At 71.9% G+C, this 56263-nt stretch carries 51 protein-coding genes and 1 pseudogene; 28 read left to right on the top strand and 24 right to left on the bottom strand.

Annotation, left to right across the window (positions count from 1 at the left end; genetic code table 11):
- Positions 1–51 precede the first annotated feature (51 nt).
- The 3 genes from ACZ5TL_RS10860 to ctaC are packed head-to-tail and all read right to left on the bottom strand — an operon-like array spanning position 52 to position 3145.
- On the bottom strand, positions 52–450 hold the full coding sequence (locus ACZ5TL_RS10860) for a cytochrome c oxidase subunit 4 (RefSeq protein ID WP_468589078.1): 399 nt from the start codon (positions 448–450) through the stop codon (positions 52–54).
- On the bottom strand, positions 447–2183 hold the full coding sequence (gene ctaD, locus ACZ5TL_RS10855) for an aa3-type cytochrome oxidase subunit I (RefSeq protein ID WP_468589076.1): 1737 nt from the start codon (positions 2181–2183) through the stop codon (positions 447–449). The genes ACZ5TL_RS10860 and ctaD overlap by 4 nt, the downstream gene beginning before the upstream one ends.
- Positions 2180–3145 (bottom strand): aa3-type cytochrome oxidase subunit II, encoded by a 966-nt coding sequence (ctaC, locus tag ACZ5TL_RS10850; protein WP_468589075.1) that lies wholly within the window; start codon positions 3143–3145, stop codon positions 2180–2182. Before ctaC ends, ctaD begins: the two co-directional genes overlap by 4 nt.
- 265 nt (positions 3146–3410) lie before the next feature.
- Here ctaC and ACZ5TL_RS10845 point away from each other — a divergent pair, with 265 nt between their 5' ends.
- The gene (locus tag ACZ5TL_RS10845; RefSeq protein ID WP_468589074.1) at positions 3411–4790 is read left to right on the top strand and encodes an aminotransferase class V-fold PLP-dependent enzyme; all 1380 of its coding nucleotides are present in this window, start codon (positions 3411–3413) and stop codon (positions 4788–4790) included.
- 94 nt (positions 4791–4884) lie between these two features.
- On the opposite strand, the gene ACZ5TL_RS10840 is transcribed toward ACZ5TL_RS10845, so the two are convergent.
- Positions 4885–5859: a carbohydrate kinase family protein gene (locus ACZ5TL_RS10840; protein ID WP_468589073.1), complete on the bottom strand. Its 975-nt coding sequence runs from the start codon at positions 5857–5859 to the stop codon at positions 4885–4887.
- A 132-nt stretch (positions 5860–5991) separates the two neighbouring features.
- Between ACZ5TL_RS10840 and ACZ5TL_RS10835 the strand changes: the two genes are divergently transcribed.
- Positions 5992–6201: a hypothetical protein gene (locus tag ACZ5TL_RS10835; protein ID WP_468589072.1), complete on the top strand. Its 210-nt coding sequence runs from the start codon at positions 5992–5994 to the stop codon at positions 6199–6201.
- 146 nt (positions 6202–6347) lie between these two features.
- Entirely contained in the window at positions 6348–8663 is a 2316-nt protein-coding gene (locus tag ACZ5TL_RS10830) for a hypothetical protein (RefSeq protein ID WP_468589071.1), read from the top strand.
- An 86-nt stretch (positions 8664–8749) separates the two neighbouring features.
- Here the strand turns inward: ACZ5TL_RS10830 and ACZ5TL_RS10825 are convergent, their stop codons facing one another.
- Positions 8750–9106, bottom strand: a complete 357-nt coding sequence (locus ACZ5TL_RS10825; RefSeq protein ID WP_086851802.1) for a HesB/IscA family protein — start codon at positions 9104–9106, stop codon at positions 8750–8752.
- Between the two features lie 283 nt (positions 9107–9389).
- Here ACZ5TL_RS10825 and nadA point away from each other — a divergent pair, with 283 nt between their 5' ends.
- Positions 9390–10586, top strand: a complete 1197-nt coding sequence (gene nadA / locus ACZ5TL_RS10820) for a quinolinate synthase NadA (RefSeq protein ID WP_468589070.1) — start codon at positions 9390–9392, stop codon at positions 10584–10586.
- A 121-nt stretch (positions 10587–10707) separates the two neighbouring features.
- Here nadA and ACZ5TL_RS10815 read toward each other — a convergent pair whose 3' ends face one another.
- The 4 genes from ACZ5TL_RS10815 to ACZ5TL_RS10800 form a co-directional block, all read right to left on the bottom strand.
- Positions 10708–11391: a response regulator gene (locus ACZ5TL_RS10815; RefSeq protein WP_468589068.1), complete on the bottom strand. Its 684-nt coding sequence runs from the start codon at positions 11389–11391 to the stop codon at positions 10708–10710.
- Positions 11388–12608, bottom strand: coding sequence for a sensor histidine kinase (locus ACZ5TL_RS10810; RefSeq protein WP_468589067.1), 1221 nt, complete (start codon positions 12606–12608; stop codon positions 11388–11390). The genes ACZ5TL_RS10815 and ACZ5TL_RS10810 overlap by 4 nt, the downstream gene beginning before the upstream one ends.
- Before the next feature lie 113 nt (positions 12609–12721).
- The gene (gene pspAA / locus ACZ5TL_RS10805; protein ID WP_468589066.1) at positions 12722–13000 is read right to left on the bottom strand and encodes a PspA-associated protein PspAA; all 279 of its coding nucleotides are present in this window, start codon (positions 12998–13000) and stop codon (positions 12722–12724) included.
- Positions 13001–13023: 23 nt separating this feature from the next.
- Positions 13024–13809: a PspA/IM30 family protein gene (locus ACZ5TL_RS10800; RefSeq protein WP_468589065.1), complete on the bottom strand. Its 786-nt coding sequence runs from the start codon at positions 13807–13809 to the stop codon at positions 13024–13026.
- A gap of 318 nt (positions 13810–14127) precedes the next feature.
- Between ACZ5TL_RS10800 and ACZ5TL_RS10795 the strand changes: the two genes are divergently transcribed.
- Together ACZ5TL_RS10795 and ACZ5TL_RS10790 are read left to right on the top strand one after the other, a co-directional pair.
- The gene (locus ACZ5TL_RS10795) at positions 14128–14727 is read left to right on the top strand and encodes a DUF3043 domain-containing protein (RefSeq protein WP_468589064.1); all 600 of its coding nucleotides are present in this window, start codon (positions 14128–14130) and stop codon (positions 14725–14727) included.
- An 83-nt stretch (positions 14728–14810) separates the two neighbouring features.
- Positions 14811–15512 carry a class I SAM-dependent methyltransferase gene (locus ACZ5TL_RS10790; protein WP_468589063.1) on the top strand — a complete coding sequence of 234 codons (702 nt, stop codon included), beginning with the start codon at positions 14811–14813 and terminating at the stop codon, positions 15510–15512.
- 58 nt (positions 15513–15570) lie between these two features.
- Here ACZ5TL_RS10790 and ACZ5TL_RS10785 read toward each other — a convergent pair whose 3' ends face one another.
- Positions 15571–15783: a hypothetical protein gene (locus ACZ5TL_RS10785; RefSeq protein ID WP_468589062.1), complete on the bottom strand. Its 213-nt coding sequence runs from the start codon at positions 15781–15783 to the stop codon at positions 15571–15573.
- A 222-nt stretch (positions 15784–16005) separates the two neighbouring features.
- On the opposite strand from ACZ5TL_RS10785, the gene ACZ5TL_RS10780 reads away from it, so the two are divergent.
- A complete protein-coding gene (locus ACZ5TL_RS10780) occupies positions 16006–17205 on the top strand; it encodes a bifunctional adenosylcobinamide kinase/adenosylcobinamide-phosphate guanylyltransferase (RefSeq protein WP_468589061.1) in 1200 nt (399 codons plus the stop codon).
- Positions 17206–17294: 89 nt separating this feature from the next.
- Here the strand turns inward: ACZ5TL_RS10780 and ACZ5TL_RS10775 are convergent, their stop codons facing one another.
- Positions 17295–18341, bottom strand: a complete 1047-nt coding sequence (locus ACZ5TL_RS10775) for a class I SAM-dependent methyltransferase (protein WP_468589060.1) — start codon at positions 18339–18341, stop codon at positions 17295–17297.
- 155 nt (positions 18342–18496) lie between these two features.
- Between ACZ5TL_RS10775 and cobT the strand changes: the two genes are divergently transcribed.
- Together cobT and ACZ5TL_RS10765 are read left to right on the top strand one after the other, a co-directional pair.
- Entirely contained in the window at positions 18497–19642 is a 1146-nt protein-coding gene (cobT, locus tag ACZ5TL_RS10770) for a nicotinate-nucleotide--dimethylbenzimidazole phosphoribosyltransferase (protein WP_468589059.1), read from the top strand.
- 134 nt (positions 19643–19776) lie between these two features.
- Complete coding sequence (locus ACZ5TL_RS10765) at positions 19777–20475, top strand: hypothetical protein (protein WP_468589058.1); 699 nt, start codon at positions 19777–19779, stop codon at positions 20473–20475.
- Here ACZ5TL_RS10765 and ACZ5TL_RS10760 read toward each other — a convergent pair.
- Positions 20415–21176 carry a hypothetical protein gene (locus ACZ5TL_RS10760; RefSeq protein ID WP_468589057.1) on the bottom strand — a complete coding sequence of 254 codons (762 nt, stop codon included), beginning with the start codon at positions 21174–21176 and terminating at the stop codon, positions 20415–20417. The two genes, ACZ5TL_RS10765 and ACZ5TL_RS10760, sit on opposite strands and share 61 nt — an antisense overlap.
- Positions 21177–21236: 60 nt before the next feature.
- Here ACZ5TL_RS10760 and ACZ5TL_RS10755 point away from each other — a divergent pair, with 60 nt between their 5' ends.
- Together ACZ5TL_RS10755 and ACZ5TL_RS10750 are read left to right on the top strand one after the other, a co-directional pair.
- Complete coding sequence (locus ACZ5TL_RS10755) at positions 21237–22043, top strand: adenosylcobinamide-GDP ribazoletransferase (RefSeq protein WP_468589055.1); 807 nt, start codon at positions 21237–21239, stop codon at positions 22041–22043.
- Between the two features lie 82 nt (positions 22044–22125).
- The gene (locus ACZ5TL_RS10750; RefSeq protein ID WP_468589053.1) at positions 22126–22731 is read left to right on the top strand and encodes an RDD family protein; all 606 of its coding nucleotides are present in this window, start codon (positions 22126–22128) and stop codon (positions 22729–22731) included.
- Here ACZ5TL_RS10750 and ACZ5TL_RS10745 read toward each other — a convergent pair.
- The 5 genes from ACZ5TL_RS10745 to ACZ5TL_RS10725 form a co-directional block, all read right to left on the bottom strand.
- On the bottom strand, positions 22691–23470 hold the full coding sequence (locus ACZ5TL_RS10745; protein ID WP_468589052.1) for an endo alpha-1,4 polygalactosaminidase: 780 nt from the start codon (positions 23468–23470) through the stop codon (positions 22691–22693). The two genes, ACZ5TL_RS10750 and ACZ5TL_RS10745, sit on opposite strands and share 41 nt — an antisense overlap.
- 8 nt (positions 23471–23478) lie before the next feature.
- A complete protein-coding gene (locus ACZ5TL_RS10740) occupies positions 23479–24138 on the bottom strand; it encodes a spherulation-specific family 4 protein (RefSeq protein ID WP_468589051.1) in 660 nt (219 codons plus the stop codon).
- The gene (locus ACZ5TL_RS10735) at positions 24135–25664 is read right to left on the bottom strand and encodes a hypothetical protein (protein ID WP_468589050.1); all 1530 of its coding nucleotides are present in this window, start codon (positions 25662–25664) and stop codon (positions 24135–24137) included. Before ACZ5TL_RS10735 ends, ACZ5TL_RS10740 begins: the two co-directional genes overlap by 4 nt.
- Complete coding sequence (gene pelF, locus ACZ5TL_RS10730; RefSeq protein ID WP_468589049.1) at positions 25661–27196, bottom strand: GT4 family glycosyltransferase PelF; 1536 nt, start codon at positions 27194–27196, stop codon at positions 25661–25663. The genes ACZ5TL_RS10735 and pelF overlap by 4 nt, the downstream gene beginning before the upstream one ends.
- 106 nt (positions 27197–27302) lie before the next feature.
- The gene (locus tag ACZ5TL_RS10725; protein WP_468589048.1) at positions 27303–29336 is read right to left on the bottom strand and encodes a hypothetical protein; all 2034 of its coding nucleotides are present in this window, start codon (positions 29334–29336) and stop codon (positions 27303–27305) included.
- A gap of 56 nt (positions 29337–29392) precedes the next feature.
- On the opposite strand from ACZ5TL_RS10725, the gene ACZ5TL_RS10720 reads away from it, so the two are divergent.
- From ACZ5TL_RS10720 to aceE, 6 genes are all read left to right on the top strand, one after another.
- Complete coding sequence (locus tag ACZ5TL_RS10720; protein WP_468589047.1) at positions 29393–29518, top strand: hypothetical protein; 126 nt, start codon at positions 29393–29395, stop codon at positions 29516–29518.
- Positions 29519–29683: 165 nt separating this feature from the next.
- Positions 29684–31210: a leucyl aminopeptidase gene (locus ACZ5TL_RS10715; RefSeq protein ID WP_468589046.1), complete on the top strand. Its 1527-nt coding sequence runs from the start codon at positions 29684–29686 to the stop codon at positions 31208–31210.
- Positions 31211–31638: 428 nt separating this feature from the next.
- A complete protein-coding gene (gene lpdA / locus ACZ5TL_RS10710) occupies positions 31639–33027 on the top strand; it encodes a dihydrolipoyl dehydrogenase (protein ID WP_468589045.1) in 1389 nt (462 codons plus the stop codon).
- A gap of 63 nt (positions 33028–33090) precedes the next feature.
- Positions 33091–34899 (top strand): 2-oxoglutarate dehydrogenase, E2 component, dihydrolipoamide succinyltransferase, encoded by a 1809-nt coding sequence (gene sucB, locus ACZ5TL_RS10705; RefSeq protein WP_468589044.1) that lies wholly within the window; start codon positions 33091–33093, stop codon positions 34897–34899.
- 254 nt (positions 34900–35153) lie between these two features.
- On the top strand, positions 35154–35777 hold the full coding sequence (locus ACZ5TL_RS10700; protein ID WP_468589043.1) for a GntR family transcriptional regulator: 624 nt from the start codon (positions 35154–35156) through the stop codon (positions 35775–35777).
- Positions 35778–36070: 293 nt separating this feature from the next.
- Complete coding sequence (gene aceE / locus ACZ5TL_RS10695) at positions 36071–38773, top strand: pyruvate dehydrogenase (acetyl-transferring), homodimeric type (protein WP_468589042.1); 2703 nt, start codon at positions 36071–36073, stop codon at positions 38771–38773.
- Positions 38774–38845: 72 nt separating this feature from the next.
- On the opposite strand, the gene ACZ5TL_RS10690 is transcribed toward aceE, so the two are convergent.
- Both ACZ5TL_RS10690 and ACZ5TL_RS10685 read right to left on the bottom strand, forming a co-directional pair.
- Positions 38846–38986: a methionine/alanine import family NSS transporter small subunit gene (locus ACZ5TL_RS10690; RefSeq protein ID WP_468589041.1), complete on the bottom strand. Its 141-nt coding sequence runs from the start codon at positions 38984–38986 to the stop codon at positions 38846–38848.
- Positions 38986–40548, bottom strand: a complete 1563-nt coding sequence (locus tag ACZ5TL_RS10685) for a sodium-dependent transporter (RefSeq protein WP_468589040.1) — start codon at positions 40546–40548, stop codon at positions 38986–38988. Before ACZ5TL_RS10685 ends, ACZ5TL_RS10690 begins: the two co-directional genes overlap by 1 nt.
- A 139-nt stretch (positions 40549–40687) precedes the next feature.
- On the opposite strand from ACZ5TL_RS10685, the gene ACZ5TL_RS10680 reads away from it, so the two are divergent.
- Together ACZ5TL_RS10680 and ACZ5TL_RS10675 are read left to right on the top strand one after the other, a co-directional pair.
- Complete coding sequence (locus tag ACZ5TL_RS10680) at positions 40688–41689, top strand: helix-turn-helix transcriptional regulator (RefSeq protein WP_468589039.1); 1002 nt, start codon at positions 40688–40690, stop codon at positions 41687–41689.
- Between the two features lie 56 nt (positions 41690–41745).
- A complete protein-coding gene (locus ACZ5TL_RS10675; RefSeq protein ID WP_468589540.1) occupies positions 41746–42264 on the top strand; it encodes a DUF4240 domain-containing protein in 519 nt (172 codons plus the stop codon).
- 37 nt (positions 42265–42301) lie between these two features.
- Here the strand turns inward: ACZ5TL_RS10675 and ACZ5TL_RS10670 are convergent, their stop codons facing one another.
- Entirely contained in the window at positions 42302–43159 is an 858-nt protein-coding gene (locus ACZ5TL_RS10670; protein ID WP_468589539.1) for a peptidoglycan recognition protein family protein, read from the bottom strand.
- A 260-nt stretch (positions 43160–43419) separates the two neighbouring features.
- Between ACZ5TL_RS10670 and ACZ5TL_RS10665 the strand changes: the two genes are divergently transcribed.
- Positions 43420–44604 carry a MarP family serine protease gene (locus ACZ5TL_RS10665; RefSeq protein WP_468589037.1) on the top strand — a complete coding sequence of 395 codons (1185 nt, stop codon included), beginning with the start codon at positions 43420–43422 and terminating at the stop codon, positions 44602–44604.
- Between the two features lie 43 nt (positions 44605–44647).
- Here ACZ5TL_RS10665 and ACZ5TL_RS10660 read toward each other — a convergent pair.
- Positions 44648–45146, bottom strand: a pseudogene (locus tag ACZ5TL_RS10660) (GNAT family N-acetyltransferase).
- Between the two features lie 70 nt (positions 45147–45216).
- On the opposite strand from ACZ5TL_RS10660, the gene ACZ5TL_RS10655 reads away from it, so the two are divergent.
- Together ACZ5TL_RS10655 and ACZ5TL_RS10650 are read left to right on the top strand one after the other, a co-directional pair.
- Complete coding sequence (locus ACZ5TL_RS10655; RefSeq protein ID WP_468589036.1) at positions 45217–46119, top strand: TIGR01777 family oxidoreductase; 903 nt, start codon at positions 45217–45219, stop codon at positions 46117–46119.
- A gap of 284 nt (positions 46120–46403) precedes the next feature.
- On the top strand, positions 46404–47810 hold the full coding sequence (locus ACZ5TL_RS10650; RefSeq protein ID WP_468589035.1) for an NAD(P)/FAD-dependent oxidoreductase: 1407 nt from the start codon (positions 46404–46406) through the stop codon (positions 47808–47810).
- Between the two features lie 66 nt (positions 47811–47876).
- Here ACZ5TL_RS10650 and ACZ5TL_RS10645 read toward each other — a convergent pair whose 3' ends face one another.
- The gene (locus ACZ5TL_RS10645; protein ID WP_468589034.1) at positions 47877–49349 is read right to left on the bottom strand and encodes a regulator; all 1473 of its coding nucleotides are present in this window, start codon (positions 49347–49349) and stop codon (positions 47877–47879) included.
- 237 nt (positions 49350–49586) lie between these two features.
- Here ACZ5TL_RS10645 and lipB point away from each other — a divergent pair, with 237 nt between their 5' ends.
- The 4 genes from lipB (at position 49587) to ACZ5TL_RS10625 (ending at position 52699) form a co-directional block, all read left to right on the top strand.
- Entirely contained in the window at positions 49587–50387 is an 801-nt protein-coding gene (lipB, locus tag ACZ5TL_RS10640; RefSeq protein ID WP_468589032.1) for a lipoyl(octanoyl) transferase LipB, read from the top strand.
- 94 nt (positions 50388–50481) lie between these two features.
- Positions 50482–51447, top strand: coding sequence for a lipoyl synthase (gene lipA / locus ACZ5TL_RS10635; protein ID WP_468589031.1), 966 nt, complete (start codon positions 50482–50484; stop codon positions 51445–51447).
- A 262-nt stretch (positions 51448–51709) separates the two neighbouring features.
- Positions 51710–51922: an SCO2195 family GlnR-regulated protein gene (locus tag ACZ5TL_RS10630; protein WP_468589029.1), complete on the top strand. Its 213-nt coding sequence runs from the start codon at positions 51710–51712 to the stop codon at positions 51920–51922.
- A gap of 75 nt (positions 51923–51997) precedes the next feature.
- Positions 51998–52699, top strand: a complete 702-nt coding sequence (locus tag ACZ5TL_RS10625) for a DUF4191 domain-containing protein (RefSeq protein WP_468589028.1) — start codon at positions 51998–52000, stop codon at positions 52697–52699.
- A 320-nt stretch (positions 52700–53019) separates the two neighbouring features.
- Here the strand turns inward: ACZ5TL_RS10625 and ACZ5TL_RS10620 are convergent, their stop codons facing one another.
- Positions 53020–53487: an RDD family protein gene (locus tag ACZ5TL_RS10620; protein WP_468589027.1), complete on the bottom strand. Its 468-nt coding sequence runs from the start codon at positions 53485–53487 to the stop codon at positions 53020–53022.
- Positions 53488–53697: 210 nt separating this feature from the next.
- Between ACZ5TL_RS10620 and glnA the strand changes: the two genes are divergently transcribed.
- Together glnA and ACZ5TL_RS10610 are read left to right on the top strand one after the other, a co-directional pair.
- Entirely contained in the window at positions 53698–55107 is a 1410-nt protein-coding gene (glnA, locus tag ACZ5TL_RS10615; protein WP_468589025.1) for a type I glutamate--ammonia ligase, read from the top strand.
- 172 nt (positions 55108–55279) lie between these two features.
- On the top strand, positions 55280–55540 hold the full coding sequence (locus tag ACZ5TL_RS10610; protein WP_468589024.1) for an SCO2583/SCO2584 N-terminal domain-containing protein: 261 nt from the start codon (positions 55280–55282) through the stop codon (positions 55538–55540).
- A gap of 6 nt (positions 55541–55546) precedes the next feature.
- Here the strand turns inward: ACZ5TL_RS10610 and ACZ5TL_RS10605 are convergent.
- Positions 55547–56263, bottom strand: a 717-nt coding sequence (locus ACZ5TL_RS10605; protein WP_468589023.1) for an IS200/IS605 family accessory protein TnpB-related protein, incomplete at its 5' end; no start/stop codon positions are given.

Raw genomic sequence — 56263 nt, 5'->3', positions numbered from 1 at the left:
GGCCCGGACCTCCGTGCGGAGTGTCCGGGCCCCTGAGGCGCTCATGGCGTGCTACTGGGTGCGGCTCTCACCGCGGTAGTACTCGAAGACCCAGCCCCAGACACCGATCAGGATGATCGGCAGGGAGAAGTACATCAGCCACCAGCCGATGGCGACGGCCAGGAAGGCCAGGGCGCCACCGATGGCCAGGGAGAGCGGCTGCCAGCTGTGCGGGCTGAAGAACCCGACCTCGCCGGCGTCGTCCGCGACGTCCGCCTCCTTGTCGTCCTGCGCGCCGACGTCCACCCGCTTGGCCGTGAAGCCGAGGTAGAAGCCGATCATGATGCTCAGGCCGAAGGCCAGGAAGAGGGCCGTGGTGCCGGCCGGCTCCTTCGACCACACGCCATAGACGACCGCCATGACGAGCAGGAAGACGCTCAGCCACATGAACATCTTGCCCTGGATCTTCACTTGCCGGCCTCCTTGCCGCCAGCGAGGGCCTTGTCGTCGTGGCCCACGTTCTCGAGCTGGTCGAGAGCGGCGATCTCCGGGTGGTGCAGGTCGAACGCCGGGGATTCACTGCGGATCCGCGGCATGGTGATGAAGTTGTGCCGCGGCGGCGGGCAGGAGGTGGCCCACTCCAGGGAGCGGCCGTAGCCCCACGGGTCGTCGACGCCGACCGGCTTGCCGTACTTGGCCGTCTTCCACACGTTGTAGAAGAACGGCAGGATCGACATGCCGAGCAGGAACGAGCTGATCGTCGAGATCGTGTTCAGCGCGGTGAAGCCGTCGGCCGCCAGGTAGTCGGCGTACCGGCGCGGCATGCCCTCGGCGCCCAGCCAGTGCTGGACCAGGAACGTGCCGTGGAAACCGATGAACAGCGTCCAGAAGGTGATCTTGCCGAGGCGCTCGTCCAGCAGCTTGCCGGTGAACTTGGGCCACCAGAAGTGGAAGCCGGAGAACATCGCGAAGACCACGGTGCCGAAGACGACGTAGTGGAAGTGGGCCACCACGAAGTACGAGTCGGAGACGTGGAAGTCCATCGGCGGCGAGGCCAGGATGACACCGGTCAGACCACCGAAGGTGAAGGTGATCAGGAAGCCGGTCGCCCAGAGCATCGGTGTCTCGAAGGACAGCGAGCCCTTCCACATGGTGCCGATCCAGTTGAAGAACTTCACACCGGTCGGGACCGCGATCAGGAAGGTCATGAAGGAGAAGAACGGCAGCAGCACACCACCGGTGACGTACATGTGGTGGGCCCACACCGTCACGGACAGACCCGCGATCGCGATGGTCGCGCCGATCAGACCCATGTAGCCGAACATCGGCTTGCGGGAGAAGACCGGGATGACCTCACTGATGATGCCGAAGAACGGCAACGCGATGATGTACACCTCTGGATGGCCGAAGAACCAGAAGAGGTGCTGCCACAGCAACGCGCCGCCGTTGGCGGAGTCGAAGATCTGGGCGCCGAACTTGCGGTCCGCCTCCAGCGCGAACAGGGCCGCGGCCAGGACCGGGAAGGCGAGCAGGACCAGGACACCGGTCAGCAGCACGTTCCAGGTGAAGATCGGCATGCGGAACATCGTCATGCCCGGGGCGCGCATGCAGATGATCGTGGTGATGAAGTTGACCGAGCCGAGGATGGTGCCGAAGCCGGAGAAGGCCAGACCCATGATCCACATGTCGGCGCCGATGCCCGGGGAGCGGACCGCGTCCGAGAGCGGGCTGTAGGCGAACCAGCCGAAGTCGGCCGCGCCCTGCGGGGTGAGGAAGCCACCGACCGCGATGAGCGAGCCGAACAGGTACAGCCAGTAGGCGAACATGTTCAGCCGGGGGAACGCCACGTCGGGCGCGCCGATCTGCAGCGGCATGATCCAGTTCGCGAAGCCGGCGAACAGCGGCGTCGCGAACATCAGCAGCATGATCGTGCCGTGCATCGTGAACGCCTGGTTGAACTGCTCGTTCGACATGATCTGCAGACCAGGCCGGGCGAGTTCGGCGCGCATGACCAGCGCCATCACGCCACCGATGACGAAGAACGCGAACGACGTGGCCAGGTACAGCGTGCCGATCGTCTTGTGGTCCGTCGTCGTCAGCCACTTGACCACGACGCTGCCGCGGTTCTGGCGCCGGACCGGCAGCTCGTCCTCGTAGTGGGACCCAGCGGCCGCGGCACCCTTGGGGTCATTCAGGATGCTCACAGTACGTTCGTCTCCCGGTTCTTCTCGTGCCCGGCCTGCTCGATGCCGGCGGGAACGTAACCGGTCTGCCCCTTCTTCACGAGGTCCTTGAGGTGCTGCTCGTAGCGCTCGGGGGAGACGACCTTCACGTTGAACAGCATCCGCGAGTGGTCGACGCCGCAGAGCTCGGCGCACTTGCCCAGGAAGGTGCCCTGCTTGTTGGGGGTCACCTCGAAGGCGTTGGTGTGACCCGGGATGACGTCCTGCTTCATCAGGAACGGCACCACCCAGAAGGAGTGGATGACGTCGCGCGAGGTCAGGACGAAGCGGACCGTCTTGCCCTCGGGGAGCCAGAGCGTCGGGCCCGGGTTGTTGGTCTGCGGGTTCCGGGTGCCCGGGGTACCGCAGTCGTAGGTGCCGCCGGCGTTGGCCGGGAAGTCCTCCTTGAAGCGGTCCGGGATCGCGTCCAGGTCCTGGGAGGTCTTGGCGTCACCGGTGGACCCGGCGACGGGCTCGACGTAGTTGAAGCACCAGCTCCACTGGAAGCCGACCACGTTGACCGTGACGTCGGGCTTCTTCTTGAGGCTGAGCAGCTCGGACTCGTCGCGGGCGGTGAAGTAGAACAACACCGAGACGATGATGAGCGGGACCACGGTGTACAGCGCCTCGATGGGCATGTTGTACCGGGTCTGTGGGGGTACCTCGACCTTGGTGCGGCTGCGCCGGTGGAAGAAAGCACTCCACAGGATCAGACCCCACACCAGCACGCCGACGGCGAGCGCAGCCGCCCAGGACCCCTGCCACAGGGAGAGGATCCGCGGAGCCTCTTCCGTGGTCGGGGTGGGCATACCAAGGCGGGGGAAGTCTTCCCAGTTGTACGAGCAACCGGTGGCTGTCGCCAAGACCAGGCCCGCGGTCAGTGCCTGCAGCAGCTTCCGCCGCATCGGGCGCCGCGGCGAGCGGTCGGAGCCGTTGGGACTCACGTAGCGCCTTCCCGAGAGTCTCGCCCGCGCGGATCGGCTGCGGCCTGGCCTTCTCGCTGGTCGGTCGCCGCCCTGCGTCGGGCAGGGGTTTGGATGTTTATGCGGACCAAACCCTAGCCGACGCCTTCCGGGGGTTCTCGGGGAGGGGTGCCTACTGACCCCGGCGGTTCGCTGGTTTGGCGGGCGCGGCGGTCGTTGTGGCCGTTCGCGCGGTTCGTCCCGCCCCCTTGGGGCCACTTTCCGCTGGACGTTCTAGCGTTGCCGTGTGGCCTACTTCGATGCTGCTTCCGCCGCTCCGCTCCATCCCGTCGCCCGCCAGGCCCTGCTGGCCTCGCTCGACGAGGGGTGGGCGGATCCCGCACGTCTGTACAGGGAGGGACGCCGGGCGCGGATGCTGCTCGACGCCGCACGGGAGGCCGCCGCCGAGGCGGTGGGGTGCCGGGCGGACGAGCTGGTGTTCACCTCGTCCGGAACCCGTGCCGTGCACACGGGGGTTGCGGGCGCGCTGGCCGGGCGGGGGCGGGTCGGTCGCCACCTGATCGTGTCAGCTGTCGAACATTCCTCCGTACTCCATTCGGCGGAGGTCCATGAGGCTGCCGGAGGGACCGTCACCGAGGTCGCGGTGGACCGGACCGGGCGAGTGGAGCCGTCGGCGTACACGGCCGCCCTGCGCGAGGACACGGCGCTGGCGTGTCTCCAGTCCGCCAACCACGAGGTGGGGACCGAGCAGCCGGTCGCGGCGGTGGCCCGGGCGTGCCGGGAGGCCGGGGTGCCGTTGCTGGTGGACGCGGCGCAGTCGCTGGGGTGGGGGCCGGTGGACGGGGACTGGTCGTTGCTGACGGCCAGTGCGCACAAGTGGGGCGGGCCGTCCGGGGTCGGGCTGCTGGTCGTGCGCAAGGGCGTGCGGTTCGCGGCGCAAGGGCCGGTGGACGAGCGGGAGTCGGGGCGGGCGCCCGGTTTCGAGAACATCCCGGCGATCGTGGCGGCGGCCGCGTCACTCCGGGCCGTACGGGCCGAGGCCGCCGAGGAGGCCGTGCGCCTGCGGGAGCTGACGGAACGGATCCGGGCCCGCGTGCCGCGACTGGTCTCCGACGTCGAGGTGGCCGGCCATCCGGTGCACCGGCTGCCCGGGGTCGTCACCTTCTCCTGTCTCTACGCCGACGGGGAGGCGCTGCTGCACGAGCTGGACCGGGAGGATTTCTCCGTCTCGTCCGGATCGTCCTGCACGAGCAGCACGCTGACGCCGAGCCATGTGCTGCGGGCGATGGGCGTGCTGAGTGAGGGGAACGTGCGGGTCTCGCTGCCGCCGGGGGCCGCGGAGGAGGAGGTGGAGAGGTTCCTGGAGGTGCTGCCCCGGGCTGTGGCGGCGGTGCGGGAGAAGCTGGGCGCGCCCGCCGGCTCCGAGGTCGCCCGCGAGGAGGACGTCCTGGTCGTGGACTCCCTCGGCAAGCGCTGCCCGATCCCCGTCATCGAGCTGGCCAAGGTGATCGGCGACGTGCCCGTGGGCGGCCTGGTCCGGGTCCTGTCGGACGACGAGGCGGCCCGGCTGGACATCCCGGCGTGGTGCGAGATGCGGAACCAGGAGTACGTCGGGGAGGAGCCGGCGGTCCGGGGAACGGCGTACGTGATCCGCCGGGTGAGCTGAGCGACTCAGGGGCGCGGGGCTGTGTGTACATATGGCTGCCGCCGCGGGTACGCGAGTAGTCCCCCACGCACCCGCGGCCGAAGCCGTCAGCCGGTCAGGACAGGTGCGCCTGGACCTCCTCAGCCGCCTCGTCCCCGTACGCCTTGGTGAACCGCTCCATGAAGTGCCCGCGCCGCAGCTGGTACTCCTGTGTGCCCACCGTCTCGATGACGAGCGTCGCCAGCATGCAGCCGACCTGCGCGGCCCGCTCCAGCGGGACGCCCCAGGCGAGGCCGGAGAGGAACCCGGCGCGGAAGGCGTCGCCGACGCCCGTGGGGTCGGCCTTGCGCTCCTCGTCCGGCGTGCCGACCTCGATCGGCTGCTCGCCGACCCGCTCGATGCGCACGCCCTGCGCGCCGAGGGTCGTCACCCGGTGGCCCACCCGGGACAGGATCTCCGCGTCGGTCCAGCCGGTCTTCGTCTCGATGAGGCCCTTCTCGTACTCGTTGGAGAAGAGGTACGTCGCCCCGTCCAGCAGGATGCGGATCTCCTCGCCGTCCATCCGGGCGATCTGCTGGGAGAAGTCGGCGGCGAACGGGATGGACCGGGAGCGGCACTCCTCGGTGTGCCGGAGCATGGCCTCCGGGTCGTCGGCGCCGATGGAGACCAGGTCGAGGCCGCCGACCCGGTCGGCGACGGTCTTGAGCTCGATGAGGCGGGCCTCGCTCATGGCGCCGGTGTAGAAGGAGCCGATCTGGTTGTGGTCGGCGTCCGTGGTGCACACGAAGCGGGCGGTGTGCAGCGTGTCGGAGATGCGGACGGAGTCGGTGTCGACGCCGTGCCGCTCCAGCCAGGCCCGGTACTCGTCGAAGTCCGCGCCCGCGGCGCCGACCAGGACCGGCCGGGTGCCGAGCTGCCCCATGCCGAAGGCGATGTTCGCGGCGACGCCGCCGCGGCGGACGTCGAGCTTGTCGACCAGGAACGACAGCGAGACCGTGTGCAGCTGGTCCGCCACGAGCTGGTCGGCGAAGCGGCCGGGGAAGGTCATGAGGTGGTCGGTGGCGATGGAGCCGGTGACTGCGATGCGCACGGCGTGGACTCTCCTGAGGGAGGCGGACCTTGACAGTTCACGCTATCGGGTGGGCGGGGCCGCTCTGAAGGCATCGAAACTACCCGATAGTAGATCTTTCTCCGTGAGGTCGACCGTGCATACGGTGCCGATATGACGAACCTCAAGCTCCATGCCCCCGTTCCGGTCGATCTCGAAGGCGATCTCGCGTCGCTGCCGGGGGACGGGGCACGGATGGCTCCGCACTGGGCGGTTCCCGACCGGGCGACCTCCCGGCCGGTCTCGCCGGCCCTCATCCACGGGGTGACCGTACCTCCGGCGTCGGCCCGGCTGCTCGACGCCATGTCGGACTACGGGGACTGACCGGCGCACGTAGGGGAACCGCGAGCTCCCCCGCTGCGTCCCATCGCTGTCCCCCGTAAAGGGGAGGCGGGATACGACCCACCAGCGGCCCGGTACCGACCGGGCCGGGTCCCATGGGACAGCTGTGCAGCCGAAGGAGCGATGCGGTGAACACCGAGCGACCCGACCACGACGACGACGCCAGGGAAGCGGGCGCCGCCGGAACCGCCGACGCCCCGGAGGCCGAGGAGCCGGGCGCGCCGGCCCCCGGGCCGTCGACGCAGGCCGGGGCCTCGCCGGGTACCGCTGAGTCCGACGAGGCAGTGGAGACTGCCGAGGCCACGCAGGCTGCCGAGACTACGGAGGCTGCGGAAGCGACGACGGCCGCGGCTGCGGAGGCGACGAAGGCTGCCGAGACTACGGAAGCTGCGGAAGCGACGACGGCCGCGGCTGCGGAGGCGACGAAGGCTGCGGAGGCTGCCGAGACCTCAGGCGACGACACGTCGGCAGGTGACGACGACACACCGGCTGCCGAGACCGCGGGCGACGACACGCGCGCTGCCGGGGCGGAAACGACCGGGGGCGGTGAGGGCGGCGCAGCCCCCGCAGCCGAAGAACCCGGCACGCCGGAAGCCGGGACGACGGGCGCGCCCGAAGGCGGGCCCGCCGAGGACGAGCACGGCGCGGACGCCGGGGCCGCGGACGCTGCGGCCACGGACGCCGAGACCACGGACGCCGAGGGCACGAACGTCGAGACCGCGGACGCCGAGACCACGGACGCCGAGGGCACGAACGTCGAGACCGCGGACGCCGAGACCACGGACGCCGAAGCCGGGCCCGGTCCGGCGGATGACGCGGACATCGCGGACATCGCGGATGCCGAGGCCGGGTCGGCTCCGCCGGACGCCGTGCTTGCCGAAGCCGGGCCGGCCTCGCACCGCGGCGTCGCCGCAGAGGGCGTGGACGCCGGGGAAACCCGCCCCGGCCCCGCCCCGGCACAGGCACCGGAACCGGCCCGGGACGGTGACCTCCCCCGCGACGACGAGGACCTGGTCCGCCACGGCGGTGGCCGTCCCCGCACCCCTGCGATCATCGCCTCCGTCGCCGCCGCCGTGCTGCTGATCGGCGGCGGCGGGGCCTGGCTCGCCTCCAACGCGTCCAGCGGGCCCGGCGGCGGTACGACGTCCGGCGCGGCCGGTGACGACACTCCCCCGCCGCTCGCACTCGACGGGCACTCGGACTCCACGGGCGGCGGCAACGGCATCGCCCCCGGCGAGCCCAACCCCTACGGCGCCACCTACCGCGTCGACGGCCCGCTCCCGGAGGGCCCCGGCAAGGGCCCGGTGTACCGGGCGCAAGGAGAGGTGTCCGAGGAGGACGTGGCCCGGCTGGCGAAGGCCCTCGGGGTCGAGGGGACGCCGGTGGCGCAGGGCGAGGCCTGGAAGATCGGGGGCCAGGACGGTTCGGGACCGAGTCTGCAGGTGAACAAGCAGGCACCGGGATCCTGGACGTTCAGCCGGTACGCCCCGGGCACCGACAACTGCAAGGGCACCGACACCTGCACCGCTCCGCGGACCGGCGGCGACACCCCGGTGAGCGAGGACGTGGCGCAGAAGGCCGCGGCGCCCGTGCTCAAGGCGGTGGGTCAGGACGACGCGAAGCTCGACGCGAGCCAGGTCATGGGCGCCCAGCGGGTGGTGAACGCCGCTCCCGAGGTCGGCGGTCTGCCCACGCACGGCTGGACGACGGGGATCACGGTCGGTTCCGACGGCGAGGTCGTCGGCGGCAGCGGTCAGTTCACGACGCCGGTGAAGGGCGACACGTACCCCGTGGTCGGCGCGGAGAAGGCGCTGGAGCTGATGAACGGGCAGCCGAAGAGCGACAACCGGAGGGGCATCGGCGGCTGCGCCGGCCCCGTGCCGCAGCAGGACCGGACGGAGCAGCCCTGCGGCTCGCAGGAGAGCGGTGCTCCCGAGAAGGACACCGTGACGGTCGGGAACGCGGTGTTCGGGCTGGCCGCGCACCTCGTGGACGGGCGCCAGGCGCTGGTGCCGTCCTGGCTGTTCGAGGTGACCGCGCCGGGCGCGCAGGACCCGTTCACGGTGACGTACCCCGCGGTCGACCCGCGGTACCTGGTCTCCCCCGCGCCGAGCGAGCCGGGTGACCAGCCGACCTCGGCTCCCGGTCCGCGCGAGGTGGAGGTGGAGGGCTACCGGGCCGAGGGCTCGGAGCTGACCGTGACCTTCACGGGCGGGGTGTGCGCCGACTACGACGTGAAGGCGGAGGAGAAGGGCGACGAGGTGAGGGTCACGGTGACGTCGACCCCGTGGCCGGACAAGGTCTGCATCATGATCGCCAAGCAGTTCCAGAAGACCGTGCAGCTGGACGAGCCGCTCGGGGACCGTGCGGTCGTCGACGCGGACGGCAACGCGGTCCCGCTGGCGAAGGAGGGCGCGCGGCTGCCGGCGCCGCCGACGCGCTGACACCCGGTACCGCGAAGGCGGCGACCCCCGTGGAGGGGGTCGCCGCCTTCGTCGTGTCCGCTGCCGCCGGTGGCGGCCCGGCAGGCTCAGCTGAAGGAGTCGCCGCAGGCGCAGGAGCCCGTGGCGTTCGGGTTGTCGATCGTGAAGCCCTGCTTCTCGATCGTGTCCACGAAGTCGATCGTGGCGCCGCCCAGGTACGGGGCGCTCATGCGGTCGGTGACGACCTTCACACCGCCGAAGTCCTTCTCGACGTCGCCGTCGAGGGAACGCTCGTCGAAGAAGAGCTGGTAGCGCAGGCCGGAGCAGCCGCCGGGCTGGACGGCGACGCGCAGCGCGAGGTCGTCGCGGCCTTCCTGGTCGAGCAGGGTCCTCACCTTGTCCGCGGCGGCGTCGGTCAGGATGATGCCGTCGCTGACGGTGGTGGTCTCGTCCGATACGGACATCTACATCTCTCCCGGGTTGTACGGAGACTGCTTGCCGACGGGTCCAACCGGCGGGGCCGCGGATTCATTCCGGGCCGGGCGCTCGATCTCGGCTTCCTTTTCATGCTCGCACACGCGCCGGGAACCGGAAAACGGCTCTTTCCGGGTCTTCCCGGGAATGAACGGCGGCTCGCCGGGATTCACGTCACACAGACGCTATGGCCATCGTCAAAGTGACGTGAAGCGGTTATGATAGATAGCGTCAAATCGACGAAAAGTCGCAGAAACAGAAAGGGTGCGTGTCGTGACCACCGCCCAGACCCAGGAGCTCGACGTACAGCCGACGCCCCTCGCCCTGCTGCTCCTCGGCCGTGAGGCCGACCCGAAGAGCGAGCGCGGCGTGGAGTGTCCCGGCGACCTGCCCTCGCCGTCCGACCCGGACCTGGTGGAGCGCGCCCGCAAGGCGAAGGAGAAGCTCGGGGACAAGGTCTTCGTGCTGGGGCACCACTACCAGCGCGACGAGGTCATCCAGTTCGCCGACGTCACCGGGGACTCCTTCAAGCTGGCCCGGGACGCGGCGGCGCGCCCGGAGGCCGAGTACATCGTCTTCTGCGGTGTGCACTTCATGGCGGAGTCCGCGGACATCCTGACGTCCGACGACCAGAAGGTCGTCCTGCCCGACCTCGCCGCCGGCTGCTCGATGGCCGACATGGCGACGGCCGAGCAGGTCGCCGAGTGCTGGGACGTGCTGACCGAGGCCGGGATAGCCGAGCAGGTCGTGCCCGTCTCGTACATGAACTCGTCCGCCGACATCAAGGCGTTCACGGGCAAGCACGGCGGCACGATCTGCACCTCCTCCAACGCCAAGCGGGCCCTGGACTGGGCCTTCGAACAGGGGGAGCCCTCGACGACGAAGGTCCTGTTCCTCCCGGACCAGCACCTGGGCCGCAACACGGCAGTGCGGGACATGGGCATGTCCCTGGAGGACTGCGTCGTCTACAACCCGCACAAGCCGAACGGCGGCCTGACGGCCGACGAGCTGCGGGCCGCGAAGATGATCCTGTGGCGCGGCCACTGCTCGGTGCACGGCCGCTTCAGCCTGGACTCGGTGAACGACGTGCGTGAGCGCATCCCGGGCGTGAACGTCCTGGTCCACCCCGAGTGCAAGCACGAGGTCGTGGCCGCGGCGGACTACGTCGGCTCGACGGAGTACATCATCAAGGCCCTGGAGGCCGCGCCGGCCGGCTCCAAGTGGGCCATCGGCACGGAACTGAACCTGGTCCGCCGCCTGGCGAACCGTTTCGCGCCCGAGGGCAAGGAGATCGTCTTCCTCGACAAGACGGTCTGCTTCTGCTCGACCATGAACCGCATCGACCTCCCCCACCTGGTCTGGACCCTGGAGTCCCTGGCCGAGGGCAACCTGGTCAACCGCATCGAGGTGGACAAGGAGACGGAGACGTTCGCGAAGCTGGCCCTGGAGCGGATGCTGGCGCTGCCGTAGCCCGCGCCCTGCCCGTCGCCACCCCGAGTGCGGTTTCCGCTCGGGGTGCGCGGGGCTGAGGCCGACGGCGGTGCCGCCACGGCGGAAGCGGCAGCGGGCGCGCGGATGAGCGCGGTGGAGGTCACTCCACCCGTGGACGGACCAGGCCTGACTCGTACGCGATGACCACCAGCTGGGCCCGGTCCCGGGCTCCCAGCTTGGCCATGGCCCGGTTGACGTGCGTCTTCACCGTCAGCGGGCTGACCTCCAGCCGCTCGGCGATCTCGTCGTTGGAGTGGCCGCCAGCGACCAGGACGAGCACCTCGCGCTCCCGCCCGGTGAGCGATGCGAGCCGTTCGCCGCGGGCTGGGTCACGGTCGCCGTCGGCCGGGTCCTCCGTGGCGAGGAAGCGGGCGATCAGGCCCGTGGTGGCCGCCGGGGACAGCAGGGCCTGCCCCCCGGCCGCGGTACGGATGGCGGTCAGCAGTTCCTCGGGCTCGGAACCCTTGCCAAGGAAGCCGGAGGCGCCGGCGCGCAGCGACCGCACGACGTAGTCGTCGACCTCGAACGTCGTCAGGATGACCACGCGGACGTCGGTGAGTTCCGGGTCGGCGCTGATCATGCGGGTCGCCGCGAGACCGTCGGTGCCGGGCATGCGGATGTCCATGAGGACGACGTCGGCGCGCTGCTCCTTCGTCAGCCGGACCGCTTCCGCGCCGTCGGAGGCCTCGCCGACCACCTCCATGTCGGGCTCGGAGTCGACGAGCACACGAAAGGCGCTGCGGAGCAGCGCCTGGTCGTCGGCGAGCAGGACACGGATCGTCATGCGGGGTCCTCCCCGGGCGGTGTGCGGTTCTTGACCGGCAGGATCGCATGGACGCGGAAGCCGCCGCCGTAGCGGGGACCGGTGGTGAGGGTGCCGCGCAGGGCGGTGACGCGCTCGCGCATGCCGAGCAGGCCGTGGCCGCCGCCGCTGCCCGGTGCCTCGTTGTCCCCGCTGCCGTCGTCGAGCACGGTGATCTCGATGTTCGGTCCGACGCGTACGACGCTGACCTCGGCCTTGGCCTGGGTCCCGGCGTGCTTCTGCACGTTGGTGAGGGCCTCCTGGATGATCCGGTAGGAGGCCAGGTCGACGGCTGCGGGGAGGGTGGTGTCCTGGTCGGCGCGGGCGACCTCGATGTGCAGGCCGGCGCTGCGGAACGTGCCGGCGAGTTCGTCGAGGCGGTCCAGGCCCGGGGCGGGCTCGGTGGGGGCCTCCGGGTCGCCGGACTGCCGGAGCAGGCCGACGGTGGCGCGGAGTTCGTTGAGCGCTGAGCGGCTCGCCTCGCGGACGTGGGCGAGGGCCTCCTTGGCCTGGTCGGGGCGTTTGTCCATGACGTGCGCGGCGACGCCGGCCTGGACGTTGACCAGGGCGATGTGGTGGGCGACGACGTCGTGCAGGTCGCGGGCGATGCGCAGGCGCTCCTCGGCGACCCGGCGGCGGGCCTCCTCCTCGCGGGTGCGTTCGGCGCGTTCGGCGCGTTCGCGGATGGCCTGGACGAAGGCGCGGCGGCTGCGCACGGCGTCGCCGGCGGTGGCGCCGATGCCGGTCCAGGCGAAGATCGCGAGGTTCTCCTGGGCGTACCAGGGCAGACTGCCGGCGGCCATGCCCGAGCCGGTCAGCACGGTCATGGTGAGCAGGCCGACGCGCCAGGTGGTGGGGCGGTCGGTGGTGGAGGCCACGGTGTACAGGGCGACGACGGCCGACATCGCGACGGGGGCGCGGGGGTCGCCGCTGACGGACTCGATCACGGAGACGGTGCCGGTGAGGGCGAGGACCGTCATGGGGGCGCGGCGGCGGAAGACCAGCGCGGCGGCACCGAGGGCCATGAGGACGAGGCTGAGGGATTCGGGGGTGCGCAGGGCCCAGCTGACGCTGTCGCGGTGCCGGGGTTCCACGAACGACCCGGCGACCATGCAGACCAGGACGGCCGCGGCCAGGACGGCGTCCACGGCCAGGGGGTGCGCCGTGGCCTGGCATCTGGCCCGCTGGAGGGTGCTCACGGGGACTCACCGTAGCCGGGCCGGGGGCCGCGCCCCCAGGCCCCCGTCCGCCGGAACGGCCTCGTCCTCGCTCGCCGGACGGGCCGGCGAGGAACCACCGGGGCTCTGAACACTCAGCTGGGGATCAAGCCGTCGTCGCTCAGGAGCTCTTCGACCTGCTGCAGCGTCGCGTCCGGAGAGGGGAGGATCAGTTCCGACGGCTCCAGGGAGTCGTCCGGGAGGGGTTCGCCCAGGTCGCGGACCCTGGTGAGGAGGGCCTGGAGGGTGCGGCGGAAGCCGGGGCCGTCGCCGTTCTCCATTTCCGCCAGGAGTTCGTCGTCCAGCTCGTTCAGCTCGGTGAGGTGGCCGTCGGACAACCTCACCTGCCCCTCCCCCATGATCCGTACGATCATGTCGGCCTCCTAGGCGTGGACCCCTACTGCTTGTCGAAGCGCGGGGTGTCCTGCGGCTGCTGCTGCGACTGCTGCTGGCTCGTGCCGCCTTCGAGGGCCTGCTGCCCACCGCTGGCGCCGCCGGCCAGCTCGGCCTTCATGCGCTGCAGTTCCAGCTCCACATCCGTACCACCGGAGAGCCGGTCCAGCTCGGCCTGGATGTCGTCCTTGTGCATGCCGGAGGGGTCCTCGAGGGCACCGGAGGCGAGCAGCTCGTCGATCGCGCCGGCGCGGGCCTGGAGCTGGGCCGTCTTGTCCTCGGCGCGCTGGATCGCCAGGCCGACGTCGCCCATCTCCTCCGAGATGCCGGAGAAGGCCTCGCCGATCCGGGTCTGCGCCTGGGCCGCCGTGTAGGTCGCCTTGATCGTCTCCTTCTTCGTGCGGAAGGCGTCGACCTTGGCCTGGAGCCGCTGGGCCGCGAGGGTGAGCTTCTCCTCCTCGCCCTGGAGCGTGGCGTGCTGGGTCTCCAGGTCGGTCACCTGCTGCTGGAGCGCGGCCCGGCGGGACAGGGCCTCCCGGGCCAGGTCCTCACGGCCCAGGGCGAGCGCCTTGCGGCCCTGGTCCTCCAGCTTGGTGGACTGCGACTGCAGCTGGTTCATCTGGAGTTCCAGGCGCTTGCGGCTGGTCGCCACGTCGGCGACGCCGCGGCGGACCTTCTGGAGCAGCTCCAGCTGCTTCTGGTACGAGTAATCGAGGGTCTCGCGCGGGTCCTCGGCCCGGTCAAGGGCCTTGTTCGCCTTCGCGCGGAAGAGCATCCCCATACGCTTCATGACACCGCTCATGGGCTTCGCGCGCCCCCTTCTGACCGACTCCGGCTCCAGCTCCTGCGACAGAACCCACAGTACGGGCCCTGCATCCATTACCGCACTGTTCGGGGACGGATGCGCTCATCCCCAAGGACGACTGCGTGCGCTCCTGCTCCGGCGTAGGGAGTAGGTGGTCCCCGGGGTCACCGGAGCCGTGCACCCCGGGAAACATCCGAAGGCGTACGCAACGTCCCCTCTGTCCCCTTACTGACGACTGGTGTTGCCGGATCGTTCCCCACGGGACTGGGGTCCATGCCCTTCAAGCCCTTATCCTTGGGTTTTGTGTTCCGTAGCCGTGCGAAGGATGAGAAGGCCCAGGCAGCCGACAAGGCGCCGGTGACCGACTCCAGTCAGCCCCGTCACCCCGAGGCCCCCAAGGGCCGCCCCACGCCCAAGCGCAGCCAGGCCCAGTCCTCGCGCCGCAGCGTGGCCAACACGTCGATGACGCGCAAGGAGGCCGCCAAGCGCCAGCGCGAGGAGCGCCGCAGCGCCCTGGAGCGGCAGCGCCAGGCGCTGGCGAGCGGGGACGAGCGGTATCTGCCCGCGCGTGACAAGGGACCGGTCCGCCGGTTCGCGCGCGACTTCGTCGACTCGCGGTTCAACATCGCGGAGTTCTTCCTGCCGATGGCCGTGGTCATCCTCGTGCTGAGCATGGTGCGGGTGGCGGCGCTGCAGAACATCGCGCTGCTGCTGTGGCTCGTGGTGATCGTGCTGATCGTGGTGGACTCGTTCGTCACGGGCTTCCGTCTGAAGAAGCAGCTGAACGCGCGCTTCGCGGGTGAGAACCGCCGTGGCGCGGTCGCCTACGCCCTGATGCGCTCCCTCCAGATGCGCCGGCTCCGGCTGCCGAAGCCGCAGGTCAAGCGCGGAGAGCGGCCCTGACCACGACGCCGTTCTCCGGGGGTGCGGCGAATGCCTGGCTGGACAAGCTGGGCGGGCTGCGCGATGTCGTCCGGCAGGAGCTGGTGACCCGCCAGCTGGACGAACAGATAGTCGGGCGGTTCCCGGTCGGCCGGCGGCTGCGGGTGCTCGACGTCGGGATGGGCCAGGGCACGCAGGCGCTCCGGCTGGCCCGGGCCGGGCACCAGGTGACCGGTCTGGAGCAGGACGCGACGATGATCGCCGTGGCCCGGGAGTCGCTCGCCGGGGAACCGGAGGGCATCCGGAAGCGGATGCGGATCATCGAGGGCGACGGCCGGGACACCGGCGTGCACTTCCTGCCGGGCAGTTTCGACGTGGTGCTGTGCCACGGCGTCCTCATGTACGTCGAGGAACCCGACCCGCTGCTGGCGGGCCTGGCCCGGATGCTCGCGCCGGGCGGGCTGCTGTCGCTGCTGGTGCGCAACGGGGACGCGCTCGCGATACGGCCGGGGCTTTCCGGCGACTGGGCGGGCGCGCTGGCCGCGTTCGACACGGTCTCCTATCGCAACCGGCTGGGGCTCGACGTACGGGCCGACCGGCTGAAGGACCTCACGGCGACGCTCGCTGGGATCGGGGCGCCGCTGCACGCCTGGTACGGGGTGCGCGTGTTCACCGACACGGCGGCGGACGGCACGGAGGTCCCGGTGGACGCGGAGGCCCTGCTCGCGGTGGAGGAGAGGGCCGGACGGACGGATCCGTACCGCGGGGTGGCGGCGCTTCTGCACCTGTGCGGCGTACGGGGCTGACCGCTCGGAGGAGTCGGAAGAGGGGGTGGGCGGGGGCCGTCGGCCCCCGCCCCCGGGCTCACGCCTCGGTCGCGTGCAGGCTCATCGGCCCGTAGATCTCCGTGGCGTCCTCGAACAGCCGCACCTGGTCGGCACCGCCTTCCAGCAGGTCCTTCCAGTTCTCCCCGATCCAGGACTCGGCGTCCCCCTGGGTGGGGAACTCCTCCGGCGTCACCGCTGGCTGGACCTCCGTCCCGTCGGTCTTCTCGAACCGCCACGTCCATGCCGCCATGTACGCCTCCCATGTGTGTGAGCACACTGCACAGCGAAAAGCCGGATCTTGGTCCGGCCCCTGACACGAGCCTATGCGCTCCGCTGAGTGGGGCGTTACAGGCCTCGGGGGCGCGGGGGGCCCGTCATGTGCGGGCCGTGGGGGGTGATCGCGCGGTTCCCCGCGCCCCCACTGGGGCGTCGCCGACACGCATGTCCCGTGTCCACGGGTGAGAATCGGGGCGTGGAACTCACTCTCCTCGGCACCGGCGCCCCCGCGGGACTCCCCCGCCCCGACTGTCCCTGCGCGGCCTGTGCGGCCGCCCTCGGCCCGGACGCGCGGGCGGCCACCGCGCTGCTGCTGGACGGGGCGCTGCTGCTCGACCTGACGCCCGGAGCGGCGTTCGCCGCGGCGCGGGCGGGCCATTCCCTGACCGGCGTACGGCAGGTGCTGCTGTCGCATCCGCACGACGGGCCCGCCGTGGAGGTGCCGGCCGGGCTGCCGCAGCCCGGGCGGGTGCCGGACGGACGGGAGTTGACGCTGCTGACGGGGCACCGGGTGCGGGCGGTGGCCCTGGACGCGCCGGGCACTGGGTACGCGGTGACCGGGCCGGAGGGGCAGCGCCTGCTGTATCTGCCACCGGGCGGAGCACCGGCGGGGCTCGAGGGACGGGCCGAGTCGTACGACATGGTCCTCGCGGACGTCGTGGGGCGGCCGGACGCGCTGGCGAAGCTGCGGGCGGTGGGGGCGGTGGGGCCGACGACCGATGTGGTCGCCGTCCACCTGGACCACGACGTGCCGCCGGGGCCGGAGCTCGGACGCCGGCTCGCGGCGGCCGGCGCGCGGGCCGTGCCGGACGGGGCGACGCTGGCGGTGGGGGCCTACGAAGACGTGCCGGACGTGCCGCGGCGGACGCTGGTGCTGGGCGGGGCGCGGTCGGGGAAGTCGGTGGAGGCCGAGCGGCGGCTGGAGGCCTTCCCGGATGTGCTGTACGTGGCGACGGGCGGGTCACGCAACGGGGACACGGAGTGGTCCTCGCGGGTGTCCGCGCACCGGGAGCGGCGGCCGGGGTCGTGGCAGACGGCCGAGACCTGCGATCTGGTGCCGTTGCTGGAGGCAGAGGGGCCACCCCTGCTCATCGACTGTCTGTCGCTGTGGCTGACGGACGCGATGGACACGGCCGGGGCATGGGACGACGCGGTGTGGGCCGAGCGGGGGGAGAAGGTGTTGCGGGAGCGGGTGCGGGAGTTGACGGAGGCGGTGCGCTCCACCCGGCGCACCGTCGTCGCCGTCTCGAACGAGGTGGGGTCGGGGATCGTGCCGGCGACCGCGTCGGGCCGGCGGTACCGGGATGAACTCGGGCGGCTGAACGCGGGGTTCGCGGACGAGTGCGAGCACGTGCTGCTGGTGGTGGCGGGGCAGGCGGTCGTGCTGCGGGGCTAGCGGTGCGGATGCCGGCGCGGATGCCGGTGCCGCTGCCGGGTGGGCGCAGCCCGGGACGACGGGGCGCCGCCGCGCCCACCCGGCACCCCCTATCCCGGCTTGCGGGCGATCAGGCGGTAGGTGTTCGCGAAGCGGGTGCGGCGGGCCAGGGGGGCGATGAGGTGGTCGGCGACCGCCGCCAGGGCCACCAGCGGCACTCCCGCTCGGAGCAGAGCCGTGCGGAGGTGCTGGTGGACCTGGGGCGGGGGGATCGCCCGCCAGGGGGTGTCGGGGGCCGGGAGGGCGTGGGAGAGGGCCAGGGCCGTGGCGCCGGAGAGGTCGTGGGGGACGTGGACGGGGCGGTGGTCCAGGGTGAGGATCGCGCAGCCCGCCGCCTCCAGTTCGGCTCTGAGGTTCTGCGGGGGCAGCAGGTGGAGGTGGCGGGGCTGGTCGTAGGGGAGCCACCAGCGGCCCAGCAGGGCGGCGAAGACGCTGCGGGGGCTGAGGGTCTCCAGCAGCAGGTGGCCGCCCGGGCGCAGGACGGAGAGGGCGGCGTGGAGTTCCGCCCGGGGGTCGGAGGTGCCCTCCAGGTGGTGGAGCATGCTGACCACGTCGTAGCGGGCGCGCAGCGGGGCCGAGACGCGCGGGTCCGTCAGGCGGCCGACGTGGGCCTCCTCGACGCGGTCGGCGGAGCGGGCGCGGACCACGCGGGGGGTGGAGTCCAGGCCGTCGAACGCGGTGTAGGGGTGGAACCGCCGGGCCGTCGCGGGGAAGCACGCGTGGCCCGTGCCCACGTCCAGCCAGCTCTCCGGCTCCCCGAAGCGCAGCATCGCGCGGGCCGCCGAGCGGTGGCGGCGGGGGCTGGCCCGCAGGGCGAGGAGACCGTCGCTCGCCGGGTCCCTGGGCGCCCCGCGCACGCTGCGGTGGTAGAGGGCGAGGCCCTCGGCCGTGAGGCGGGGGTTCTGGAAGGTGTGGCCGCAGTCGCGGCACTCGTCGACGGTGAAACTGCCCGGCTTGTACTGCCGCACGTCCCCGGTGCGCAGCCGGTTGCGCAGGCGGGCGGAGCCGCACCAGGGACAGTCCTCGCGGCGTGGTTCGTGGACGCGGGCGGTCGTCCGCTCGACGGCGGGTGCGGAGGGGGCGGGATGGGCGGGCATGGGCGGCTCCCGGGCGCGAGGCGTACGGCAGGGACGTACGACAATCCGCTGCAAAAGGAACGTATGGGATGCCGATCTTGGGTGCAACGACGTGGCCGCGTCGTAGTCCCGATGTGGCGCCGTGCTGTTCGAGCGGGGCCGGTACTGTTCGGCGAATGAGCTCGCTTAATCTCGACGACTTCACCGATCTGATCGAGCGTCCGGACGGCGGGGTGCGCCGTGACGCCGAGGCGCGCCGGGAGCGGCAGATCGTGCCACCCGGGTCGCTGGGCCGCCTCGACGACCTGGGTGAGTGGCTGGCGGCGGCGCAGTCAGCCGTGCCGGTGCGGCCGGTCGAACGGCCGCGGGTGGTGCTCTTCGCCGGCGACCACGGCATCGCCGAGCGGGGCGTCTCCGCCCGTCCGGCGGGCAGCGCCGCGGAGTTGGTGCGCGAGGTGCTGGAGGGCGGCCGGCCGGTGTCGGTGCTCGCCCGGCGGCTGGGCGTGCCCGTGCGGATCGTCGACATGGCCCTGGACTGCGACCCCGAGGCCCTGCCCGAGGACGTCGTACGGCACCGGGTGCGGCGCGGCAGCGGGCGCGTCGACGTCGAGGACGCGCTCACCCCGGAGGAGGCCGAGGCGGCGTTCCGGGCCGGGGTCGCGGTGGCCGACGAGGAGGCCGACTCGGGTACGGATCTCGTGGTGCTCGGCGACGTGAGCGTCGGCGGGACCACGGTGGCGGGCGTGCTGGTCGCGGCGCTGTGCGGGGTCGACGCGTCGGTCGTGACGGGGCGCGGCGGGCTGGCCATCGACGACCTGGCCTGGATGCGCAAGTGCGCGGCGATCCGGGACGCGCTGCGCCGGGCCCGGCCGGTGCTCGGGGACCAGTTGCAGCTGCTCGCGGCGGTGGGCGGGGCCGACCTCGCCGCGATGACGGGCTTCCTGCTGCAGAGCGCGGTCCGGAAGATGCCGGTGGTGCTCGACGGGGTCGTGACGGCCGCGTGCGCGCTGGTCGGGCAGCGGATCGCGTTCCGGGCGCCGGACTGGTGGCTGGCCGCGCACGACAGCGGGGAGCCCGGGCAGGCGAAGGCGCTGGACCGGATGGCCCTGGAGCCGCTGCTGACCCACGGCGTGACCGTCGGGGAGGGCGCCGGGGGGCTGCTGGCGCTGCCGCTCGTGCAGGCCGCGGCGGCGCTCGCGGCGGAGCTGCCCGAGAAGCCGGAGGAGCCCGAGAAGGCGGCGGAGTCCGAGGAGCCCGAGAAGGCGTCCGAGGAGGCGGAGGCTGCCGAGCCGGAGCTTCCCGGGGCGCCCACCGGGCAGTAGCGAGCGGGGAGAGAGCCAGGTCACGTACGCCTGGCTCAACTTCGTGCCGTTCCGGTCGGTCCTGGAACGTGGTGTCGGTTCGACTGAGTCGCGGACACCCTCAGACGTTCCCCCGCACGGACGAGGACGACCCGATGAGCACGCTCGCCCGCTGGGCCCGCGCCGAATGGGGACCGCTGCACACCGCGGTGCGTGAGCCGCTGCGGGGGCGGCGGTGGCGGGCCGTGCCGATGGCGGTCACGGCCGTGTGCCTCACGGCCGTGCTGCACTTCGCGCACAGCCATGAGTGGGGCTACCGGTTCGTGCAGAGCGCTGGTGGCGTGCGGGCCGAGGACCCGCTGTGGCTCGCACTGCTGCGGACACCGATGTCGCTGTTCGTGCCCGCTCTGGACCTGCCCGTGTGGGGCGCGCTGGCGCAGATCCTGCTGGTGTTCGGCATCGCGGAACTCTGCCTGGGCCGGCGGCGGACCCTCGCCGTCGCTTCCGTGGCCACCCTCGCGGGCACCCTGTACGCACGCCTGGGCATCCGGCTGGGCCCGGACTCCCCGCTGGGCCTGCCCGCTTCGGACGCGTGGGTCGTGGACACGGGGCCGTCGGCGGCGGTGGTGGGCCTGGCCGTGTTCCTGGGCTGGCGCCACCGCGCGTACGTCACGGCCGGGGCGGTGATCGCGGCGATGGTGGCGGAGGTCGTCCTGAAGGAGAACCTCGCGGGCAAGGAGCACCTCGCGGCGATCGTGGCGGTGCTGGTGCTGTGCGCGGTCGGCGAGGCACGTCAGCGGCGTTCGAGGGCCCGGTCCGGCTCCTGGTCGGGCGCGCCGCCGATCCAGTCCTGAAAGGCGCGCCGGGGGCCCGCCCAGCGGCGGTCGTGGCGGTAGGCGCGCAGGCCGGACTTGGCGCGGGCACGGGGGCGCTTGCGGTAGAACCGCTTGGCCCACGGGGAGCCGGGCCGCGCCAGCCGCACGGCCCCGATCAGGGCGACCAGGGGGACGATCACGCCCAGGACGGCGAGGCGGACCTTGCCCTTGAACAGGGCGATGAGGGCGAACGCGAAGTTCACGAGGACGTTCCCGAGGACGACGGCGCGGTTCTGCTCCTGGTCCTCGTTGAGGTCGTCGACGCCCAGCGGCGAGAAGCCGACCAGGAGCAGGCCGACGAGGGCGGCGGTGAGGACGACCATCTCGACGCTCTTGCGGCCGTCCGGGGTCCAGTAGACGTCGGCGAGGTGCAGGATCAGGGCGAACTCGTCGAGGACGAGGCCCGCGCCGATGCCGAAGAGCACGGCGGCCAGGTACGAGCCGAAGCCGTACTGGCCGCCCGCGACCGCGCCGAAGCCGCCGACGAGCGTCAGGATGACCCCGGGGACCACGTGGTGGACGTGGACGCCGCCGCTGCTGACGTTGCCGAAGGGGCCCCTGCCCGCCCGGATGAGGCGGGTGATGACCCGGGTGATCACGAAGGTCAGCACGAAGGCGACGAGAGCGAGGAGCAACGGCAGCTTGCCGGGTTCGACGATGTTCCGCTCCAGCCATCCCATATGCGAACTTTATCCTCGGCTGTCGTTCCCGCTCTCCTGACCGGCCGGTAGCCTGCGCCGGTGCCCAGAACCACGCCCCTCGCCGGCCTCCTCGACGGCTTCCTCGACGGTCTCCGCTTCGCCTTCGGCACCCTCACGGTGCTCCCGGTCCGGGTGACCCGGTGGGACCGGGAGGCTGCGCGCGGCGGCATGCTGTGCGCTCCGCTGGCCGGGCTGGCCGTCGGCGCCGCTGCCGCCGCCGCCGGGCTGGTGCTGCTCTTCCTCGGTGCGGGCGCACCGCTGGCCGCCGTGGCCACCGTCGCGGTGCCGGCCGTGCTCACCCGGGGGCTGCATCTCGACGGGCTCGCGGACACCGCCGACGGGCTGGGCAGCGGCAAGCCCGCCGAGGACGCCCTGCGGATCATGAAGCAGTCGGACATCGGGCCGTTCGGGGTCATCACCCTCGTCCTGGCCCTCCTCGCCCAGGCCGCCGCGCTCACCCACGCCTACGAAGCCTCCTGGGCCCGGGGCGCGTTCGCCGCCGTCCTCTCCGCGGCCCTCGCCCGGCTGGCCCTGACCCTGGCGGCCCGGGCCGGGGTGCCGGCGGCCCGGCCGGAGGGGCTGGGGGCGACGGTGGCGGGTGTGGTGCCGGTGCGGTCAGCCGTGCCGGCGGTCGTCGCGCTCGCGGCGGTGGCCGCGGCGGTCGGCGCCCTCCTCGGGCCGTACGAGGTGGTCCGTACCGTCCTCGCGGTCGTCCTCGCCCTGGCCGCCGCCGAAGCGCTCCTGCGGCACTGCACACGCCGCTTCGGCGGGGTCACCGGGGACGTCTTCGGCGGTCTGGCGGAGACGTCGGCGACCACGGCCCTGGTCGTTCTGTCACTGGGCTGAAACGATCTTCCCGTTCCCCTCCTGCCCCGGCCGCCCAGCCGCTAGCTTCCTGTGCGGACACACAAGTGATCGGGGGATGTTCATGCCGAAGCTGCGCCGTGCCGTGGCCTGGTCCGTCGACTTCGCGCTGGTGCTGGCGCTGGCCTCGGTGCTCGCCACGCTCACCTTCCACCGGGTCTCGGCGCTCGTCACCGACGTGCCCGAGCTGGCCGCTCGCGGCGGTCTCGACCTGCTGACCTCGCGCGGTGACGTCGTCGACGCCTCCCAGGAGCTGGGAGTGTCGCTGTGGGGCAAGTCGGTGCTGTACGTCGAGCAGGCCTTCGGGCTGCTGGTGCTGACGGTGTTCCTCTACCAGTGGGCGTGCCTGGCCCTGGCCGGCCGGACGGTCGGCAAGGCCCTGGCCGGGCTGAAGGTCACTTGGAGCCTTCCGCACCGGGCCGCTCGGCGGGCCGCCGTCACCACCTTCGTGGACGTCGCCGTGTACGCGGTCGCCTGTGTGCTGCTGGTCGAGGGGCAGGTCGTGCTGTCGGTGCTGGTGTGGGCGGTGGCCGTGGCGCTGTTCCTGCTGAACGCGCTGCCGGTCCTCTCCCCCGGCCGCCGGTCCCTCGCCGACCGGGTGGCGGGCACGTCGGTCACGGCAATCGGCCTCAGCATGCCTGTCGCCACGCCCCCAGTTCGTACTTCTTGAGCAGCGAACTCAAGCGCAGGCGGCGGGAGTCGGCGCAGAAGCGGCCGGTGGGCACCTCGTACTCGACGTGGAAGACGGCCTTGCCCGCCTCGACGAAGGGCTTCAGCGCCGCGCACTCGCCGTACTGGGCGCACTGTTCGTTGACCGCGAAGTCGAAGTCCCCGACCAGTTCCGGGATCTGGTCCAAATCGTTCTTCAGCCCGACGGCCAGGCCCCGTTCGTGGGCGAGGCGGGCGATGAGGCGGTTGTAGCGGAGCTGGTCGGCGGCGGTGAGCGGGAAGCCGGTGTCGTTGCGGTAGCCGTCCATGTTGTCGGGCTCCACCGCGTCGAAGCCCTTGTCCCGGCACATGTCGATCCGGTCCGCCATGAGCGGCTCCAGGACGTCGGTGCGGCGGATGTCCAGCCAGCGCTCGCCCTTCCAGCCGTTGCCGCGGCCGAGGACAGCCCTGGGGAACTTCCCCGCGTCCGGCCGGAACTCCTCCCAGGCACCGGTGGACAGGTAGCAGATGACCTTGCGTCCGTCGTCGTGCAGCCGGGCGACCGTCTCCCCGGAGTGGTCGAAGCCGTCGATGTCGTACACCGGCACGTCGACCGAGGTGTCCAGGCGCCCGCTGAGCTGCCACTGCCAGGCGGTGCCGGGGCGGGGCTGCCAGCGGGGGCCGGGCTTGTCGTCGGGGGCCGGGGTGCAGCCCGCGAGCAGCAGGACGAGCAGGGCGGCGGCGAGCAGGGGGCGTCTCACGGGGCTTCTCACGGGGCGTTCTCCGGGTGGTGCAGGGTGTACGGAAGGGTGCCCCAAGGGTGATCTCCGGTTCCGGGCACCGCGCAGTGCATCGCCGCACCCCGCGCCCGGGCCAGTCCCTCCGGGTCGGCGCCGGGCGGCACGTCGTAGACCAGGTGGCACAGCCGTACGTCCGGGCCGCCGGGCCGGGGCTGCGGGGGCAGCGCGCGGTAGGCGGCCCAGGTGCCCTCGAAGGTGACGAGGACATCGGCGATGCGGGCGTAGCAGGGGTGCGGTGCCGTGCCGTGGTTGAGGACGAGGGTGCCGCAGCCGACGCCCCAGGCGGCGACCGCCAGCTTCTGGTAGTGCTCGAACTCCTCTGGCCCGGACGGAACTTGGTCGAGGAAGGCGCCGTCGGTGCCGTACCAGTCGCGGTGCCGGGTGAGGTCGCGGACGACGTCGGTGGCGGCGCGGCGGCCGTAGTCGGTGTCGGCGTACCCGAGGACCCGTACGCCCGCGGCTCGCAGTCGGGCGGCGACCTCGGCGAACGCCGGGTCGGGGCGGTCGCCCGGGCCGCTGGCCGGGTTGAGGACGACCCCGTAGAGGCGGGGCGCCGCCGCGACGATCGCGTCCCATTCGGCGGGGCGGACGGACGGGTGCTCGTAGTACGGGACCAGGAGAGTGCTCATCGGTGGGCGGTTGCCCTCCCCAGCAGCGTGCACACCAGGGCGGCCTGGACGACGGCCGCCGTGCCGTGGACGGCGGCACCGGCCAGGTGCGGATCGCCGGTGCGGGTGACGAGGAGCAGCGTCTGGGCGAGGGCGGCGGCGCAGCACACCGCCGTCGCGCCGGTCACCGCGCCGAACGACTGGAGCAGCAGGCCCGTCCACAGGACCACGCCCAGCAGGAGCAGCCCGGCCAGCCGGGCACCGCCCGGCACCGCGGCGTGCGGCCACAGGAGGGAGGCGGCGAGGCTCAGCGCGAGCAGCGCGGCGAGGTAGGCGGCCAGGCACTGGACGACCGTGAGGACCGTCGTGCGCCGGAAGTCCCGGGCGGTGCCGCTGGAGCGCAGTCCGGCGAGGCTGTCGCTGCGGAAGCGGTGGAGCAGCCACTCGGCGGGTCCCATGCTGAGGGTGAGCGCCACGGCAGCGGGCGCGGCGACCGCGCCGTCCGTCCCGCCGGCGAGGACGTCGCCGAGCGCCGTGTACAGCACGAGGACGCCGGTGCCGAGTCCGAACAGGGCGTACGGCAGGGAGCCCGTGAGCCGGGGACCGGCGGTGCGGTGGTGGGCCGGGCGGCGGTGGGCGGGCAGGGTGCCGAACGCGCCGAAGGGCACCAGGGCGACGAGGCCGGCGGTCCAGCCGCCCCCGCCCGCTTCCTTCAAGGCGGGTGCCGCTTCGCGCACGGCGAGGGCCGCCACCGCCGCCAGGGAACCCAGCAGCAGAGCCAGGCTCGCGGCCTCGGGCAGCGGATCGACGAGGGACAGCACCGCGCCCACCGCCATCGGCGCGAGGGCGGCCAGCAGGAACCGTTCGCGGCCCATCACCAGCAGTACGGTCGCCGCCGCCAGGTAGCAGGACTGCCCGGCGGCGAAGGCGACCACGGCCGGGGCGGCGCCGCCCGCGAACGCCAGGGCGACCAGCGAGCCGAGCAGCGCGCCGGCCGGGGCGCCGAGCAGCAGGGCGCGCCGGGCGGCCATGCGGTCGCCCAGCCCCAGCCAGGCGTAGGCCCGGTGGGCGAGCCCCTGGTTCCACGTCCAGCCGCACAGGGCGCCGGCCAGCAGCGGGACCGTGCCGGCGGGGAGGCCGAAATCGCCCGGGCCGGTGAACAGTGGGGCGCCGAGGACGTAGGCGAGGCCGGGCAGGGCGAAGACGACACCGCGCAGCAGGCAGCCGAGCAGGCCGGTCCGCCAGGGATCGGGGAGGGGGCCGTCGGGCTCGGGATAGCGGCGTTCGACGCGTTCGTAGAGGGTCTCGGCGAGGGCGAAGGAGTTCTTGAGGCCGTACCGCTCGCGTATCTGGTCGTCGGAGAGGCCGTCGGACTCCAGCAGAGCGGCTACCTCGTCCGGGTGGACGGCCGCGGCTACGAAGTCCTCCAGACGGTCGGCGAGTTCGTCGACCGGGTCGGGCAGGGCCCAGCTGGGCGTGCGCTGCCGGGGGATGCCGGGGAGGGTGTCCGGGCGGGAGCCCGGGGGCAGCCAGACGCTTCCGCTCACCAGCCGGCCCCGTCCGTCGCGACGGACGCGTACCAGGGGTCGCGCAGTTCCAGGGTCCAGTCGGCCACGGTCTCCAGCGTGGGCTCGTACACCTCGTCCTCGCCCGCGAGTTCCTTGTAGATGGTGCGGAAGGCGTCCACCGAGCGGCGCAGCGTGAAGCGGTCGATGACCCGCTGGCGTGACAACTCGCCCAGTTCGAGGCGCCGTCGGTCGTCCTTGAGCAGGGTCAGCGCGGCGGCGGCCATCTTCTCCGGCTCGCGCGGGGGCACCACCAGGCCCGTGTCGCCGACGGCCTCGCGCACCCCGCCGACGTCCGTCGACACCGTCGTACGGCCGCACGACATGGCCTCGATGAGGGAGAACGGGAAGCCCTCGGAGATCGACGACAGCATGACCACGTGCCCGGCCGCGTACGCGCGCCAGACCTCGCTGATGCGGCCCTCGAAGGTCAGGCCGTCGGTGACGCCCAGCTCGGCGGCGAGTTTCTCCAGGCGGGTGCGGTAGGCCTCGGCGCCGGGCGGGACCGGGCCGAAGAGCCTGAGCCGGGTCGCCGGGATCTCGGCGCGCACCATCGCGTAGGCACGGATCAGGGTCTCCAGGTCCTTGATGGGGTCGATCCGGCCGCACCAGGACAGGGTGGGGACCTCCGGCTCGGGGCCGGCGTGCGGGAAGGCGGCCGGGTCGACGCCGTTGTAGACCGTGTGGATCTTGCCGGTGTCGGCGCCGCCGCGCTCCTCCCAGCGGCGGTTGTACTGGTTGCACGGGGTGATCAGGTCGGCGGCGCGGTAGCCGTAGGAGTTGAGCTCGCGGTAGAAGCCGAGCATGAAGGCCTTCACCGGCCAGCGCTGGGCGTCGCCGCGGTAGCCGAGGTAGCGCTCGCGCAGGTAGATGCCGTGCTCGGTGAGGAGGAACGGCACACCGTCCAGGTGGCGGGCGGCGAGCGCGGGCAGGGTCGCCAGGCCGCTGCTGACGGCGTGCGCGACCGTGCCCTGGTCGGGGTTCTCGGGTAGACGGACGCCGAGCGGGCGCAGGGCGTGCTCCAGCAGGTCGGTCGCGGTCAGCGCGTCGTGCACGGTGGGGCGGGCGGCGGCCGTCGGCAGGTGCGGCATGGTCCAGATCCGCATCAGCGACCGCAGCGCCGACTCGGTGCGCAGCGCGGCCGGCAGGCGTCCGTCGCGGGCGAGTCCGGCCAGTTCGTTCAGGGAATCGCCGAAGTCGGCGTGCGAGCCGGGGTCCAGGAAGGAGAGCAGGAAACGCTCGTAGGTCTCGGTGAAGCGGCGGCGGGCCCTGCCGTACGGGGGGCTCGCGCGGCCGGGGCGCGGGCCCCAGGTCGGGACGGAGGTGTGCCGGCAGACGTTGGGCGGCAGCTCCCAGGTGACGGGTTCGCGGCCGCTGCCGGTGAGCGAGACGATGTGGAAGTCGACCTCGGGCATGCCCTTGACGAGCTGGTCGCACCAGGTGCTGACGCCGCCGTGGACGTGCGGGTAGGTGCCTTCCGTGAGCATGGTGACATGACGGCCTGTTCGCCTCATGCGGTGTTTCCCCCTGTATTGCGGATGATGTGCGGGGAACTGCCGGCCCGGATGCCGAGTGGGGCTTCGTTCGAGCTGGTCGCGCAGTTCCCCGCGCCCCCTTTGGTCAGGGCAACTTCAGCGTGAGAGCGGACTGGAGTGCTGCCGGAGTCGTCCAGGCCGAGCGGGCTCCTGCGTACGGGGTGCCGAACGCGCTGGTGCCGAGCACGAGTTGCTTCTTGGTGCCCTCAGGGACGGTCACCGGGATCTGCGTCCCGGACGGTGCCGTGACCGTGACCGTGTCGCCGATCCGGTACGCCGTCACCCGCCCGTTGGCCAGGGCGGTCTGCCAGGCGGCGCGGCGCTGCACCTCGGTGCCGATGGCGCTGTGCCGGGGGTTCTCCAGCGGGGTGTTGTCGGCGAACAGCACCCGGTAGTCGTCGAGCACCTTCTCCATGACCGGGTAGAGCAGCCGGTCCTCGGCCAGGTTGGACTGGTGTGCGTAGTGCGGCCGGGGGTCGCCCGCGAGGACGTGCCCGAGGGCGGTGCGCGCCTCCTGCGGGACGATGTGCCCGGTGTATCCGGTGGCCGGGTCGAGCGGCTCGTCCAGACACGTCGACGTGGGGTCGTCCTCGCAGACGCCGCTGCCGCCGTCGGCCCGCGAGGTGTAGACCCAGTTGTACTCGTCGGCCATCTCGGCCGCCGTGCCCACGTTGTAGTACACGTTCATCGGGTGGCGCGGGACGGTCAACGCCCCGCCGATCCCCCGCTGCTCGGGCTCGCGGGAGTTGTCCGAGGCGATCCACCTGACGCCGGTGTCGGCGAGGGCGCCGGCCAGGTTGGGGTTGTCGGCGGGCTGCTGGGGCAGGGTCTTCAGGCCCGAGTGCTCACCGGTGACGAGCTCGGTGCGGTCGACGGGAAGGCCCTTGTTCACCGCCCAGGCGTGGTTGTCGCGGATCTGCGCGGCGATCTCGGCGCGGCTCATGTACTTCGTCGAGCCGTCGGCGTTCTTCGCGCAGCTCCACGGCACGCTGGAGGTGTCCTGGACGCAGCCCAGGAAGGGGTGCGTGTAGGTGTGGTTGACCCAGCGGTACTGGGCCTTGTCGGCGAGCAGCCGGGCGGCGAGGGCGTCGGTGCCGCCGTGCTCGGTCTTCCACTCCTCGCCGGAACCGGCGTTGAAGACCATGTCCATGGTGAAGCCGTGCTCGCGCTGCCACTGGGCGGCGTGGACGGCGTCGTCCTCGGTCATGCGGATCGGCGTGGTGCCCTCGCCGTCGCCGCCCGCGCAGTCGAAGTCGCCGGGGGTGCAGTTGCGCTCGGTGTCCCAGCGGCTGTCCGGGGCGAACACGTCGTCGATGTGGACGGCGAAGGAGTTGCGGGTCCGGCCCAGGTGCACGCCCTGGGTGAGCCACTCGACGATGCCGCGGGCCAGCAGCCGGAACTGCTGCTGGTTGCTGTTGTAGGCGAACGTCACCACGAGTTCGCGGCGGCCGTCGTGGGCGTACTCGCCGACCAGGCTGCCGCGTCCGGTGCCGCCGGGCACCGGGATGTCGACGTAGCTGGTGAAGCCCGCCCGGGGCCGGGCGACGTAGCCGTAACTCTCCGGTACGGACGGGGCGTTGTCCTCGAACCGGAACGCGCCGTCGAGGTAGCCGAACCAGCCCGTCTTCCCCGCCGCCGTGACGGATGCCTCGCGCCCGTCAAGGGTGCCCGCCCAGCCGCCCTCGCTCGTGTAGTCGAGGCCGACCTCCGGGTGCGCCCAGGTGTAGGCGTCGACCTGCGGGATGCCGTACGTCCGCTCGTAGGCCTCCAGGGCGGTCTGCTCGGCGGAACCCGCGCCGAACGGGGCCTCGTTCGGCAGGACGACGCCCTGGTACTTGGCGCGGGGCCGGCCGTCGACGGTGTCGCTCAGGAACGAATCGGTGATCTTCGGACGGCCGGCGTCGTTCAGGTCGATCGTCGTGTACGGGACGCCCGTGCTCCTCAGCTGGGCCGTGACGGCCTTCACGGGGCTGTCGCCGTTGTCCACCACCAGCACCTTCAGATCGATGCGCGGGTCCTCGGCGGCCGCCGCCCCGGGCGCCACCGCCCCGGCCGTGATCATGCCTGCCGCCGTCATCGCTGCGGCCGTGTTTCTCCATCTGCGCGCACGCTGCGCCATGGTTCCTCCCCCAGAAGATCCCCCGGATCCCCTCGCGGTCGCACAGAGGAGGATCCGTGGAAATCATGCAAAGCGGCGAGCAGGCCGCTCACCGGATCGCGACGAGTGTGACTCAGTTCACCGGAGTGAGGGATCAAGAAGTGGCCACTACGCCACCGACAGGTGAACGCCCGCAGGAATGAGCGAACGGGGTCACGCGCGTAGTCTCGACGTCGAGTGTTCGCCGCACCGGGGAAGGCCCCGTGAGACCCGGACCATTGGGATCGGAATAGGGTCGGCTGTCGGGCCCGGTCGACCCACACCGTTCGACCACCGCAACTTCACATCGGAAGCGAGATTTCACCACCGTGACTGCTCTCACTCTCAGCACCGCCGCGGCGACCGGTCTGCGGGCCGACGCGATCGTGATCGGTGTCGCCAAGGGGGCCAAGGGGCCGGTCGTCGCACCGGGCGCCGAGGCCGTGGACAAGGCGTACGACGGCAGGCTCGCCGCCGTTCTGGAGACGCTCGGCGCCGCCGGTGCCGAGGGCGAGGTGACGAAGCTGCCGGCGCCGTCCGGGTTCAAGGCACCGCTCGTCCTGGCGGTGGGCCTGGGCGCGGTTCCGGAGAAGGACGCCGACTACGACACCGAGGCGCTGCGCAGGGCCGCCGGCGTCGCCGCCCGCGCTCTGGCCGGGTCCAGGAAGGCCGCCTTCGCCCTGCCGCTGGCCGACGCCGCCGACGCCGGTGCGATCGGGGAGGGCGCGCTGCTCGGCGCGTACTCCTTCGACGCCTACAAGGGCAACGGCAAGGACCCCAAGGCGAAGAACGGCAAGGCCCCGCTCGCCGAGATCGCCCTGCTCGGCGGCAAGCCCCGCGACAAGGCGTACAAGGCCGCGATCGAGCGCGCCACCTCCGTGTCCGAGGAGCTCAACCGCGCCCGGGACCTGGTCAACACCCCGCCGAACGACCTGAATCCCGAGGCCTTCGCCGCGATCGCCCAGGCCGCGGCCAAGGAGCACGGCATCAAGGTGCAGGTGCTCGACGAGAAGGCCCTGGTCAAGGGCGGTTACGGCGGCATCCTCGGTGTCGGGGCCGGTTCGGCGGCGGGACCGCGTCTGGTCAAGCTGTCGTACACCTCCGCCAAGGCGAAGAAGCACCTCGCCTTCGTCGGCAAGGGCATCACCTATGACTCGGGCGGCATCTCGCTGAAGCCGGCCGGTCACAACGAGACGATGAAGTGCGACATGAGCGGTGCGGCCTCGGTGTTCGCCGCCGTCGTCGCCGCCGCGCGCCTCGGCCTGGAGGTCAACGTCACCGGCTGGCTGGCCCTGGCCGAGAACATGCCCTCCGGTTCCGCGACCCGTCCGGGTGACGTCCTGCGGATGTACAGCGGCAAGACCGTGGAGGTGCTCAACACCGACGCGGAGGGCCGGCTGGTGCTGGCCGACGCGCTGTGGGCGGCGTCGCAGGAGAAGCCGGACGCGATCGTGGACGTGGCGACGCTGACCGGGGCGATGGTGCTGGCGCTGGGGAACCGGACGTTCGGGATCATGGGCAACGACGACGCCTTCCGCACGGCGCTGCACGAGGCCGCGGAGGAGGTCGGGGAGCCGGCGTGGCCGATGCCGATGCCGGAGCACCTGCGCAAGGGCATGGACTCGCCCACGGCCGACATCGCGAACATGGGCGAGCGGATGGGCGGCGGGCTGGTCGCCGGGCTGTTCCTGCGCGAGTTCGTGGGCGAGGGCATCACCTGGGCGCACCTCGACATCGCCGGGCCGGCGTTCAATGAGGGCGGGCCGTTCGGGTACACGCCGAAGGGCGGCACGGGGTCGGCGGTGCGGACGCTCGTGCGGCTGGCGGAGCTGACCGCCGCGGGTGACCTGGGCTGAGTTCCGCCCACGAGCTCGGTCTCGCCGGTCGTGCGGCGAGTGCGGGGGGCGTGGGGGCTGTTCGCGCAGTTCCCCGCGCCCCTGGGAGGCATGTCCCGCCGTCGGTCGCCGGTGCACGTCGAGGGCTGGTCGCGCCCGCGCGGCGGAGCCGCAGACCGGATACAGCCCCGCGCCCTGGGGTGCGCTGTCCTCGCGCCCGTGCGGCGGAGCCGCAGATCAAGCACAGCCGCGCGCCCCTTGGGCGCGGCTCATCTGAACGTGGGGCGTCTCACACAGCAGCCCGGCGTCTCCTTGTGTGCCGACAAGTGCGAAGATGGGGCTCGGCAGGACAGGGCCCCACCGAAGGGCCGAAGAACGAGCGGCCGGACACCAGCCGCCTGCCGGTCACTGATGACCGGCTCACGGCGCACATGCATGGAGGACGTGACGTGGCGAACGACGCCAGCACCGTTTTCGACCTAGTGATCCTCGGCGGTGGCAGCGGTGGTTACGCCGCGGCCCTGCGCGGGGCGCAGCTGGGCCTGGACGTCGCCCTGATCGAGAAGGACAAGGTCGGCGGTACCTGCCTGCACCGAGGATGCATCCCCACCAAGGCCCTGCTGCACGCGGGTGAGATCGCCGACCAGGCCCGCGAGAGCGAGCAGTTCGGCGTGAAGGCCTCCTTCGAGGGCATCGACATCGCCGGCGTCCACAAGTACAAGGACGGCGTGGTCGCCGGTCTGTACAAGGGCCTGCAGGGTCTGGTCGCCTCCCGCAAGGTGACCTACATCGAGGGTGAGGGCCGGCTGTCCTCCCCCACCTCCGTCGACGTGAACGGCCGCCGCGTCGAGGGCCGCCACGTCCTGCTCGCGACCGGCTCCGTGCCGAAGTCGCTGCCCGGCCTGGAGATCGACGGCAACCGGATCATCTCCTCCGACCACGCCCTCGTCCTGGACCGCGTTCCGAAGTCGGCGATCATCCTCGGCGGCGGTGTCATCGGCGTCGAGTTCGCCTCCGCGTGGAAGTCCTTCGGCACCGAAATCACGATCGTCGAGGGCCTGAAGCACCTCGTCCCGGTCGAGGACGAGAACTCCTCCAAGCTCCTGGAGCGCGCGTTCCGCAAGCGCGGGATCAAGTTCAACCTGGGCACCTTCTTCGAGAAGGCCGAGTACACCCAGGACGGCGTCAAGGTCACCCTCGCCGACGGCAAGGAGTTCGAGGCCGAGGTCCTGCTGGTGGCCATCGGCCGCGGCCCGGTCTCCCAGGGCCTGGGCTACGAGGAGCAGGGCGTCGCCATGGACCGCGGCTACGTCCTGGTCGACGAGTACATGCGCACCAACGTCCCGACGATCTCCGCCGTCGGGGACCTCGTCCCGACCCTCCAGCTCGCGCACGTCGGCTTCGCCGAGGGCATCCTGGTGGCGGAGCGTCTGGCCGGCCTGAAGACCGTTCCGATCGACTACGACGGTGTCCCGCGGGTGACGTACTGCCACCCGGAGGTCGCCTCCGTCGGTATCACCGAGGCCAAGGCCAAGGAGATCTACGGTGCGGACAAGGTCGTCGCTCTGAAGTACAACCTCGCGGGCAACGGCAGGAGCAAGATCCTGAACACCGCGGGCGAGATCAAGCTCGTCCAGGTCAAGGACGGTGCCGTGGTCGGCGTCCACATGGTCGGCGACCGCATGGGCGAGCAGGTCGGCGAAGCCCAGCTGATCTACAACTGGGAGGCGCTGCCCGCCGAGGTCGCGCAGCTCGTCCACGCCCACCCGACGCAGAGCGAGGCGCTCGGCGAGGCCCACCTGGCCCTGGCCGGCAAGCCGCTCCACGCGCACGACTGACCCCTCGGTCGACGAACGCGACGACACAGACTTCCGCACTTTCCGTAAGGAGCAACCGAAACCATGGCGGTTTCCGTAACCCTTCCGGCGCTCGGTGAGAGCGTCACCGAGGGCACTGTCACCCGCTGGCTGAAGGCCGAGGGCGAGCGCGTCGAGGCTGACGAGCCGCTGCTCGAGGTGTCGACCGACAAGGTCGACACCGAGATCCCCTCGCCCGCCGCCGGTGTCCTCGCCTCCATCAAGGTCGCCGAGGACGAGACGGTCGAGGTCGGCGCCGAGCTGGCCCTGATCGACGACGGCAGCGGCGCGCCCGCCGCCGCCCCGGCCCCGGAGGCCGAGCAGGTCGCCGAGCCCGCTCCCGAGCCGGCCCCGGCCGCCCCGTCCACCGAGCAGGCCGCCCCGGCGCCCGCTCCCACCACCGACGCCGCCGTCGGCGGCGGCTCCGCCGAGGGCACGGACGTCGTCCTGCCCGCGCTCGGCGAGTCCGTCACCGAGGGCACCGTCACCCGCTGGCTGAAGTCGGTCGGTGACAGCGTCGAGGCCGACGAGCCGCTGCTCGAGGTCTCCACCGACAAGGTCGACACCGAGATTCCGGCGCCCACCTCGGGCACGCTGCTGGAGATCGTGGTCGGCGAGGACGAGACCGCCGAGGTCGGCGCCAAGCTCGCCGTCATCGGCGAGGCGGGTGCCGCTCCGGCCGCCGCCCCCGCGCAGGAGGCCCCGGCCGCCCCGGCCCAGCCCGAGCCCGCTCCGGCCCCGGCGCCGCAGCAGCCCGCCCCGGCCCAGCAGGCTCCGGCCGCCCCGGCTCCGCAGGCTCCGTCGGCTCCGGCCCCGCAGCAGCAGGTCACCCCGGCTCCCGACCCGGCCCCGGCCGCTCCGGCGCCCGCCCCGGCTCCGGCCCAGGCCCCGGCCGCTCCGGCCGCCGCGGGGCCGGCCGACGACGGCGCCTACGTCACCCCGCTGGTGCGCAAGCTCGCCGCCGAGAACGGCGTCGACCTGTCCACCGTCAAGGGCACCGGCGTCGGCGGCCGGATCCGCAAGCAGGACGTCGTCGCCGCCGCCGAGGCCGCGAAGGCCGCCACCGCCGCTCCGGCTCCGGCCGCCGCCGCTCCGTCGGCCGCGAAGAAGGCCCCGGCGCTGGAGGCGTCCCCGCTGCGCGGTCAGACCATCAAGATGCCGCGGATCCGCAAGGTCATCGGCGACAACATGGTCAAGGCCCTGCACGAGCAGGCCCAGCTGTCCTCGGTCGTCGAGGTCGACGTCACCCGTCTGATGAAGCTGCGCGCCCGTGCCAAGGACGCGTTCGCGGCTCGTGAGGGCGTCAAGCTCTCCCCGATGCCGTTCTTCGTCAAGGCCGCGGCCCAGGCGCTGAAGGCGCACGCGCCCGTCAACGCCAGGATCAACGAGGCCGAGGGGACCATCACCTACTTCGACACCGAGAACATCGGTATCGCGGTGGACTCCGAGAAGGGCCTGATGACCCCGGTCATCAAGAACGCCGGTGACCTCAACCTCGCCGGCATCGCCAAGGCCACGGCCGACCTGGCGGGCAAGGTCCGCGCCAACAAGATCACCCCGGACGAGCTGTCCGGCGCGACCTTCACCATCTCCAACACCGGGTCGCGCGGCGCGCTCTTCGACACGATCATCGTGCCGCCGGGCCAGGTCGCGATCCTCGGCATCGGCGCCACGGTCAAGCGCCCCGCCGTCATCGAGACGGAGGAGGGCACGGTCATCGGCGTCCGCGACATGACGTACCTGACCCTGTCCTACGACCACCGCCTGGTGGACGGCGCCGACGCCGCCCGCTACCTGACGGCGGTCAAGGCCATCCTGGAGGCGGGCGAGTTCGAGGTCGAGCTGGGTCTCTGACCTTCCTGCACGGCTGATCGGTGCCCCTGTCCGGACATCTCCGGGCGGGGGCACTGTGCTGGGGGCGCGGGGAACTGCGCGACAAGCCACGACCGGCCCGCAGCCGCCCACAGACGCATCCGGCCGAGCTCCACGGGCGTGCCGGAAACACCGTGTGCGCCTCGTCTCACCTGCGTGACAGCACCCTCGTCGGTCTCACCCGCGGAGCGAACCGGCCGTATTGTCTAAACGTCAATCGCGCCAAAGGAGCCTTCATGACCGCGCCCGTCATCCACTCGCTACGCGAGCAGATCCGCGAGCACATCCTGGAGGGGATCATCAGCGGGCGGTGGCAGCCGGGCGAGCGGATCGTCGAGCGCCGGATCGCCACGGAGCTGGAGGTCAGCCAGACCCCGGTCCGGGAGGCCCTGCGCGAACTGGAGTCCCTGCGCCTGATCGAGTCCGCTCCGAACAAGGGCGTCCGCGTACGGAACCTGACCGCCGCGGACCTGGAGGAGAGCTACCCGGTCCGGGCCGGCCTGGAGGCCATCGCGGCGGAACTGGCGGCACAGGGCCTCGCCGAGGACTGCTCGGCCCTGGAACCCCACGTCACCGCCCTGTACGAGGCCGACCGCAGGTCCGACGGCACGGCCCAGGTCCGCCACACCGTCGCCTTCCACCGCGAACTGGTCCGCGCCGCCGGCAACGCCGTCCTGCTGCACACCTGGGAAGGCCTCGGCATCGAGGTGTTCACGGCCCTGTCGATCCGCTGGCTGGGCACCCAGCAGCAGTCGTACGCCGAGGAGCACGAGGAACTGGTCGCCGCCTTCAAGCGCCGCGATCCCCGCATCGCCGAACTCGTCAAGGCGCACGTCCTGGGCTGCGCGCCCCGGGCGTGACACCCGAGCACACCCCCGCTCAAACGCCTCCGACCTGCGGAAACCATGCGCGAAGCCGTCACCGCGTGCCACCACCAGAGGCACCCCGTGCCTACTTTCTCGTGATCAAGAGGTTTTGCCTCTCAACCCTTTGATCGATCATCGATCAGCGAGCTACAGTCGCCGACGGGCCCACGCGGCGCAAACCGCAAGGTGCCACAGCACCCGAGCCCCAGCCCTGTCCTGCCAAAGACAAAGGGCACCCCCGATCCCCTTACGTGAGGGAACCCCCTTCGACTGAGGAAGGCGGCGACATGACCGACCCCAACGCCATCCAGCCGAGCGAGCTCGACCAGCTCCCGGACCGGGACCCGGAGGAGACCGCCGAATGGCAGGCCTCCCTGGACGCGGTCACCGAGGCGGCCGGGCCGTACCGTGCCGCGTATCTGATGCGCCGCACGCTGGAGCGCGCCGAGGGCGCCGGCATCGCGCTGCCGAAGCTCCTCGAGACCGACTACGTCAACTCCATCCCCACCGCCGCCGAACCGGCCGTGCCCGGTGACGAGGCGATGGAGCAGCGGATCACCGCGTGGAACCGCTGGAACGCGGCCGCGATGGTGACCCGGGGCAGCAAGTACGGCGTCGGCGGCCACATCGCCACCTTCGCCTCCGCCGCCTGGCTCTACGAGACCGGCTTCAACCACTTCTTCAAAGGCAAAGAGGCCGACCGCTCCGGCGACCAGCTCTACATCCAGGGCCACGCCTCCCCCGGCATCTACGCCCGCGCGTTCCTCGACGGCCGTCTGAACGAGGAGCAGCTCGACAACTTCCGCCGCGAGTCGGGCGGCAACGGCCTGCCCTCCTACCCGCACCCGCGCCGCCTGCCCTGGCTGTGGGAGTTCCCGACGGTCTCCATGGGCCTCGGCCCGCTGTCGGCCATCTACCAGGCGCGCTTCAACCGCTACCTCACCAACCGCGGCATCAAGGACACCTCCGCCTCGCACGTGTGGGCGTTCCTCGGCGACGGCGAGATGGACGAGCCCGAGTCGACGGCGGCCCTCGCGCTGGCCGCCCGTGAGGAGCTGGACAACCTCACGTTCGTCATCAACTGCAACCTGCAGCGCCTCGACGGCCCGGTGCGCGCCAACTTCAAGATCGTGCAGGAGCTGGAGGCCCAGTTCCGCGGCGCCGGCTGGAACGTCATCAAGACGCTGTGGGGCACGGCCTGGGACGAGCTGCTCCGGCTCGACACCACCGGCGCGCTCGTACGCCGGCTGCGCCAGGTACCGGACGCGCAGATCCAGACGTACCAGACCCGCGACGCGGCCTACATCCGCCAGGACTTCTTCGGGGGCGACCCGGCGCTCGTGGAGATGGCGAAGCTGCTGAGCGACGACAAGATCCTCGAGTGCTTCCACCTCTCGCGCGGCGGTCACGAGGCGCGCAAGGTGTACGCCGCGTACAAGGCGGCCGTCGAGCACAAGGGCGCGCCGACCGTGATCCTGGCCCAGACGGTCAAGGGCCACACCCTCGGCGAGGGCTTCGCGTCGAAGAACGCCAACCACCAGATGAAGAAGCTGACGGTGGACGAGTTCAAGAACATGCGCGACCTGCTCGGCCTGCCGATCAAGGACAGCGACTTCGTCGACGGCGTGGTCCCCTACGGCCACCCGGGCGCCGGCTCCCCCGAGGTCCGCTACCTCCAGGAGCGGCGTGCCGCCCTCGGCGGTCCGGCCCCGGCCCGCCGCGTCCACCCGGTCGCCCCGCTGCCCGCCCCCGCGGAGAAGGCGTTCGCGTCGTTCGACAAGGGCTCCGGCTCGCAGAACGTGGCCACCACCATGGCGTTCGTCCGCCTGGTGAAGGACCTGGTCCGCGACAAGGAGAGCGGCAAGCGCTGGGTGCCGATCGTCCCGGACGAGGCGCGCACCTTCGGTATGGAGTCGCTGTTCCCCTCGCTCGGCATCTACTCGCCGAAGGGCCAGACGTACGAGCCGGTCGACCGCGACCAGCTGATGTACTACAAGGAGGCCCGGAACGGCCAGATCCTCAACGAGGGGATCACCGAGGCCGGTTCGATGGCCGACTTCATCGCCGCGTCGACGTCGTACGCGACGCACGGCGAGACGATGATCCCGTTCTACATCTTCTACTCGATGTTCGGCTGGCAGCGCACGGCCGACCAGATGTGGCAGCTCGGCGACCAGCTCGGCCGCGGCTTCCTCGTCGGCGCCACGGCGGGCCGTACGACGCTGACCGGTGAGGGCCTCCAGCACGCCGACGGCCACTCCCCCGTCATCGCCGCGACCAACCCGGCGGCGCTGACGTACGACCCGGCGTTCGCGTACGAGGTCGCGGCCATCGTCAAGGACGGCCTGCGCCGCATGTACGGCGAGGCGGCCCCGGGCGAGGACCAGGACGTCTTCTACTACCTGACCGTCTACAACGAGCCGCTGCCGCAGCCCGCGAAGCCGTCCGTCGACGGGATCGACGAGGGCATCGTCAAGGGCCTGTACCGCTTCAACACGGCGGAGTCGGCGGGCATCACGCCCCCGGCGAACGCCCCGCGGATCCAGCTGCTCGGCTCCGGTACGGCGATCCACTGGGCGCTGAAGGCGCAAGCGCTGCTCGCCGAGGAGTGGGGCGTGGCGGCCGACGTCTGGTCGGCGACCTCGTGGAGCGAGCTGCGCCGGGACGCCCTGGAGGCGGACGAGGCGCTGCTGCGCGGCGAGGAGCGGACGCCGTTCGTCCGGCAGGCGCTCCAGGGTGCCGAGGGCCCGGTGCTGGCGGTCTCCGACTACATGCGCCAGGTCCCGGACCAGATCGCGCAGTGGGTCGAGCAGGACTGGTCCTCGCTGGGCGCCGACGGCTTCGGCCTCTCGGACACCCGTGAGGCGGCCCGCCGCCACTTCGGCGTGGACGCCGAGTCGATCGTCGTCGCGGCCCTGGCCCAGCTCGCCAAGCGCGGCGAGGTCAAGGCGACGGCCGTGAAGGAAGCACGCGCGAAGTACGGTCTGTAGGGACGACGCGAGCGGTCGCCGGCTTCCCGTGGTCCGGGAGCCGGCGACCGCTCGCGTGGTACCGCCTGGACGCTACTCGGCGTGCGGGATCGTCGCCTCCTCGGCGGTCGGTCCCGGGTCGGGGTAGCGGCTGAGCCGGACGATGGCCAGTCCCAGACCGCCCCAGACGATGAGAATCGCGATGATCATCATGATGATGGCGCCGCCGGACATCAGCGGTCCTCCTCTCCATGCCGCTTGCGGTGGGCCTCGGCCTCGCCGGGGGCCTCCATGTCCAGGTCGCTCAGCCCGCCCTCGGCCGCCTTCCACGGGATCAGGGAGAGCAGCACGCCGACCACCAGTGCCGCGATCGCCACGCTCCAGCCCGCTCCCAGCAGGAAGTCGGTGGGGTAGCCCTCGTAGTTCTCGTCGAACTCGGAGCGCAAGCTGTCGATCATCATCCAGCCCAGCACCACCGGGGTGATGACGCCGAGGCAGATCCTCCACCAGTGGCCGAGCCGCACGGCGGAGGTGGCGTCGGCGTCCCGTTGCAGTTCGGGCAGCTTGCGCATGAACCAGGCCACCGCGATCACGCCGACCAGCGCGGCCATCGCGATGCCGTACTGGTTGATGAAGTGGTCGGAGGCATCGAGCAGGAAGACGCCCTCGTTGGTCGGGAACAGCAGGATCGAGACCACTGCCACGGCACCGCCCACGCCGAGCACGGCGGGGATGCGGTGCATGCCGGTGCGGTCCTGCACCGCGGAGACCACCACCTGGACGATCGAGATCAGCGAGGACAGACCCGCGATCACCAGGGACACGAAGAACAGCACGCCGAAGGCGCCGCCCAGCCACATCTCGGAGATGATCGTCGGGAAGGCGACGAACGCCAGCCCGAGCCCCGCGGTCGCCACGTCGCCGACGGGCACCCCCGCGGCCTGCGCCATGAAGCCCAGCGTGGCGAACACGCCGATGCCGGCGAGGAGCTCGAAGGAACTGTTGGCGAACCCGGCGACCAGGGCGGAGCCGGTGAGATCGGCACGGCGCCGCAGGTAGGACGCGTAGGTGATCATGATGCCGAAGCCGATCGACAGTGAGAAGAAGATCTGGCCGTAGGCGGCCACCCAGACGCTGCCGTTGGTCAGCTCCGACCAGTCGGGCCGGAAGAAGGCGTCCAGCCCCTGCGCCGCGCCGTCCAGGGTGAGGGCCCGGATCACCAGGGCGACGAAGAAGACCACCAGCAGCGGGATGAAGATCTTGTTGGCCTTCTCGATGCCGCGCCGGATACCGAACGCCAGGATGCCCAGCACCACCACCCAGACGGCGATGAGCGGCCACAGCACCCCGGAGACGTAGCCCGAGACAAAGCCCGGCTCCTCGGACGCCTCGAGGAAGCTGCCGAAGAGGAAGCCCTCCGGGTCGTCGCCCCAGGCCTGGTCGGCGGAGAAGCCGATGTAACGGACCGCCCAGGCGATGATGACCGCGTAGTACGTGGCGATCACGAAGGAGATCGCCACCTGCCACCACCCGATCGCCTCCGCCGGGCGGGCCATCTGCCGCAGCGCCGCCGGGGGCGAGGTCCGGTATCTGCGCCCGATCGCGTATTCCATGATGAGCAGCGGGATACCGGCGGTGAGCAGGGCGATGAGATAGGGGAAGAGGAAGGCGCCGCCGCCGTTCTCGTAGGCGACGGCCGGAAAGCGCCAGATGTTGCCGAGCCCGATGGCGGAGCCGATCGCCGCCAGCAGGAATCCCGTGCGTGTGGCCCATTGTTCGCGAGGCTGTTTCGTCATGTGTGTCCTCGTCGAGGGACGTCCCGATTGATCCACCGAACCTCTGCATGCTGAACTCCGACCGACGCTAACAGCGGTGCCGGTGTGATCACAGGGTGTGTACACCCAAGCAGGTGGCGCGCCCGGCACAATGGCGGTCATGCGCGCTGCCCGGCTGATCAAGATGGTGCTGCTGCTCCAGTCCCGGCCCTCCATGACGGCCGTGGAGCTCGCCCGTGAGCTGGAGGTGTCGGAGCGGACGGTGACGCGGGACGCGCAGGCGCTGTCGGAGGCGGGCGTGCCGGTGTACGCGGACCGGGGCCGGGCCGGCGGGTACCGCCTGGTCGGCGGGTACCGGACACGGCTGACCGGGCTGCACCGCGGCGAGGCCGAGGCACTGTTCCTGTCCGGGGTGCCGGGGGCGCTGCGCGAGATGGGCCTGGAGGACGCGGCCTCGGCGGCCCGGCTGAAGGTGTCGGCCGCGCTGCTGCCGTCCCTGCGGGACGCTTCCAGGACGGCCTCCCAGCGGTTCCATCTGGACGCGCCGAACTGGTTCAGGGAGCCGGAGACGCCCGCTCTGCTGCCGGCCGTCGCGGACGCGGTGTGGGACGACCGGCGGATCAGCGCGCGCTACCGGCGCGGCGAGGACGAGGTCGTCCGGGAGCTGGAGCCGTACGGGCTCGTGCTGAAGGCGGGTGTCTGGTACCTGTGCGCGCGGGTGGCCGGGGGCGGGTCCTTCCGGGTGTACCGGATCGACCGGTTCACGGCGGTGGACCCGGGCGAGGAGCGCTTCGAGCGGGAGCCGGAGTTCGACCTGCCGGCCTTCTGGGAGGAGCGGGCGGAGCAGTTCGCGCGGTCCATCCTGCGAGCACGGGTCGTGGTGCGGCTGTCCCCCGACGGAGTGCGCCGACTGCCGTACGCCCTCGACTCACTGTCCGCCCGGGAGGCCTTGGCGGACGCGGACGGCCCTGACGGCGCCGGATGGGTGACGGTGGCCCTGCCGGTGGAGTCCGAGGAGGTCGCCCACACCCAGCTGACGGCGCTGGGCCCGGAGGTGGAGGTGCTGGAGCCCGAGAGCCTGCGCGAGCGGTTCGCCGGGGACGCGCTGCGGCTGGCCGGGCTGTACCGCTCCGGTCACCACCACGGCGAGGACGGCGCATAACGATCCCGCGCACTCCGGGTGCGCCCCTGTGCGCCAGGGCCGATGCTTGACCCGTGATGGACGAGACGGAGTTCTGGGAGCTGGTGGACGACGCCCGGGAGGCCGCCGAGGGCGACCCGGAGGAGCAGGCGGACCTGCTCGTGGAGCGGCTCGCCCAGCTGGACCCGGACTCGGTCCTGGATTTCGCCCGGCACTTCGAGTCCCGCTACAACCGGGCCTACCGGTGGGACCTGTGGGGCGCCGCCTGGGTGCTGCTCGACGGGGCGAGCGACGACGCCTTCGACTTCTTCCGGTGCTGGCTGATCGGCCAGGGCCGCGAGGTCTTCGAGGGCGCGGTCCACGACCCGGACGCGCTCGCCGATCTGCTGGGCGACTTCGACGAGGAGATCGACGGCGACGGCGAGGACCTCGGCTACGCGGCGGACGAGGCCTACGAGCAGCTCACCGGCGTGGTGGCGCCCGATCTGGAGATCCCGCCGGCGCCGCCGGAACCGGAGGGCACGCCGCTCGACTTCGAGGACGAGGGGCTGCTCGCCGAGCGCTACCCGCGGCTCTGGGAGCGCTTCAAAGGCTGAGCGCTTCAAAGGCTGAGCGCTTCAGGGGCTGAGCGCTTCAGGGGCTGATCAGGCCACCTTGCGGCGGCTCGTGTCCCTGTTGTGACCGTGGGGCGCCAGGCTCTGAGGACACCGCGCGTTCGCTGTGGCCTTCCTGCGCGTCTGCCGGCCGGCCCTGGAGCCGGGCCGCGAGCTGCCTGATCTCGGGCAGGCGGTCGTGCAGGGCGGCGCCCGGGCAGCTGGTCATGTAGCCGTCGCTGTGACCGGCCAGGGCGGGCAGCCGGGCGGTGGTGCCGTCCTCGTACCGGCTCAGGCCGTTGCTGGAGACCAGGCGGACGACGGCCCGCGGGTCGGTGCCGGTCAGGCCCAGCTTCCAGGCGGCCAGCGCGGCGATGGCCCGGATCACGGGCCGTGGGACGGGCATGCCCTCGGTGAAGGTGCCGAGGGCGGCGATGCCCGTGGTGCGGTGGTTGAAGCCCTGGGTGTGGGCGCCGGTGACGGCCCGCTCGACGCCGCCGGCGCGGCCCTCGTAGACGGTGCCGCAGCGGTCGACGACGAAGTTGTAGCCGATGTCGTCCCAGTCGCGGGTGCCGGTCTGGCCGGTGTAGAGGTCCCGGAGGATGCGGGGCGCGTCGGCGCAGTCGTAGCCGTTGGGCGAGTCGGTGTGGTGGACGAAGACGGCGACGACCCGGTCGTCGTAGCGGGGGCGGGGCTGTGCGCGGGCGGCGTCGCCCAGCCAGTGCGCTCTCGGCACGATGTGCGGCCGGGGGGCGGTGTGGGGCGTGGCGGCGGGGCGCTGTGCGGCCGCGGCGGCGGTCTCGGCGGCGTTCTCGACGCCCTGGGCGCACAGCACCAGGGCCACGGCGGCGGCGGCGCCCGGCAGGCAGCCGAGCAGCACCCGGGCCGCGCGCGGCATCCCGGCCGGGCCGGCTGTCCCGGCGGTGCCGTGCCTGCGCGTACCCCGCCGTCTTCGGAAGGCACGCATGGTCCCACTGTCGGCCTGATCCGGTCCGTCCGCGATGTGTGATGTGCCACCCGGTGGAACCATCGTCACAGTCCGCGACGTTTCTCCGAATGCACGCGCGCGTGGCCGGTTCCGGTCATCCCGTGCGCGCGGGACTGATCACCGGGGCCTTCCCCCACGTACTAAGGGTTCCGAGAGAGAGGCGGCGTTGCGTGGACCTGCTCGACATCCTGCTGTTGCTGGTCGTCCTGGCCTACGCGGCGTCCGGTTACCGGCGCGGGCTGGTGGCCGGCTGTGTGTCGCTGGCGGGCTTCGTGGGCGGCGCGGTCGTCGGCGTGTGGATCCTGCCCTGGGTGATGGACCTGGTCGTGGCCGGGACGACGTGGGCGACGGTGACGGCGGTGTTCACGGTGCTGCTGCCGGCGGTGGTGGGACACGAACTGGCCGGGCGCCTCGCGCTGCGGCTGCGGCGGGAGCTGGACCGCGGGCCGCTGAGGGTGGCGGACGGGATCGGCGGGGCCGTGGCGAACGCGGTGGCCGTGCTGATCGTGGCCTGGGTGGTCGCGAGCGTGCTGGGGGCCTCCTCGTCGCCGCTGGTCACCTCGGCGATCCGGGACTCGCGGCTGCTCGGCGCGGTGCAGCGGACGATGCCGGACACCACGCCGGCCTGGTTCTCGCGGGCCACGTCCGCGCTGACCCAGGCGGGCTTCCCGCAGGTCTTCAACCCGTTCGAGAACGAGTCGACGGCCGAGGTCGCGAGGCCCACCGGCGACAGCGTCACGGCGGCCGCCACCAGCGCCGCCAAGCTGAGCACGGTGAAGGTCGAGGGCGTCGCGGGCACGCAGGGCCGCGAGGGCAGCGGGTTCGTGTACGCGCGGGAGCACGTGATGACCAACGCCCATGTGGTGGCCGGCATCGACGAGCCGACGGTGCAGACCGGCGGGGTCGGGCGGACGTACGAGGCCCGGGTGGTGCTGTTCGACCCGCAGAAGGACGTGGCCGTGCTGTACGTGCCGGGTCTCGAGGCTCCCGTGCTGCGGTTCGACGACGACGCCGAGCGCGGTGACTCGGCGGTGGTCGCGGGCTACCCGCAGGACGGGGCCCTGAACCTCCAGGCGGCGACGGTGGCGAACCGGGTGCGGGCGACGGGCCAGAACATCTACAACGACGGGACGGTCACCCGCGAGATCTACTCGATCCGCTCCACGGTCCGCCCCGGCAACTCCGGCGGCCCCCTGCTCACCACGGACGGCCGGGTGTTCGGCGTGGTCTTCGCCCGCTCCACCTCGGACGCCGATACGGGTTACGTCCTGACGGCGGACGAGGTCGCCCCCGACGCGGAGCGCGCGGCGAACGCGACGGCGCCGGTGGACACGGGCGAGCTGGCCACGTCGTGACTCCGGCTCGGGTCGTAGCTGCGGCTCGGGTCGTAGCTACGGCTCAGAGGGAGCGCCCCATCAGCACGTCGTCGACGTACGTCCCGTCGAGCAGGAACTCCTCGGGCAGGATCCCCTCCACCACGAAACCCTCGGACTCGTAGAGCTTGCGGGCCGGGGTGTTGTGCGCGAGGACGCGCAGGGTGAGGCGGCGGGCGCCGCGCCGGCGGGCCTCGTCGGCGGCGGCCCGGACCAGTGCCCGTCCGACGCCCCGGCCGCGCGCCTCCGCCGGGACGGCGAGGCCCTGGATCTGACGGACGTGCCGGTTCGCCTCGACCGGGGTGGGGAAGCCGAGGTGCACATAGCCGACGAGCCGGCCGCCGTCCTCGGCGACCAGGCAGTCCCCGGGCGGGTGCCGCTCACTGAAGAACGGCGGGGTACGGCGGCTGCGGCTCGGGCATCACGGCGTGCAGGCGCGACCAGGCGAGCCGGTCCAGCAGGGCCAGCTCCGCACCGTCCCCGGGCACGGCGGTGCGGATGCGGAGTTCGCGAGGCTCGGGCATGGGCGTCACCCTAGGCCGCGACATCGTGGCCCGACAGCGGTTTGGGGGGCTGCCGGGCAGGATGGGGGGCATGGAACGCTCACGAATCGCGGTGGCAGGTGCGTCCGGTCTCATCGGCGGCGCCCTGGTGCGGTCCTTGACCGCCGACGGGCACGAGGTGGTGCGCCTCGTGCGCCACGCGCCCCGGACGGCGGAGGAGGTCCGCTGGGACCCCGAGGGCGGGCGCGTGGACGCGGCCGGGCTGGCCGGGTGCCTTGCGGTGGTCAACGTGGCGGGGGCCGGAGTCGGCGACCGGCGCTGGACGGACGCCTACAAGCAGCGGATCCGCGACAGCAGGGTGAACGGCACGGCGGGGCTCGCCCGGGCGGTCGCCTCGCTGGACGAGAAGGACCGGCCCCGGGTCTTCGTGAACGGCAGCGCCATCGGCTACTACGGCGAGACCGGGGACCGTGCCGTCGACGAGAGCGCACCGGCGGGAGAGGGGTTCCTGCCCGAGCTGTGCGTGGAGTGGGAGGCCGCCGCCGCGCCCGCCCGGGAGGCCGGCGTACGCACGGTGTTCACCCGGACCGGGCTGGTCGTGTCCCGCGGGGGCGGGGCGTGGGGACGGCTGTTCCCGCTGTTCCAGGCCGGGCTCGGCGGACGCATGGGCGACGGGCGGCAGTACTGGTCGTTCGTCGCGCTGCACGACGAGGTCGCGGCGATCCGGCATCTCATCGACACCGACGGCCTGTCCGGGCCGTTCAACGTCACCGTCCCCCATCCTCTGACGAACCGTGAGGTCACGGCGGCGATGGGGCGCGTGCTGCACCGGCCGACGCTGTTCGCCGTGCCCGCGCCCGTCCTGCGGACCGCGCTGGGCGAGATGGCCGGGGACGTCCTCGGCAGCGCCCGGATCCTGCCGGCGCGGCTGCTGGAGTCGGGCTTCCGGTTCGCCTTCCCGGAGATCGAGGGAGCGATCCGGGCGGCGCTGTGACGGCCCCGCGACGACCCCTGTGGCGGCACGGTGACGGCCTCGGCGCGTGGGTCCGCGCAGCGTGCACGGCTCTTCTGAGACCCCCCGGCACATCGCACACCGACCCCCTGTGACCCCTTCATGCCCACAAGGCATCCGTATGCGACCGCCGTGCGACCGTGCCCTGTCGATGCGCGACTCCCCCTGACCGATCACGGCCCTACCCTCGACCGGAACTCGCGTATCCCTGCGGCCTGTTGAGGGCATGACGTCTCCAGCGCCCGCGCAACCTCGAGGAGGGGCACGTGCTTGAGCCCGCGTACCAGGCAGACGTGGTCGTCGTGGGGGCCGGGGTCGCCGGACTCTCGGCCGCGCACCGGTTGACCAGCGCAGGAGTGACGACCATGGTCCTGGAGGCCGCCGACGGCGTCGGCGGCCGCATGGCGACGGAGAAGGTCGACGGCTTCCGGCTCGACAGGATCGGCCAGTTGCTGTCCACGGCGTATCCCGAACTACGACTGACGCCGGGCCTCGGCGGGCTGGTGCTGCGCCCGTTCGCGCCCGGTGTCCTGCTGCACGGCGACGGCCGCCACCATCGCGCGGGCGTCCAGCCGGGCGCAGGGGGCGCACGGGGCGCACTGCACGCGGTGCGGTCCCTGGCGAGTGCGCCCCGGTCGCCGTCCGCGCCCAGGCCACCGAGGAGGCCGGTGGCCGTGCCCGGCCGGCAGGTCTCCGTGCCCCGGAGCCGGTCCGGCGCCCCGCTGGGCACGGCCGTCGACCAGGCCCGGCTGGGCGCCGCCCTGACCCGGCTGGCCGGCACCCCGGCCGAACGGCTGCTGGCTCGCCCGGAGTTGCCCGCCGGCCAGGCTCTGGCGGCCCGCGGGCTGCCCGCCCGGACGATCGACGGCTTCCTGCGTCCGCTGCTCGCCGCCCTGCTGTGCGACCCGTGCCTGACCACCTCCAGCCGGTGCGCGGACCTGGCGCTGCGCGCCTTCGCGCGCGGCCGGCTGTGCGTGCCGGAGGGTGGCGCCGAGGCCCTGCCGGAGCTGCTGGCGAGGACGCTGCCGGCGGGCACGGTGCACACCGGCGTACGGGTCACCTCCGTCTCCACGACCTCGGTGACCACCGCCGAGCACGGAGAGATCCGCTGCCGGGCGGTGCTGGTGGCGACGGACGCGAGGGCGGCGGCCGAACTGCTGCCCGGGTTGCGGGTGCCGGAGTTCCATCCGGTGACGGTGGTGCACCACACCACCGACGAGCCGCCGGGAACGGGAGCGTCGCTGCTGCTCGACGCGGACCTGGGCGGGCCGGTCGCGCACACGGCGGTGGTCAGCCGGGTCGATCCCTCCCGTGCCCCGGCGGGGCGGGCGCTGGTGTCCTCGACGGTGCTGGGGCGGCCGCCGGCGGGTGTCGACACGGCTGTGCGGATGCATCTGGCGCGGCTGTACGGGATGCCGACGGCCCGGTGGGAGACGCTGGCCGTGCACCACACGCCCGAGGCCGTGCCTGCCATGCGGCCGCCGCATGATCTGCGGCGGCCGGTACGGCTGCTGGCCGGGCTGTACGTGTGCGGGGATCACCGGGACACCAGCACGGTGCAGGGGGCGTTGCACTCGGGGCATCGTGCGTCGGCGGCGATACTGGCGGACTTGGGGACGGGCCGGCCGATGCATGGTGCCGATCCGCTGCCGACGGTGCCACGGGCCGCGTAGGCCATGCGTCGCCCGGGTGCGGGTGCGTGGGGGCTCGTGGCGCAGTTCCCCGCGCCCCTGGATCGCTCATCCAAGGGCCGCTACTTTGTCGCGGTAGGTCCGCACCGGGGCCGCGTCCTTGTACGGCTCCAGCCTCCGCTCGAAGTCCCTCACGTACTCCACCGCTCGCACCGAGCGCATCTCGGCGGCCTGGCCCGCCGCCTCCGCGGCGAGCTGGCAGGCCTGGTCGAGCTCGCCGAGGCCGAGGCGGGCGGTGGCGAGGACCACGCGGCAGAACAGGCGGCTACGGGCGTAGGACGGGGCACGGAGCTGGAGTGAGCGTTCCGCGTGCTGGGCGGCGGCCCGGAACTGCTGCAGGTCCCGGTGGCAGTGCCCGAACTCGTCGGCGAGCTGGGCCTCGTCGAAGAACCTCGCCCAGTGCGGTACGTCGTCCCCGGGCCGGGCCGTCTCCAGGGTGCGCTCGGCGCGGACCAGGGCCGCCGTGCAGGCCCGGACCTCCCCGAGCACGCCGTGCCCGCGCGCCTCGGAGGCGTGCAGCAGGGCCTGGACGACCGGCGGGCCGGAGGTGCCGACGCCCTGCTGGGCCACCCGGGCGAGCTGCACCGCCTCCCGTCCGTGCCCGAGGTAGACGGCCTGGCGGCTCATGGTGACCAGCACGTACGCCCCGTACGTCCGGTCCCCGGCCGCCTGGGCCAGCCGGAGCGCCTGCACGAAGTAGCGCTGGGCCAGGCCGTGCGCGGCGATGTCGTACGAGGTCCAGCCGGCGAGCCGGGTCAGGTCGGCGGCGGCCGCGAACAGGCGGCGGCCGGTCTGTTCGCCGTAGGTGCCGCGCAGCATCGGCTCGCACTCGTGCTCCAGGTAGCGCACGAGGGCCTGGCGGGCGTGGCCGCCGCCGTAGGCGTCGTCGAGGGTGCGGAACAGCTCGCCGACCGAGCGCAGGGCGGCGATGTCGCCGGCGGTGACCTTCTGGCCGGGGCCGCGGTCGGCCTGGCCGCGCTGGCGGGGCAGGGACGGCACGCCCTGCTCGCCCGGGGGCCGCAGGACGGGGCGGCCCTGCGCCGGGATGCGGGCGGCGGCCGGCTCGCCCCGGGCGACCTTCTCGTCGGCCCGGCCGATCAGCCAGTCCCGGCTGGGCACGACGAGCCCGGCCGGGGTGAAGGCGATCCTGCGCAGCTCGGCGTGGCTGCCGGAGTCCTTGCGCCACAGCCCGCTGACGATGTCGACGGCCTCCTCGGGAGCGGCGGCGAACTCCAGCCCCGCGTAGACGGGCGCGCAGGCGTCCAGGCCGAGGTCCTGGGCGGTGAGGCGGCGGCCCAGACGCCGGGTGAAGACCTCGGCGATCAGTGCGGGTGTCGTGCCCCGGGGCTGCTGGCCGCGCAGCCACCGGGTGACGGAGGTCTTGTCGTATCTCAGGTCGAGCCCGTGTTCGAGACCGAGCTGGTCCACGCGACGGGCGAGTCCCGCGTTGGAGAACCCCGCTTCTGCGATGAGCGCGGCGAGCTGTCGGTTGGGGGTGCGCTGCGCGGGTCGTTCCGTCATCTGTGGTGCGGTCTCCTGCCTTCCGGCCATCATGATCTGCGCGGGTTACCTGTGAGCAGGCCTTATGCCTTGCCGAACGGCGCGAATGTAGCGGAGAGTAAGCACCCCATCACACATTATCCCGGACATTCATCCGATCGTGTGAGGATTGACCCCGGGACTGACGCGTCCGGGCCGGACGTACAGTGGCTTGGGCGCTTACGTGCCTGACACACCCGTCCGAGGGAGGCGCTTGCCGTGAGTGGGTTGCGGTTCGTCCGCATGGGGTTCGGTGACGAGGCCGTCGAGTACCGGGAGGCCTGGGACGAGCAGCGCCGGGTACACGCGGCGCGCTTCGCCGACGAGATCCCCGACACCGTACTACTCCTGGAGCATCCTCCGGTCTACACGGCGGGGCGGCGCACGGCGGACAACGAGCGGCCCCTCGACGGCACGCCGGTCGTCGACGTGGACCGCGGCGGCAAGATCACCTGGCACGGCCCCGGCCAGCTGGTCGGCTACCCCATCCAGAAGCTCCCGCGCCCGGTGGACGTCGTCGCCCACGTACGCCGCCTGGAGGAGGCCCTGATCCGCACGTGCGCGGAGTTCGGCCTGGAGACCACCCGGGTCGAGGGACGCAGCGGGGTGTGGGTCCTGGGCGACCCGGTCACACAGCGCCCCGCGCTCGGCGGCCTGTCCCTGGACTTCGACCCGCGGCTGCACGACGAGGAGTTCGACCCGCGCCTGAACGGCCCGGAGTACGCCCCGTCCAACGCGGGCCAGCGCCGCGAGGACCGCAAGATCGCCGCGATCGGCATCCGCGTCGCCAAGGGCGTCACGATGCACGGCTTCGCGCTCAACGTGAACCCCGACAACAAGTGGTTCGACCGGATCATCCCCTGCGGCATCCGCGACGCGGGCGTCGCCTCCCTCGCGGGTGAGCTCGGCAGGGACGTGACCATCGACGAGGTCCTGCCGGTCGTGGAGCGGCACCTGCGGGACGTCCTGGAGAACGCCGAGCTGAAGCCGCGGGAGATCGAGAAGACGCCGGCGGCATAAACGGGCGCGTGGAGGGGCTGGCCACCACACGGGCATTCAAATCAACGGGCGTACCCTTGAGGACGCCGAAGAATCAATCGCTAGGGAGCCGGTCGTGTCCGCAGTCGCACCCGACGGACGCAAGATGCTGCGCCTGGAGGTCCGCAACAGCCAGACCCCCATCGAGCGCAAGCCCGAGTGGATCAAGACCCGGGCGAAAATGGGCCCCGAGTACACCAAGATGCAGAACCTCGTGAAGAGCGAGGGCCTGCACACGGTCTGCCAGGAAGCCGGCTGCCCCAACATCTACGAATGCTGGGAAGACCGCGAGGCCACGTTCCTCATCGGCGGCGACCAGTGCACCCGGCGCTGTGACTTCTGCCAGATCGACACCGGCAAGCCCGAGGCGCTCGACCGCGACGAGCCGCGCCGCGTGGGTGAGTCCGTGGTCACCATGGACCTGAACTACGCCACGATCACCGGCGTCGCCCGCGACGACCTGGAGGACGGCGGCGCCTGGCTGTACGCGGAGACCGTCCGCCAGATCCACCAGCAGACGGCGGGCCGCGAGGCCGGCCGCACGAAGGTCGAGCTGCTCGCGCCCGACTTCAACGCCGTGCCGGAGCAGCTGGCGGAGGTCTTCTCCTCCCGCCCCGAGGTCTTCGCGCACAACGTCGAGACGGTCCCGCGGATCTTCAAGCGCATCCGCCCCGGCTTCCGCTACGAGCGCTCCCTGAAGGTGATCACCGAGGCGCGCGACTACGGGCTGGTCACCAAGTCGAACCTGATCCTCGGCATGGGCGAGACCCGCGAGGAGGTCAGCGACGCGCTGAAGCAGCTGCACGAGGCGGGCTGCGAGCTGGTCACCATCACGCAGTACCTGCGGCCTTCCGTGCGCCACCACCCGGTCGAGCGCTGGGTGAAGCCGCACGAGTTCGTGGAGTTGAAGGAGGAGGCCGAGCAGATCGGCTTCTCCGGCGTGATGTCCGGCCCGCTGGTGCGCTCCTCGTACCGCGCCGGGCGGCTCTACCGGATGGCCGTCGAGAAGCGGGACGCGTACATCGCCGCCCAGGCCGTCTGACGAACCAGTCACCCCCCTTCCCGCCACAGGGTGGGACAAGCGTGTGAATTCGCGCACAAGACGCTACCCGCCAGTAGCGACCGATTCGACGCGGTCCTGACCGTCCTCGCAGATGAGGGCACATGTCAGGACCGCGTCGGCGTTCGACGCCTCCCCGCCGGGGCTTCATGGGTGTTTGACCGGCCGGTCACGCCCTGGTAACACCAATCAGTGACGCTGAACTCACAGCACGTACACCCGTAACCGAGGGGGGACCTCACCCATGCAGGCCGCGCCCGTCCGCGCCACCGCGATCCCGTCCTTCTCGACCGCCCTGCGCGCGGTCGAGTCGCTGCTGATGAGCAGTGGCCAGCGCACCGCCCGCCGCAACGCCTGGACCTCCGTGCTGGAGGACCGCCGCCGGGCCAAGGACCGGGTCGAGGCGCAGCGCGTCCTCGAGCAGTCCGTTTCCCGCTCGGTGTCCGCCCACACCTGAGCCCCGCCCCCTCCTCCGCGAGCCCCGTGGACACTGCCGTCGTCGGCGCTTGTGCGGCCACGTAGACTTCATGGCATGGCGAGGAAGGAAACCGCAGCGGACGCTGCGAACCCCGGGCGACTGAAGCAGATCGCTCTGACCTACAAGATGACCCGCAAGGCCGACAAGAAGATCGGTCTTGTACTCGCGGCAGTCGGAATCGTCACCTTCGGTGTCTTCCTCGCGATCGGTTACTTGATCGGTCACCCCATCTATCTCGGCATCCTGGGCATCCTGCTCGCCTTCCTCGCGTCGGCGATCGTGTTCGGGCGCCGGGCCGAGCGGGCCGCCTTCGGGCAGATGGAGGGACAGCCCGGTGCCGCGGCGGCGGTGCTCGACAACATCGGCCGGGGGTGGACGACGACGCCCGCGGTGGCGATGAACCGCAACCAGGACGTGGTGCACCGCGCGGTCGGCAAGGCCGGCATCGTGCTGGTCGCCGAGGGCAACCCGAACCGGGTGAAGCCCCTGCTCGCCGCCGAGAAGCGGAAGATGAACCGCATCGTCGCGGACGTCCCGGTGCACGACCTGGTCGTGGGCACGGGCGAGGGCCAGGTCGAGCTGAAGAAGCTGCGCACGACCATGCTGAAGCTGCCGCGCGTGCTGACCGGCCCGCAGGTCACAGCCACCAACGACCGGCTGCGCGCCCTGGGCGACCTGATGAGCAACATGCCGCTGCCGAAGGGGCCGATGCCGAAGGGCATGCGGCTGCCGAAGGGCGGGCCGAGGGCTCGCTGACATCCCGCACCCGACGACGAAGGGGCGCCCGGAGCAATCCGGGCGCCCCTTCGTCGCAGGTTCGGGTCAAGTCGGGCCGGGTCGGGCCAGGTGGTCACGTCTGGTCAGGTTCGTCGCGGGTTCGGCGCTCGTTCCTCGCAAGGAGACGAGAGCCCCTAGTGCCGCGGCAGGCAACGTTTGCCCGTCAAGGAGCGGCGTCCGGTGCGTGCTCTCGGCGTGCCGGCCGGAAGTCCTCGTACTGGATGTACTTGGGCTTTCGGCCGGTGCGGCGAGAGTGCGTGCCGGGCGTCGCGACGGGGCGAACGTTGCCTGTCGCGGCACTAGATACGGACCTCGACCGTGCCCGCCAGCCGGTCGTGCAGGCCACGGCCGTCGCGGTCCCAGACCAGGGCCGGGATCGCGAGGAAGAGCAGGACGGTCCGCAGGGCGGCACGCCAGGGACTGACGCGGCCGGTGTCCAGGGCGAGCACCCGCAGGCCGAGGAGACGCTTGCCGGGGGTGAAGCCGACCGTACCGACCGTGAGGACCATCAGGGCGAACATGATGAGCGGCGCCCAGATCTGGGCCGCCTCGTTGTAGCTCTGGGTGATGAGACCGTATGCGATCAGGAGGCTCAGGCCCCAGTCCACGGCCAGGGCGCCGAGCCGGCGGCCCGGACGGGCGACGGAACCGGGCCCGTCCTCGGGCAGACCGAGCTGCTCGCCCCGGTATCCGAAGTCGACACCGGCCTCTTCCGCGGCCGCGCGGGGCCCGGAAAGCCACGATCCGAGTACTTGCCTGTTGTCCACCCGTCCACGGTACTGCGCCCGTAAATGACCAGGGCACGGCGGGGTGTGTCCGGGCTACGGTGGACGGTGAGCCGGTTAACTTGTGCGAAACAAATGGGTCACGCCCGAGAAATCACCCGTCCCTAGGGTCGAGGTCAGCGTGTGCCACCCGCACTGGCCGCACGAACGAACTACCACCCCGGCGGGACGGTCGGGAGTAGGAGGAGCTGGATGTTCCAGAACGCCGACGAGGCCAAGAAGTTCATCGCGGACGAGGACGTCAAGTTCATCGACGTCCGCTTCTGCGACCTCCCGGGCGTGATGCAGCACTTCACGGTGCCTGCGGAGGCGTTCGACGCCGACGAGGAGCTCGCCTTCGACGGCTCCTCGATCCGGGGTTTCCAGGCCATTCACGAGTCCGACATGGCGCTGCGCGCGGACCTGTCGACCGCCCGGGTCGACCCGTTCCGCCGTGACAAGACGCTGAACATCAACTTCTTCATCCACGACCCGATCACGGGTGAGCAGTACTCCCGTGACCCGCGCAACGTGGCGAAGAAGGCCGAGGCCTACCTCGCCTCCACCGGCATCGCCGACACGGCGTACTTCGGTCCCGAGGCCGAGTTCTACGTCTTTGACTCCGTCCGCTTCGCGACCAGCGCGAACGAGTCCTTCTACCACATCGACTCCGAGGCCGGCGCCTGGAACACCGGTGCCCTCGAGGACAATCGTGGTTACAAGGTCCGTTACAAGGGCGGCTACTTCCCGGTCCCGCCGGTCGACCACTTCGCCGACCTGCGTGCCCAGATCTCCCTGGAGCTGGACCGCGCCGGCCTGAAGGTGGAGCGCCAGCACCACGAGGTGGGCACCGCCGGCCAGGCCGAGATCAACTACAAGTTCAACACGCTGCTCGCCGCCGCCGACGACCTCCAGCTCTTCAAGTACATCGTGAAGAACGTGGCCTGGCAGAACGGCAAGACCGCGACCTTCATGCCGAAGCCGATCTTCGGTGACAACGGCTCGGGCATGCACGTCCACCAGTCGCTGTGGACCGGCGGCCAGCCGCTCTTCTACGACGAGGCCGGATACGCGGGCCTGTCGGACACCGCCCGCTACTACATCGGCGGCATCCTCAAGCACGCCCCGTCGCTGCTGGCCTTCACCAACCCGACGGTGAACTCGTACCACCGCCTGGTGCCGGGCTTCGAGGCGCCGGTGAACCTGGTGTACTCGCAGCGCAACCGCTCCGCGGCCATGCGTATCCCGATCACGGGCTCGAACCCGAAGGCCAAGCGCGTCGAGTTCCGTGCGCCCGACTCCTCCGGCAACCCGTACCTGGCCTTCTCGGCGCTGCTGCTCGCGGGCCTGGACGGCATCAAGAACAAGATCGAGCCGGCCGAGCCGATCGACAAGGACCTGTACGAGCTCGCCCCCGAGGAGCACGCGGGCGTCCCGCAGGTCCCGACCTCGCTCCCGGCCGTCCTCGACTCCCTCGAGTCCGACCACGAGTTCCTCCTCCAGGGCGACGTCTTCACGCCGGACCTGATCGAGACGTGGATCGACTACAAGCGCACGAACGAGATCGCGCCGCTGCAGCTGCGTCCGCACCCGCACGAGTTCGAGCTCTACTTCGACGTGTGATCGACACCCCCCGTCGTCCGCACGGTGCCCCCGTCTCCCTTTCCGGAGGCGGGGGCACCGTCGTATGCCCCGGTCTCGCGTATGTCCCGGTCTCGCTTCACAGACGGCCTCCGACAGGGGATCATCGGTACCGAGACGGTTGTTCGACTGAGGCTGAGAGAGGCTGACGGGGATGTCCGAGCGGCACGAAGGGGAGCAGGAGTTCGACATCGGATGGGCGGACAGGGCCGAGCACAAGGAGCCGTCCGCCAGGGCCCGCATGCTCGCCGCCCGCTGGAAGCACAACCCGCCCGGTCCGATGCCGTTCCGGGCCGACCCGGAGCATGCCGGGTCCCGCCGCCGGTCCGCGTGGGTGTCGACGGCTGTGGTCCTGGGGTGTGTGGCTGCGGTGATCGTGCTGCTCGGGTACATCAACTTCAGGGCGCCGTACTGACCGTTCCTAAAGACTGAGCGGGAGTGAGTCCTGTTGCCAGAACTCGTGCTCAGCCGGACGCCCCGAACGGTGTTGGGCATCCTGGTCCCCCGCGTTCGCTCCGCATCCGGCGCGCATGGATCGTGTCCGTGGTCCGGGAATGCGGGGGCGGGATTCCTCACGCCCCCGGGCCCTGGGTCCGGCCTGGGCGGTCCGATGCCCGCACCCATCGCTCTGGTGGGTGCGGGGCGGTGCCGTCCGTCGCCGGATCGGGTGCCCGAGGGCGCGCCTTGCGATCGCCACCGCGGCGGCATCATGCCGGGTGGTGGCGCGTTTGTTGCTGGTGAGGGGTTTCTGCCAGTGCTGGGCGCCCCACTTGGACGTGTACGCCGGGTCGACGGCCACGACCGTGATGCCGAGTTCGGTCGCCATCGACACCAGCCGTGCCCTCAGCTTGGACACCGGCATGCCGGAGATCAGCTTGCGGAACCGCTTCCGCCTGCCGTGCTTCTCCCGGGTCGTCTCCGCTTGGAAGTCCAGGTCCTCGATCGCGATGCTCAGGCCGTGGCGCTTGGCGAAGTGCAGCAGGCGTACCAGTGCGTGCCGTACCTGGGCATCGCGGTAGGTGGCGGGCCCGTCGAGGTTGAAGAAGAACCGGCGTGGTGTGCCGAGCGGGTTGCCGTGCTCGTCCAGGCGCCATGCCGCGAGGTGGTCGGCGTTGGTGTCGACGCCGATCATCCCGCC

It is taken from the genome of Streptomyces sp. NPDC033136 (genome assembly GCF_055578235.1).
Note: the sequence above shows the minus strand (reverse complement) of the source record. Positions and strands in the feature narration are given on the sequence as shown.

What these genes read in the sequence shown, in the direction of transcription:
- ACZ5TL_RS10835 (WP_468589072.1), top strand. Translation starts at nt 5,992, where the DNA reads ATGACGAACCTCAAGCTCCATGCCCCCGTTCCGGTCGATCTCGAAGGC.
- ACZ5TL_RS10825 (WP_086851802.1), bottom strand. Translation starts at nt 9,106, where the DNA reads ATGTCCGTATCGGACGAGACCACCACCGTCAGCGACGGCATCATCCTG.
- ACZ5TL_RS10815 (WP_468589068.1), bottom strand. Translation starts at nt 11,391, where the DNA reads ATGACGATCCGTGTCCTGCTCGCCGACGACCAGGCGCTGCTCCGCAGC.
- pspAA (WP_468589066.1), bottom strand. Translation starts at nt 13,000, where the DNA reads ATGATCGTACGGATCATGGGGGAGGGGCAGGTGAGGTTGTCCGACGGC.
- ACZ5TL_RS10800 (WP_468589065.1), bottom strand. Translation starts at nt 13,809, where the DNA reads ATGAAGCGTATGGGGATGCTCTTCCGCGCGAAGGCGAACAAGGCCCTT.
- ACZ5TL_RS10785 (WP_468589062.1), bottom strand. Translation starts at nt 15,783, where the DNA reads ATGGCGGCATGGACGTGGCGGTTCGAGAAGACCGACGGGACGGAGGTC.
- ACZ5TL_RS10775 (WP_468589060.1), bottom strand. Translation starts at nt 18,341, where the DNA reads ATGCCCGCCCATCCCGCCCCCTCCGCACCCGCCGTCGAGCGGACGACC.
- cobT (WP_468589059.1), top strand. Translation starts at nt 18,497, where the DNA reads ATGAGCTCGCTTAATCTCGACGACTTCACCGATCTGATCGAGCGTCCG.
- ACZ5TL_RS10765 (WP_468589058.1), top strand. Translation starts at nt 19,777, where the DNA reads ATGAGCACGCTCGCCCGCTGGGCCCGCGCCGAATGGGGACCGCTGCAC.
- ACZ5TL_RS10760 (WP_468589057.1), bottom strand. Translation starts at nt 21,176, where the DNA reads ATGGGATGGCTGGAGCGGAACATCGTCGAACCCGGCAAGCTGCCGTTG.
- ACZ5TL_RS10750 (WP_468589053.1), top strand. Translation starts at nt 22,126, where the DNA reads ATGCCGAAGCTGCGCCGTGCCGTGGCCTGGTCCGTCGACTTCGCGCTG.
- ACZ5TL_RS10740 (WP_468589051.1), bottom strand. Translation starts at nt 24,138, where the DNA reads ATGAGCACTCTCCTGGTCCCGTACTACGAGCACCCGTCCGTCCGCCCC.
- pelF (WP_468589049.1), bottom strand. Translation starts at nt 27,196, where the DNA reads ATGAGGCGAACAGGCCGTCATGTCACCATGCTCACGGAAGGCACCTAC.
- ACZ5TL_RS10725 (WP_468589048.1), bottom strand. Translation starts at nt 29,336, where the DNA reads ATGGCGCAGCGTGCGCGCAGATGGAGAAACACGGCCGCAGCGATGACG.
- sucB (WP_468589044.1), top strand. Translation starts at nt 33,091, where the DNA reads ATGGCGGTTTCCGTAACCCTTCCGGCGCTCGGTGAGAGCGTCACCGAG.
- ACZ5TL_RS10700 (WP_468589043.1), top strand. Translation starts at nt 35,154, where the DNA reads ATGACCGCGCCCGTCATCCACTCGCTACGCGAGCAGATCCGCGAGCAC.
- aceE (WP_468589042.1), top strand. Translation starts at nt 36,071, where the DNA reads ATGACCGACCCCAACGCCATCCAGCCGAGCGAGCTCGACCAGCTCCCG.
- ACZ5TL_RS10690 (WP_468589041.1), bottom strand. Translation starts at nt 38,986, where the DNA reads ATGTCCGGCGGCGCCATCATCATGATGATCATCGCGATTCTCATCGTC.
- ACZ5TL_RS10685 (WP_468589040.1), bottom strand. Translation starts at nt 40,548, where the DNA reads ATGACGAAACAGCCTCGCGAACAATGGGCCACACGCACGGGATTCCTG.
- ACZ5TL_RS10680 (WP_468589039.1), top strand. Translation starts at nt 40,688, where the DNA reads ATGCGCGCTGCCCGGCTGATCAAGATGGTGCTGCTGCTCCAGTCCCGG.
- ACZ5TL_RS10675 (WP_468589540.1), top strand. Translation starts at nt 41,746, where the DNA reads ATGGACGAGACGGAGTTCTGGGAGCTGGTGGACGACGCCCGGGAGGCC.
- ACZ5TL_RS10670 (WP_468589539.1), bottom strand. Translation starts at nt 43,159, where the DNA reads ATGCCGCGCGCGGCCCGGGTGCTGCTCGGCTGCCTGCCGGGCGCCGCC.
- ACZ5TL_RS10655 (WP_468589036.1), top strand. Translation starts at nt 45,217, where the DNA reads ATGGAACGCTCACGAATCGCGGTGGCAGGTGCGTCCGGTCTCATCGGC.
- ACZ5TL_RS10645 (WP_468589034.1), bottom strand. Translation starts at nt 49,349, where the DNA reads ATGACGGAACGACCCGCGCAGCGCACCCCCAACCGACAGCTCGCCGCG.
- ACZ5TL_RS10630 (WP_468589029.1), top strand. Translation starts at nt 51,710, where the DNA reads ATGCAGGCCGCGCCCGTCCGCGCCACCGCGATCCCGTCCTTCTCGACC.
- ACZ5TL_RS10625 (WP_468589028.1), top strand. Translation starts at nt 51,998, where the DNA reads ATGGCGAGGAAGGAAACCGCAGCGGACGCTGCGAACCCCGGGCGACTG.
- glnA (WP_468589025.1), top strand. Translation starts at nt 53,698, where the DNA reads ATGTTCCAGAACGCCGACGAGGCCAAGAAGTTCATCGCGGACGAGGAC.
- ACZ5TL_RS10610 (WP_468589024.1), top strand. Translation starts at nt 55,280, where the DNA reads ATGTCCGAGCGGCACGAAGGGGAGCAGGAGTTCGACATCGGATGGGCG.